Source organism: Enterobacter sp. B79-1, assembly GCF_057444735.1.
This window is the reverse complement of the sequence record NZ_JBYAZJ010000006.1, coordinates 1-56,775: the sequence shown is the minus strand read 5'-3', so window position 1 is coordinate 56,775 and position 56,775 is coordinate 1. Positions and strand designations below refer to the sequence as shown.

The window sequence follows — 56,775 nt, the reverse complement described above, 5'->3', positions numbered from 1 at the left end:
CGCCAACGAAACCTGTGCAAAGCGGCATTGAGTCGACGACGCCAGATACTAACGATCGCGGCGATAACGGTGGCCCGACTCAGGTTAATCTCTGACAGATTACGTTCTGTACCCGCGCAATGGAGCAAATGATGCAGTTCTCTAAAATGCATGGCCTTGGCAACGATTTTATGGTCGTCGACGCGGTAACGCAGAATGTGTTTTTCTCCCCGGAGCTGATTCGCCGCCTGGCGGATCGGCACGTGGGCGTGGGGTTCGATCAGCTGCTGGTGGTCGAGCCGCCTTACGATCCCGATCTCGATTTCCACTACCGCATTTTTAACGCTGACGGCAGCGAAGTTAACCAGTGCGGCAACGGCGCGCGCTGTTTTGCCCGCTTTGTCCGCCTGAAGGGGCTGACCAACAAGCGCGATATTCGCGTCAGTACTGCGAACGGCCGTATGGTGCTCAGCGTGACCGATGACGAGCTGGTACGCGTGAATATGGGCGAGCCAAACTTCGAGCCTTCCGCCGTACCGTTCCGCGCAAACAAAGCGGAAAAGACCTATATTATGCGTGCGGCCGAGCAGACAGTATTGTGCGGCGTCGTCTCGATGGGTAACCCTCACTGTGTGATTCAGGTTGATGATGTGCAAACCGCCGCGGTTGAAACGCTCGGTCCGGTGCTGGAAAGCCACGAACGATTCCCGGAGCGCGCGAACATCGGCTTTATGCAGGTGGTGAAGCGTGAGCACATCCGTCTGCGGGTTTACGAGCGCGGCGCGGGCGAAACCCAGGCCTGCGGAAGCGGTGCCTGTGCTGCAGTTGCTGTGGGCATCTCTCAAGGGTTACTGGCAGAAGAGGTTCGCGTGGAATTACCGGGCGGTCGGCTTGATATCGCCTGGAAAGGACCGGGTCATCCACTGTATATGACGGGCCCGGCGACACATGTTTATGACGGGTTTATCCATCTATGAAACAACCAGGGGAAGAACTGCAGGAAATAATGACGGAACTGGATGACAGCGCTGTTGTTGATTACCTGCTGAACAATCCTGAGTTTTTTATCCGCAATGCACGCGTTGTTGAACAGATGCGCGTACCGCATCCGGTTCGTGAAACCGTGTCGCTGGTCGAATGGCACATGGCGCGCTCGCGCAAGCACATCAATCAGCTTGAAGAGAACATGACGCTGCTGATGGAGCAGGCCAGCAATAACGAGAGCCTGTTTTATCGTCTGCTGCACCTGCAGGCGCGTCTGGCCTCGGCGCACAGCCTTGAAGAGTTCCTCAGCCGCTTCCACCGCTGGGCGCGTGAGCTTGGGCTGGCTGGCGCGACGATTCGCCTGTTCCCGGACCGCTGGCGCATTGGTGCGCCATCCGGGTTTACCCATCTGTCGCTGAGCCGCCAGGCGTTTGAGCCGCTACGCATTCAGCGTCTGGGCCGTGAGCAGCACTATCTCGGGCCGCTGAACGGGCCTGAGCTGCTGGTCGTGTTGCCGGAAGCCAAAGCGATTGGCTCGGTGGCGATGTCGCTGATGGGGCGCGATGGCGATCTGGGCGTGATGTTATTTACCAGCCGTGACGCACATCATTATGAGCAGGGGCAGGGTACGCACCTGCTGCAGGAAATCGCCCTGATGCTGCCTGAGCTGCTGGAGCGCTGGATTGAGCGCGTATGACAGATGCACTCGCCGCTGACGTCACGCGCTTTCTGCGCTATCTGGGCGTGGAACGTCAGCTCAGCCCCATAACGCTGCTTAACTATCAGCGTCAGCTTGATGCCATCATCCAGATTGCCGACGAGATCGGCCTGAAAAGCTGGCAACAATGTGATGCTGCCACGGTGCGCGGGTTCGTTGTGCGTAGCCGTAAAAAAAACCTCAGCCCGGCGAGCCTGGCGCTCAGGCTTTCTGCCCTGCGCAGTTTCTTCGACTGGCTGGTGAGCCAGGGCGGTTTAAAAGCCAACCCGGCGAAAGGTATCGCCACGCCAAAAGCCCCTCGCCATCTGCCGAAAAATATCGACGTCGACGACGTAAATCGCCTGCTGGATATCGACCTTAACGATCCGCTGGCCGTGCGCGACCGCGCGATGCTGGAGGTGATGTACGGTGCGGGCCTGCGTCTCTCTGAGCTGGTGAACCTTGATTTAAAGCATCTCGATCTGGAATCCGGCGAAGTGTGGGTCATGGGCAAGGGCAGCAAAGAACGCCGTCTGCCGATTGGCCGCAACGCGGTTTCCTGGATTGAGCACTGGCTGGATCTGCGCGGGCTGTTTGGCGCAGAGGAGAATGCGCTGTTTTTATCAAAGCTCGGCAAGCGGATCTCGGCGCGTAACGTGCAGAAGCGCTTTGCGGAGTGGGGCATCAAGCAGGGGCTAAACAGCCACGTTCACCCGCACAAGCTGCGCCACTCGTTCGCCACCCACATGCTGGAATCCAGCGGCGATCTGCGCGGCGTGCAGGAACTGCTTGGCCACGCAAATCTGTCGACCACTCAAATCTATACCCACTTAGACTTCCAACACCTTGCCTCGGTGTATGACGCGGCGCATCCACGCGCCAAACGGGGGAAATAATGCGTTTTTACCGCCCACTCGGTCAGATCTCGGCCCTGACGTTTGACCTTGATGACACCCTTTATGACAACCGTGAGGTGATCCTGCGTACCGAGCAGGAGTCGCTGGCGTTTGTGCAGAACTACCATCCCGCGCTGAAAGCGATGCAGAACAAGGATTTTCAGACCCTGCGTCAGTCCCTGCGGGAGACCGAGCCGGACATTTACCACGACGTGACCGAATGGCGTCGTCGTGCGGTTGAGCAGGCGATGCTCAACGTGGGCCTGAGCGTACAGGACGCGGCCATCGGTGCCGAAGCGGCAATGGAAAACTTCGCCAAATGGCGCAGCCGTATCGACGTGCCGCAGGAGACCCACGACACGCTGGCGAAGCTTGCCGAAAAGTGGCCGCTGGTGGCCATCACTAACGGTAACGCACAGCCTGAACTGTTTGGCCTCGGGGATTACTTTGAGTTCGTGCTGCGCGCGGGCCCGCACGGGCGCTCGAAGCCGTTCAGCGATATGTACCATCTGGCAGCGGAAAAAATGAACCTGCCGCTCGGTGAAATTTTGCACGTGGGCGACGATCTGACCACGGATGTCGCGGGTGCCATTCGCTGCGGCATGCAGGCCTGCTGGATCAAGCCAGAAAACGCCGACCTGATGACCACGAAGGATAGCCGTCTTCTGCCGCACGTGGAAATTTCGCGGTTGGCATCCCTCACGACGCTGATATAATCACCAGTAATATTGTATAAATTACCAGGGTTTTGCAGTTGTAGGCCCGGTAAGCGAAGCGCCACCGGGCGTTTTGCTGTGTTCCTGAATACTATGTGACGGTGCCAATGGACGTTTCTTACCTGCTCGACAGCCTTAATGACAAACAGCGTGAAGCCGTAGCGGCCTCGCGCACCAATATGCTGGTGCTGGCTGGAGCGGGCAGTGGTAAGACGCGCGTGCTGGTTCACCGTATTGCCTGGTTGCAGAGCGTGGAGAACTGCTCGCCGTACTCCATCATGGCGGTCACGTTTACCAACAAGGCGGCGGCGGAGATGCGCCACCGTATCGCACAGCTGATGGGCACCAGCCAAGGCGGTATGTGGGTTGGCACCTTCCACGGCCTGGCGCACCGCCTGCTGCGCGCGCACCATATGGACGCCAACCTGCCGCAGGATTTCCAGATCCTCGACAGCGAAGACCAGCTGCGCCTGCTGAAGCGCCTGATCAAGGCGATGAACCTCGACGAGAAGCAGTGGCCGCCGCGTCAGGCGATGTGGTACATCAACGGCCAGAAAGACGAGGGGCTGCGCCCGCACCACATTCAGAGCTTCGGCAACCCGGTCGAGCAGACCTGGCAGAACGTCTACAAGGCCTATCAGGAAGCGTGCGATCGCGCCGGTCTGGTGGATTTCGCCGAGCTGCTGCTGCGCGCCCACGAGCTGTGGCTCAACAAGCCGCACATCCTTCAGCACTACCGTGAACGCTTCACCAATATCCTGGTGGACGAATTCCAGGATACCAACAACATCCAGTACGCATGGATCCGCCTGCTGGCCGGTGATACCGGCAAGGTAATGATCGTAGGCGATGATGACCAGTCGATCTACGGCTGGCGCGGGGCGCAGGTGGAGAACATCCAGCGCTTCCTCAAGGACTTCCCCGGCGCGGAAACCATCCGTCTGGAGCAGAACTACCGCTCGACGAACAACATCCTCAGCGCGGCTAACGCCCTGATCGAAAACAACAACGGGCGTTTGGGTAAAAAGCTGTGGACCGACGGCGTCGACGGCGAACCGATTTCGATTTACTGCGCCTTCAACGAGCTCGACGAAGCCCGCTTCGTGGTGAACCGCATCAAAACCTGGCAGGACAACGGCGGTGCCCTGGAGCAGTGCGCCATTCTCTACCGCAGCAACGCCCAGTCGCGCGTGCTGGAAGAGGCGCTGCTGCAGGTGAGCATGCCGTACCGCATTTACGGCGGGATGCGCTTCTTCGAACGTCAGGAGATCAAGGATGCGCTCTCGTATCTGCGCCTGATCGCCAACCGCAACGACGATGCGGCGTTTGAGCGCGTGGTGAACACGCCGACGCGCGGCATCGGTGACCGCACGCTGGACGTGGTGCGCCAGGCCTCGCGTGACCGCCAGCTTACGCTCTGGCAGGCATGCCGCGAGCTGCTGCAGGAAAAAGCGCTCGCCGGACGTGCCGCCAGCGCATTACAGCGCTTCCTCGAACTGATTGACGCGCTGGCGCAGGAAACGGCCGATATGCCGCTGCACGTGCAGACCGACCGGGTGATTAAAGACTCCGGCCTGCGTACCATGTACGAGCAGGAGAAAGGCGAGAAGGGCCAGACCCGTATTGAGAACTTAGAGGAACTGGTGACGGCAACGCGCCAGTTCAGCTACAACGAAGAAGACGAAGACCTGATGCCGCTGCAGGCGTTTCTGTCCCACGCCGCACTGGAAGCGGGAGAAGGGCAGGCGGACACCTGGCAGGATGCAGTTCAGCTGATGACCCTGCACTCCGCCAAAGGTCTGGAGTTCCCGCAGGTGTTTATCGTTGGGATGGAAGAGGGGATGTTCCCGAGCCAGATGTCGCTGGATGAAGGCGGGCGTCTGGAAGAAGAGCGTCGTCTGGCCTACGTGGGCGTGACCCGTGCGATGCAAAAGCTGACGCTGACCTACGCTGAAACCCGCCGTCTGTACGGCAAAGAGGTTTATCACCGTCCGTCGCGCTTCATCGGCGAGCTGCCGGAAGAGTGCGTGGAAGAGGTGCGTCTGCGGGCAAGCATCAGCCGTCCGGTCAACCATCAGCGTATGGGTTCACCCATCACTGAAACCGATACCGGCTACAAGCTGGGCCAGCGCGTGCGTCATTCGAAATTTGGTGAAGGCACCATCGTGAACCTCGAAGGTAGCGGTGAACACAGCCGCTTACAGGTGGCGTTCCAGGGCCAGGGGATCAAATGGCTGGTGGCTGCTTACGCCAGGCTGGAAACCGTGTAACTTTCAGAAAAATATCATTATTTTGTAATAATCTGCTAACCTTATAAGCTGAAGGTCAATTAATGCCCTTCAGCGTTCCGTTGCGTGTTGACGCCACAGTTACTGCTGGCGTAACATGCGCGCACGATTACGCTAAGAGGACATTCGCCTTGGACACACCCAGTAGATACTGGCTCAATTCCCTGTCATCCAGGAACAACTCCTAAGGCTATCTCCCCTTGCTGATGGCCTTAGTGGTTGTCAGCGACTGCATTATCCCCGTCGCGCTGAGTCAGGCTGTTTAATGGTCTGAAACCCAAATTGTTTCTGTGTGCCCACCGAACTGTCCGATATTTTTTGCATTGGGAGTCCCGGTCATGTTGAGCGCATTTCAACTCGAAAATAACCGACTGACTCGGCTTGAAGCCGAAGAGTCACAGCCCCTCGTTGATGCCGTATGGGTGGATCTGGTCGAGCCGGACGACGATGAGCGCCTTCGCGTACAATCTGAGCTGGGGCAAAGCCTGGCAACGCGTCCTGAACTGGAAGACATCGAAGCATCCGCACGTTTTTTTGAAGATGAAGACGGTCTGCACATTCACTCCTTCTTCTTCTTTGAAGACGCTGATGACCACGCGGGTAACTCCACCGTGGCGTTTACCATCCGCGATGGTCGTCTGTTTACCCTGCGCGAGCGCGAACTGCCTGCGTTTCGTCTCTACCGCATGCGCGCCCGTAGCCAGGCGATGGTGGACGGTAATGCTTACGAGCTGCTGCTCGATCTGTTCGAAACCAAAATTGAACAGCTGGCGGACGAAATTGAGAACATCTATAGCGACCTGGAAAAGCTGAGCCGCGTGATCATGGAAGGCCATCAGGGCGATGAATATGACGAAGCGCTTTCGACGCTGGCGGAGCAGGAAGATATCGGCTGGAAAGTGCGTTTGTGTCTGATGGATACCCAGCGTGCGCTGAACTTCCTGGTGCGTAAAGCACGTCTGCCGGGCGGTCAGCTGGAGCAGGCGCGTGAGATCTTACGAGATATCGAATCCCTGCTGCCGCACAACGAATCCCTGTTCCAGAAGGTGAACTTCCTGATGCAGGCTGCGATGGGCTTTATCAACATCGAGCAGAACCGCATCATCAAGATCTTCTCGGTGGTATCCGTGGTGTTCCTGCCGCCGACGCTGGTGGCATCCAGCTATGGGATGAACTTTGAGTTTATGCCGGAGCTGAAGTGGAGCTTTGGCTACCCGGGGGCGATTATCTTCATGATCCTCGCCGGGCTGGCGCCGTATCTCTATTTCAAGCGTCGGAACTGGCTGTAAAAATCTGGCGGGTGGCGCTGCGCTTACCCGCCCTACGATCGAACTCCCTCTCCTGTGGGAGAGGGTTGGGGTGAGGGCAACATTACAACCCTTTGCGCACCCTGCGCTGGGTATAAATTGCATCGGCAACGAAAATCGCCAGCGCCACCCAGATAAAGGCGAAGGTCACCATCTTATCCGCACCCGGCACTTCCCCGTAAAACACCACTGCCAGCAGGAACATCAGCGTCGGGCCAATGTACTGGAAGAAGCCCAGCGTGGAGAGACGCAGGCGCGTCGCCGCGCCGGTGAAGCACAGCAGCGGAATGGTGGTCACCACGCCCGCGGCCATCAGCATCAGGTTCAGCGACCACGGGTTGCTGCCCATGTGGCTGGTGGCGCTGTCGGCGATGCCAAAGAGATAAATTGCCGCCACCGGCAGCAGCCACAGGGTTTCAAAGAGCATCCCGGTCTGCGCTTCCACCGCAATCTTCTTACGTACCAGCCCATAGAACGCAAAGCTGAATGCCAGACCGAGGGCAATAATCGGCAGTGAGCCGAAGGTCCACAGCTGCACCAGCACGCCGCAGAAAGCCAGAATGACCGCTACCCACTGCATCCGGCGAAAGCGTTCGCCGAGGAAAATCATCCCCAGCACAATGTTCACCAGCGGGTTAATAAAGTATCCCAGGCTCGCTTCAAGCATGTGATGATTATTCACCGCCCAAATGAACAGCAGCCAGTTGCCGCCGATCAGTACCGCAGAAAGCGCTAGCAGGAAGACCTTTTTAGGGGTTTGCAGCAGCGTTTTGACGCCGGACCACTGACGGCTGACGCTCATCAGCGCAATCATAAAGAAGAACGACCAGATGACGCGGTGGGTGAGGATCTCGTCGGCCGGTACATAGGCGATAAATTTGAAGTACGCCGGTGCGATACCCCAAATAAAATAAGCGGCAAGGGCGAGTAAAACGCCCTGCCGCGTCTGTTTAGCATCCATCGGGAAAATCCGTTACAAAAGAGTGAATTAATTTTACCCGTTTTTATCGCCTTAACCCACCATATAAGTGGCGGTTGCGCTGGCGATATAAACCTGTTCTTCGTTATGCAACTCAACGCGCGCTACCGCGACTTTGTTGCCCGCGCGCAGCAGGCTGCTGGTACAGGTAAAGCGATTACCCCGTCCAGGGCGCAGATAGTCGACGCGTAAATCGATAGTGCCCATCCGCGAAAGACGCTGGCGGAGCTCCTCTTCATTGATGGTGTCATGGCGCGTCAGCGTGCTGCCGACGCAGACCAGCCCTGCCGCCACGTCCAGCGCGGAGGCAATTACTCCGCCGTGCAAAATGCTTTGCGCCCAGTTGCCTACCATCATTGGCTGATTATTAAAGCTGAGCTGGGCAAAGTCTTTCTCGTATCGCTCCAGCTCCAGCCCCAGCGCGCGGTTAAACGGCATGTGGTACACAAAAATCTCGCCCACGAGTTTTAACGTTTCTTCGGCGGTAAGCGTGGCTGACATGAGGGGTTGCATCCTTGTTGTTAACAAAATGTTGATTTTATGCCTCAACAATAAGGATTTCCACTTTCAGAAACGAGGAGGCGGAAGTTGCTGCAGAAGTCTGTAGAATGCCCGGACAAAACTATTCATTAAATATCACCCTTTCAGGAGAACACCACCGATGCGGACGTATCTGGGTTGGTTACTGGCGGCGGTTTCGCTGCCCCTCACAGCATATGCGCAAGAAGCAACCGTCAAAGAAGTGCACGATGCCCCCGCAGTGCGCGGCAGCATCATCGCCAATATGCTTCAGGAGCATGACAATCCGTTCACGCTGTACCCGTATGACACCAACTACGTGATCTACACCCAGACCAGCGATCTCAACAAAGAGGCGATAAGTTCCTATAACTGGTCCGATAATGCGCGTAAAGATGAGGTGAAGTTCCAGCTCAGCCTCGCGTTCCCGTTCTGGCGAGGCATTCTTGGGCCGAACTCGGTGCTCGGTGCGTCATACACCCAAAAGTCCTGGTGGCAGCTCTCCAACAGCGGGGAGTCCTCGCCTTTCCGTGAAACCAACTATGAGCCGCAGCTGTTCCTCGGCTTCGCAACGGATTACGAATTTGCTGGCTGGACGCTGCGTGACGTCGAGGTGGGCTTTAACCACGATTCCAACGGACGTTCCGACCCAACCTCGCGCAGCTGGAACCGTGCCTATACGCGCCTGATGGCGCAGAACGGTAACTGGATGGTGGAAGTGAAGCCGTGGTACGTGGTGGGCAGCACCGATGACAACCCGGATATCACCAAATACATGGGCTACTACCAGCTCAAGATTGGCTATCAGCTGGGTGATGCCGTGCTGAGCGCGAAAGGCCAGTACAACTGGAACACCGGCTACGGTGGTGCTGAGGTTGGCCTGAGCTACCCGGTAACGAAACACGTGCGTCTTTATACGCAGGTGTACAGCGGTTACGGCGAGTCGCTTATCGATTACAACTTCAACCAGACCCGTGTGGGTGTGGGCGTCATGCTGAACGATATTTTCTAGGTCGCTCGAATGTTTTTGCGTTAAACGTTGAAGTTTCTTTCTCAGGCGCTGAAAATAGCGCCTGTTTCATTTCTGGCATATGGGGTTAACGTGGCGCAGGCGGAAGTATTGAATCAGGAATCGCTGGCTAAACAGGTTTTGCATGAAACCTTTGGCTACCAGCAGTTCCGCCCCGGCCAGGAAACCATCATTGAAACCGTGCTGGAAGGCCGCGATTGCCTGGTGGTGATGCCGACCGGCGGCGGGAAATCCCTCTGCTATCAGGTGCCCGCGCTGGTGCTGAACGGCCTGACGGTCGTGGTATCCCCCCTCATTTCTCTGATGAAAGACCAGGTCGACCAGCTGCTCGCCAACGGCGTGGCGGCCGCCTGTCTTAACTCCACGCAGACCCGCGAGCAGCAGCAAGAGGTGATGGCGGGTTGCCGCACCGGACAGATTCGCCTGCTGTATATCGCGCCGGAACGCCTGATGCTGGATAACTTCCTCGACCATCTCGCGCACTGGAACCCGGTGCTGCTGGCGGTGGATGAAGCGCACTGTATCTCCCAGTGGGGACACGATTTCCGCCCGGAATATGCCGCCCTCGGCCAGCTGCGTCAGCGCTTCCCCGAGCTGCCGTTTATGGCGCTTACCGCCACGGCGGATGACACCACGCGTCTGGATATCGTTCGTCTGCTCGGGCTGAACGACCCCTACATTCAGGTCAGCAGCTTCGATCGTCCAAACATCCGCTATATGCTGATGGAAAAGTTCAAGCCGCTGGATCAGCTCCTGCGCTACGTGCAGGAGCAGCGCGGCAAGTCCGGCATCATCTACTGCAACAGCCGTGCGAAGGTGGAAGACACCGCCGCGCGTCTGCAAAACCGCGGCTTTAGCGCCGCCGCGTATCACGCCGGACTGGAGAACCACATCCGCGCCGACGTGCAGGAGAAATTCCAGCGCGACGACCTTCAAATCGTGGTCGCGACGGTGGCGTTCGGGATGGGCATCAACAAGCCCAACGTGCGCTTTGTGGTGCATTTCGACATCCCGCGCAATATCGAATCCTACTATCAGGAAACCGGTCGCGCCGGGCGTGACGGGCTGCCTGCGGAAGCGATGCTGTTTTACGATCCGGCGGACATGGCGTGGCTGCGCCGCTGCCTGGAAGAGAAACCGCAGGGACAGCTGCAGGATATCGAGCGCCACAAGCTCAACGCGATGGGCGCGTTTGCCGAAGCGCAAACCTGCCGCCGTCTGGTGCTGCTCAACTACTTTGGCGAGGGGCGACAAGAGCCGTGCGGCAACTGCGATATCTGCCTTGATCCGCCGAAGCAGTACGATGGTCTGATGGACGCGCGTAAAGCGCTCTCAACCATTGGGCGCGTCAATCAACGCTTTGGTATGGGCTACGTGGTGGAAGTGCTGCGCGGGGCGAATAACCAGCGTATCCGCGATATGGGCCACGACAAGCTGCCGGTTTACGGCATCGGTAAAGAGCAGAGCCACGAGCACTGGGTGAGTATCATTCGCCAGCTGATCCACCTTGGCTTTGCTACGCAAAACATTGCCCAGCACTCTGCGTTGCAGCTTACCGAAGCCGCGCGTCCGGTACTGCGCGGTGAAGTTGAACTGAAACTGGCCGTTCCACGCGTCATCGCCCTGAAGCCGCGTGTGATGCAAAAATCCTACGGCGGCAACTACGACCGCAAGCTGTTCGCCAAACTGCGCAAGCTGCGTAAAGCGATTGCCGACGAAGAAAACATCCCGCCGTACGTGGTGTTCAACGACGCGACGCTGATTGAGATGGCCGAGCAGATACCGCTCAGCGCGAGCGAGATGCTGAGCGTCAACGGCGTCGGCACGCGCAAGCTGGAGCGCTTCGGGAAAGAGTTTATGGCGCTTATCCGCTCTCACGCCGATGGTGATGACGAGGAGTAGTCAGCCGGGCGAAAAAGTGCCAGGATGGTGACTCACTACATTATTTCCCCGCGAGCTAATTATGTTAATGCTATTTCTCACCGTGGCATTGGTGCACATCGTTGCGCTGATGAGCCCTGGCCCTGACTTTTTCTTCGTGTCGCAAACCGCCGTCAGCCGCTCCCGCAAAGAGGCGATGATGGGCGTGCTCGGTATTACCATGGGCGTCATGGTCTGGGCGGCAGTCGCGCTGCTCGGTCTGAACCTGATCCTGGCGAAGATGGCCTGGCTGCATAACATCATTATGGTCGGCGGTGGGCTGTACCTGTGCTGGATGGGCTACCAGATGCTGCGCGGGGCGCTGAAGAAAGAAGAGAAAAAGCCGGAAGAGCCAAAGGTGGAGCTGGCGACGGGCGGTCGCAGCTTTGTGAAAGGGCTGCTGACCAACCTGGCGAACCCGAAAGCGATTATCTATTTCGGCTCGGTGTTCTCGCTGTTTGTCGGCGATAGCGTTGGCGCGGGCGCGCGCTGGGGTATCTTCCTGCTGATCGTCGTTGAAACCTTTGCCTGGTTCACTATCGTGGCCAGCCTGTTCGCTTTACCGGCAATGCGCCGTGGCTACCAGCGCATTGCGAAGTGGATCGACGGCTTCGCCGGCGCGCTGTTCGCCGGCTTCGGCATTCATCTCATCATCTCTCGCTAAGCATGACGCGCTGACGCAAGCAGCGCGCCAACCAGCATAAACAGCGAACCAAAGACTTTATTCAGGGCCTTCATCTGTTTAGGCCCTTTGATCCACGCCGCAATTCGCTGCGCCAGCGTCGCGTAACCAATCATCACGATGATATCGACGATAATGGTGGTCGCGCCCAGCACCACGTACTGCATCACCTGGGGCTGATGTGGCACGATAAACTGCGGGAACAGCGCGGCGAGGAAAACGATGCTCTTCGGGTTGGTCAGGTTGACGAAGACCGCGCGCTTAAACAGATGGCCTCGGTTTTGCGTCTGAGCGAGCGTATTGAGGTTGATGGAGCCTGCCGCGCGCCACTGCTGGATGCCGAGCCAAATCAGATATGCCGCACCGGCCCATTTCAGCACTTCAAACGCCAGCACCGAGCGGGAGAACAGGGTCCCCAGACCAATTCCGACCAGGACGATATGAATGCCCAGCCCGGTCTGCAAACCGGCGATGGATGCCGCCGCACCGCGATAGCCGTGATTGATGGAGGTAGTCATGGTGTTAATGGCACCCGAACCCGGTGAAAGGCTGAGGATAATGGATGTCAGCAGGTAGGCGAACCACCATTCGAAGGTCATTTGAAACTCCCGAACCGTCTATTTTTATGCCACAATACGCTATTATTGCGTCATTTTGTGACCAGTGATGAAAAAAACGATATTCCCTGGATTACGTGAGTGGAAACCCAATGTTTCAGCAGAAAAAGGACTGGGAAACACGAGAAAACGCTTTTGCTGCTTTCTCTATGGGGCCGCTGACCGATTTCTGGCGGCAGCGTGAGGAAGATGAGTTTACGGGCGTCGGGGGCATCCCGGTGCGCTTCGTTCGTTTCCGCAATGAAAAAAATGACCGTGTGATTGTCGTCTGCCCCGGACGCATCGAAAGCTACGTTAAATATGCCGAACTGGCTTACGACCTGGTCCATATGGGGTTCGACGTGCTGATCATCGACCACCGTGGACAGGGGTTGTCCGGTCGTATGCTGCCGGATACGCACCGTGGGCACGTGGATAACTTCAGCGATTACGTCGACGATTTTGCAGCGTTCTGGCAGCAGGAAGTGCAGCCTGGCCCCTGGCGCAAGCGGTATATCCTTGCGCACTCCATGGGCGGTGCCATTTCGACGCTGTTTTTGCAGCGGTATGAGCACCAGTGCGACGCCATTGCGCTCACCGCACCGATGTACGGTATTGTCATTCGTTTTCCCGATTGGATGGTGCGCCATCTTCTCGACTGGGCTGAGGGCCATCAGCGCATTCGTGAAGGCTATGCCATCGGTACCGGACGCTGGCGCGCATTGCCGTTCGCCATCAACGTTCTGACCCACAGTCGGCAGCGCTATCGCCGCAACCTGCGCTTTTATGCCGATGAACCGCGCTTGCGCGTTGGCGGCCCGACCTGGCACTGGGTGCGGGAAGGTATTCATGCCGGTGAGCAGGTGCTGGCGGGCGTAGGCGATGATGACACGCCGACGCTTCTGATTCAGGCGGAGGAAGAGCGTGTGGTGGATAACCGCATGCATGACCGCTATTGTGAACTGCGCGCTGCCGCCGGTCACCCTTGTGAAGGGGGAAAACCGCTGGTCATCAACGGCGCGTACCATGAGATCCTTTTTGAAAAGGACGCTATGCGCTCAGTCGCGCTTAACGCCATTGTTGAATTTTTCAACAGGCATAATTGATATTCACCAGAGGTTAAATTTCCCTATGTACCAGGTTGTTGCATCTGACTTAGATGGCACGCTGCTTTCCCCCGACCACACCCTCTCGCCTTACGCGAAAGAGACCTTAAAACTCCTGACTGCCCGTGGCGTGAACTTCGTGTTTGCCACCGGTCGCCACCACGTGGACGTGGGGCAGATCCGCGATAATCTGGAAATCAAATCGTACATGATCACCTCCAACGGTGCGCGCGTGCACGACACGGATGGTAACCTGATTTTTACCCACAATCTGGACCGCGATATTGCGGCCGATCTGTTCGGCGTGGTGCACAATAACCCGGATATCGTCACCAACGTTTATCGCGATGACGAGTGGTTTATGAACCGCCACCGCCCGGATGAGATGCGCTTTTTCAAGGAAGCCGTATTCCAGTACTCACTGTACGAGCCTGGCCTGCTGGAGCCGGAAGGGATCAGTAAGGTGTTCTTCACCTGCGAAAGCCATGAAGCGCTGCTGCCGCTGGAGCAGGCGATCAACGCTCGCTGGGGCGACCGCGTTAACGTGAGCTTCTCCACGCTGACCTGTCTGGAAGTGATGGCCGGTGGCGTTTCCAAAGGTCACGCGCTGGAAGCGGTGGCTAAACGTCTGGGCTTTGAGCTGAAAGACTGCATCGCGTTTGGAGACGGCATGAACGACGCTGAGATGCTCTCCATGGCGGGCAAAGGCTGCATCATGGAGAATGCGCACCAGCGTCTGAAAGACCTGCACCCGGAGCTGGAAGTGATCGGCACTAACGGCGATAACGCTGTGCCTAAGTACCTGCGCAAACTGTTCCTTGAATAATCTTCATTCGATTATTTATTGTTCAGTTGTCAACTAAAGAGTTCGCTACAATGCCTGTCCTTCTTTCTGAGAGACAAGCATTGTGGCGCTACTCATTATCACCACTATCCTGTGGGCCTTCTCCTTTAGCCTGATTGGCGAATACCTTGCCGGATCGGTCGACAGCTACTTCTCGGTGCTGATGCGCGTGGGACTGGCGGCGCTGGTGTTCCTGCCGTTTCTGCGCGCGCGCGGACAATCGCTGAAAACGATACTGCTGTATATGCTGGTGGGCGCGATGCAGCTCGGCATCATGTACCTGTTCAGCTTTCGGGCTTACGTTTATCTGTCTGTCTCGGAATTCCTGCTGTTCACCGTGCTCACGCCGCTCTACATCACCCTGATCTACGACCTGCTCAGCAAGCGTCGTCTGCGCTGGGGATATCTATTAAGTGCGGCGCTGGCGGTGCTTGGGGCGGCGATTATTCGCTATGACAAGGTAAGCGATCACTTCTGGACAGGGCTGATGTTCGTCCAGCTCGCCAATATCAGCTTCGCCATCGGCATGGTGGGATACAAACGGCTGATGGAGACCCGTCCGATGCCGCAGCATAACGCGTTCGCCTGGTTCTATATGGGGGCCGCGATTGTCGCGGTAGCGGCGTGGTTTATGCTCGGCAACCCGCAAAAACTGCCGACGACCACCGTGCAGTGGAGCGTTCTGGTCTGGCTGGGCGTGGTGGCTTCCGGGCTGGGATACTTCATGTGGAACTACGGCGCTACGCAGGTAGACGCCGGTACGCTGGGGATCATGAATAACGTGCATGTCCCGGCAGGGCTGCTGGTCAATCTCGCCATCTGGCAGCAACAGCCGCACTGGCCGAGTTTCCTTATTGGGGGAGCGGTGATCCTGGCTTCGCTGTGGGTACATCGCCGTTGGGTCGCTCCGCGCTCCGCACAAAGGGAAGATGGTCGCACGCGTGGTTCCGCGCTGAGCGAATAAACGCTTCCGTAATCGGCTGACGCTGCTCGCCATCGCGCACGGCGGCGTACAGCCTGCTCCACAGTCCTTCACCCAGGGTTTTGGTCACCACCAGACCCTGGCGTTCAAAACTCTCCACCACCCAGTGCGGCAATGCCGCGATGCCCATTCTGGCCGCCACCATCTGTATCAACAGCAACGTGTTATCCACGCTTTTCAGCTGTGGGCTAATCCCCGCGGGCTGCAGGAAGTGGCGCCAGATATCCAGGCGACTGCGCTGCACGGGATAAATCAGCAGCGTTTCTGTCGCCAGATCTTCCGGCGTGATGCGCGTTTTACTGGCCAGCGGATGGTCCGGGGCCAGCACCAGGCGCACTTCATAATCAAACATCGGCGAATAGTGCAGGCCGCTGCGCGGCAGAATATCTGACGTCATCACCAGATCCAGCTCGCCCTGCTGCAGCGACGGCTGCGGGTCAAAGGTCACGCCGGATGTAAAGTCCATCTCCACCTGCGGCCACTTCTGGCGGAAGTTCTCAAGCGCGGGGGTCAGCCACTGAATACAGCTATGGCACTCAATGGCAATACGCAGTTTGGTTTGCTGCGGCTCGTTACAGGACTGCAGCGCGCTGGCGATCTGCGGCAGTACCTGATTTGCCAGTTGCAGCAGAATTTCACCCTGCGGCGTAAAGCGCAAAGGCTGGCTCTTACGCACAAAAAGACGAAAGCCGAGGCGTTGTTCCAGATCGCTGAACTGGTGAGAAAGGGCAGACTGGGTCTGGTGCAGCGTGGCCGCCGCTGCCGCAAGAGAACCGCAGTTCCGCAACGCTTGTAGCGTTTTCAGGTGTTTAATCTCGATCATGAAAGTCCTTCACTTCGCCATGAACATTTTGCGCTTGAGGAATATACAGTACCTGCCAATTATAGATGTGTAAACATCTGGACGTCTAAATAACAAATTTCACAAGGGGCATAACATGACAATCCGCAATCACACTCTCGGTTTTCCTCGCGTTGGCCTGCGCCGCGAACTGAAAAAAGCGCAAGAAAGCTACTGGGCGGGTAACACCACCCGTGAAGAACTGCTGACGGTGGGACGCGAGCTGCGCGCCCGTCACTGGGAGCAGCAAAAACAGGCGGGCATTGACCTGCTGCCGGTGGGCGATTTCGCCTGGTACGACCATGTTCTGACGACCAGCCTGCTGCTTGGCAACGTGCCGGCTCGTCATCAGAACAAAGATGGATCGGTAGATATCGATACTCTGTTCCGCATCGGCCGTGGCCGTGCACCAACGGGGGAGCCAGCGGCAGCGGCGGAAATGACTAAGTGGTTCAACACCAACTATCACTATATGGTGCCGGAGTTCGTGAAAGGTCAGCAGTTCAGGCTGACCTGGACGCAGCTGCTGGATGAAGTGGACGAAGCGCTGGCGCTGGGTCATCAGGTGAAGCCCGTATTGCTGGGGCCAGTCACCTACCTGTGGCTGGGTAAAGTAAAAGGCGAACAGTTTGACCGCCTCAGCCTGCTGAACGATATTCTGCCGGTCTACAAACAGGTGCTGATTGAGCTGGGCAAGCGCGGCATTCAGTGGGTGCAAATCGACGAACCCGCGCTGGTGCTCGAGCTGCCGCAGGCGTGGCTTGATGCCTTCAAACCGGCGTATGACGCGCTCACCGGGCAAGTGAAGCTGCTGCTCACAACCTATTTCGAAGGCGTGACGCCAAACCTTAAAACCATTACCGCGCTGCCGGTTCAGGGCCTGCACGTTGACCTCGTTCACGGTAAAGACGATGTCGCGGAGCTGCACAAGCGCCTGCCAGCGGACTGGCTGCTTTCTGCCGGGTTGGTTAACGGTCGCAACGTCTGGCGTGCCGATCTGACCGAGAAATATGCACAAATCAAAGATATTGTCGGCAAACGTGAGCTGTGGGTGGCATCCTCTTGCTCGCTGCTGCACAGCCCAATCGATCTCAGCGTGGAGACCCGTCTCGACCCTGAAGTGAAAAGCTGGTTTGCCTTCGCCCTGCAAAAGTGCGAAGAGCTGACGCTGCTGCGCGACGCGCTGAACAACGGCGAGACGGCGGCGATTACCGAATGGAGCGCGCCGATCCAGGCGCGTCGTCACTCGGCCCGTGTGCACAACCCGGCGGTGGAAAAACGCCTGGCGGCCATCACCGCACAGGACAGCCAGCGCCAGAGCCCGTATGAAGTACGCGCCGAAGCGCAGCGCGCCCGTTTCAACCTGCCTGCGTGGCCGACCACCACAATTGGTTCTTTCCCGCAAACCACTGAAATCCGCGGCCTGCGTCTGGACTTCAAGAAGGGCAACCTGGATGCGAACAACTACCGCACCGGTATCGCTGAGCACATTAAGCAGGCAATTATCGAGCAGGAGCGTTTAGGTCTGGACGTGCTGGTGCACGGTGAGGCCGAGCGTAACGACATGGTCGAATACTTCGGTGAGCACCTGGACGGCTTCGTCTTTACCCAGAACGGCTGGGTGCAGAGCTATGGCTCCCGCTGCGTGAAGCCGCCAGTGGTCATCGGCGACGTTAGCCGCCCGGAAGCGATCACCGTGGAGTGGGCGAAGTATGCCCAGTCCCTGACCGATAAGCCGGTGAAAGGGATGCTCACCGGTCCGGTAACCATTCTCTGCTGGTCCTTCCCGCGCGAAGACGTGACCCGTGAGACCATCGCGAAGCAAATCGCGCTGGCGCTGCGTGATGAAGTGGCAGATCTGGAAGCCGCAGGCATTGGCATCATCCAGATTGACGAACCGGCGCTGCGTGAAGGTCTGCCGCTGCGTCGCAGCGACTGGGATGCTTACCTGCAGTGGGGCGTGGAAGCGTTCCGCATCAACGCCGCGGTGGCGAAGGACGACACCCAGATCCACACCCACATGTGCTACTGCGAATTTAACGACATCATGGATTCGATTGCCGCGCTGGACGCCGACGTGATCACCATCGAGACCTCGCGTTCAGACATGGAGCTGCTGGAGTCGTTTGAAGAGTTCGACTACCCGAACGAAATCGGGCCGGGCGTGTACGACATTCACTCCCCGAACGTGCCGAGCGTGGAGTGGATCGAAGCCCTGCTGAAAAAAGCCGCCCAGCGGATCCCAGCGGAACGTCTGTGGGTGAACCCGGACTGCGGACTGAAAACCCGCGGCTGGCCGGAGACGCGCGCGGCGCTGGCGAACATGGTGAAGGCGGCGCAGAACTTGCGTCAGGCTTGATGCATCGTAGGCCCGGTAAGGCGTTGCCGCCACCGGGCTTTTTTGCTTTTATGCTTTTTTCCCGCCGTACTGGCTAAACCACGCCAGCATCCTCTGCCAGCCATCTTTGGCTGATTCTGCGTGATAGCTCGGGCGATAATCGGCATTAAACGCGTGTCCGGCATCCGGGTATACCACAATCTCCGCCTTCGCGTTCGCCGCGCGTAGCGCATGACGCATGGTCTCGACGGTATCAAGCGGAATGCCTGTATCCTGACCACCATAAAGCCCTAGCACCGGTGCATTCAAATCCGTGGCGATATCAACAGGCTGCTTCGGTGAGTTCAGCGTTTTTTCGCCCACCAGTTTGCCGTACCAGGCGACGGCCGCTTTCAACTGCGGGTTATGCGCGGCATACAACCAGCTAATGCGTCCGCCCCAGCAGAAGCCGGTCACCAGCAGACGATGTGCATCGCCCCCGTTGCGCGCGGCCCAGCTGGCAACGTGATCAAGGTCAGCCAGCACCTGGGCATCCGGAACTTTGCTCACCAGATTGTTGAACAATGTAGGGATATCGCTGTAATCGTTCGGATCGCCCTGACGGAAATAGAGCTCTGGCGCAATGGCCAGGTACCCTTCCAGCGCCAGGCGGCGGCAGAGGTCGCGAATATGCTCGTGAACGCCAAAAATTTCCTGAACCACAATCACGATCGGCAGCGGGCCGTCTGCCGATTTTGGCCGCGCGTGATAAGCAGGCATATTCTCCCCCTGCGAGGGGATGGAGGTCTCGCCCGCAGTAATGGCTTCTTCTGAGGTTGAGACGATGGTTGAAGCATGCGGAGCCGCAGCAGGTGCAAAACCGGTTTTTTCAGTCATGGCATTCTCCGTACCAATGAGTTAGCGCAAAGGTAAATATAGTCACCAGGTTAACAACCCACAGTGCCTTATACGGTCTATCTTTTGTGCAGCACCTGTCGATATAACTTGTTAATGTGATGTAAGTCACTATTTAATGGAAATTAACTGCAACCATTTTCATTCATGGTGAGGTGTGTCACGAAAATATGCTTACTGCTTCTGTAAAGTACCGTTTTACTTCTTCTGACTAACCGACCCACAGAGGAGTCACCCTATGTCTAAGTCTGATGTTTTTCATCTCGGCCTCACCAAAAACGATTTACAAGGGGCTACGCTCGCTATCGTCCCTGGCGATCCTGAGCGTGTGGAAAAGATCGCCGCGCTGATGGATAAGCCGGTTAAGCTGGCAGCCCATCGTGAATTCACCACCTGGCGCGCAGAGCTGGATGGCAAAGCGGTGATCGTGTGCTCTACCGGTATCGGTGGCCCGTCTACGTCTATTGCGGTGGAAGAGCTGGCGCAGCTGGGCATTCGTACTTTCCTGCGTATCGGCACCACTGGCGCTATTCAGCCGCACATCAACGTGGGCGACGTGCTGGTTACGACCGCATCTGTACGTCTGGACGGCGCAAGCCTGCACTTTGCACCAATGGAATTCCCGGCAGTAGCCGATTTCGAATGCACCACCGCGCTGGTTGAGGCCGCAAAATCCGTGGGCGCGACCACCCACGTGGGCGTCACCGCCTCTTCCGATACCTTCTACCCGGGCCAGGAGCGTTACGACACCTTCTCAGGCCGCGTGGTGAGCCGTTTCAAAGGCTCTATGGAAGAGTGGCAGTCCATGGGCGTGATGAACTACGAAATGGAATCTGCAACGCTGTTGACCATGTGCGCAAGCCAGGGTCTGCGTGCCGGTATGGTGGCGGGCGTGATCGTCAACCGTACCCAGCAGGAGATCCCGAACGCCGAAACCATGAAGCAGACCGAAAGTCATGCAGTGAAAATCGTGGTGGAAGCGGCTCGTCGCCTCATCTAATCCTCCCTTCAGAGACACAAGGCCGACATGTTCGGCCTTTATTTTTTGCGTAGCGCCTCGCAGGAAAACCCTTTCAAACTGGACGTTTATACAGCACAATTCTATTTTGTGCGGGTAATACGTTGATGCAGGGGGCATTGTGGATATCTCAATCCTGATTTATGCGGTGGTTGCGCTGGTGAGCGTGGCGGTAGGCTGGCTGATTTCCAGCTACCAGCATGCGCAGCAGAAAGCCGAGCAGCTGGCAGAGCGCGAGGAGATCGTCGCCGATCTCAGCGCGGCAAAACAACAGCTTGCTCTGAGTGACCACTGGCGCGACGAGTGCGAGCTGCTCAATAATGAACTGCGTAACCTGCGCGACATCAACACTTCGCTGGAGGCCGATCTCCGCGAAGTGACCACCCGTCTTGAATCCACCCAACTGCATGCGGAAGACAAAATCCGCCAGATGATCAACAGCGAGCAACGCCTCAGCGAACAGTTTGAGAACCTCGCCAACCGAATTTTTGAGCACAGCAACCGCCGCGTTGACGAACAGAACCGACAGAGCCTGAATAGCCTGCTGACGCCACTGCGTGAACAGCTGGACGGGTTTCGCCGTCAGGTACAGGACAGCTTTGGTCAGGAGGCGCGCGAGCGGCACACCCTGGCGCATGAAATCCGTAATCTCCAGCAGCTGAATGCCCAGATGGCGCAGGAGGCGGTGAACCTGACGCGTGCGCTCAAAGGCGATAACAAAACGCAAGGAAACTGGGGGGAAGTGGTGCTGACGCGCGTGCTTGAAGCGTCTGGCCTGCGCGAAGGGTATGAATACGAAACCCAGGTCAGCATTGAGAACGATGCCCGCTCGCGTATGCAGCCGGATGTCATTGTACGTCTGCCGCAGGGTAAAGATGTGGTAATTGACGCCAAAATGACGCTGGTGGCCTACGAGCGCTATTTCAACGCGGAAGATGACTACACCCGCGAGTCGGCGCTGCAGGAACACATCGCCTCCGTGCGTAACCATATTCGTCTGCTGGGCAGAAAGGATTATCAGCAGCTGCCGGGCCTGCGCTCGCTGGACTACGTGCTGATGTTTATCCCGGTAGAGCCCGCCTTCCTGCTGGCGCTCGACAGACAGCCCGAACTGATCACCGAAGCGCTGAAAAATAACATTATGCTGGTCAGCCCTACCACGCTGCTGGTGGCCTTGCGGACCATTGCTAATCTGTGGCGTTATGAGCATCAAAGCCGTAACGCGCAACATATTGCCGATCGCGCCAGCAAACTTTACGACAAAATGCGCCTGTTTGTGGACGATATGTCCTCGGTCGGGCAAAGCCTGGATCGTGCGCAGGATAACTACCGGCAGGCGATGAAAAAGCTCTCCTCCGGGCGTGGCAACCTGCTGGCGCAAGCCGAAGCGTTTCGCAGCCTGGGGGTGGAGGTGAAACGCGAGATTAATCCGGAATTGGTTGAACAGGCGACGTCGCAGGACGAAGAGTTCCGCCTGCGTGAAGGCGCGGATGAACAAAATACACACAGTGAAGACAACGATTTAGCGGCGAATTTATCGCCAGAAGAGCAGCCGACGCGTTTCTTTCGCGGTGGTTGAATCGTAGGGCAAACGCGCCCAATCTGTTACACTTCACGAACATTTTACTGATAAGCAGGCTCTGAGATGGTTGACGATTCACAAGACACGACGCACTTTGGCTTTCAGACTGTTGCCAAAGCGCAGAAAGCTGACATGGTGGCCCACGTATTTCATTCCGTGGCGGCGAAGTACGATGTGATGAATGACTTGATGTCCTTCGGCATTCATCGCTTGTGGAAGCGCTTTACTATTGACTGCAGCGGTGTGCGTCGTGGACAAACAGTTCTCGATCTGGCTGGCGGAACGGGCGATCTGACGGCGAAATTCTCTCGTCTGGTGGGTGAAACCGGTCGTGTCGTGCTGGCAGATATCAATGACTCAATGCTGAAAATGGGACGCGAGAAGCTGCGTAACATCGGCGTTGTGGGTAACGTGGAATATGTGCAGGCAAACGCCGAAGCGCTGCCGTTCCCGGATAACACCTTTGACTGCATCACCATCTCTTTTGGTCTGCGTAACGTCACCGACAAAGACAAAGCGCTGCGCTCCATGTACCGCGTGCTGAAGCCGGGTGGACGTCTGCTGGTGCTTGAATTCTCCAAACCGATTATCGAGCCGCTGAGCAAAGCCTACGACGCCTACTCCTTCCACGTTCTGCCGCGTATTGGTGAGCTGGTAGCGAACGATGCAGAAAGCTATCGCTACCTGGCCGAATCCATCCGTATGCACCCGGATCAGGATACCCTGAAAGCGATGATGCAGGACGCGGGCTTTGAAAACGTTGAGTATTTCAACATGACGGCGGGTGTCGTCGCGCTACACCGCGGTTACAAGTTCTGAGTGGAGGTGTCCCGTGCCCTTTAAACCCTTAGTCACCGCAGGCATTGAGAATGTACTGAATGCCTTTCTGTATCGCGCTCCGGCGCTGAAGGCTGCACGTCAGCGGCTGAACGGAAAGGTACTGCGTATCGTTTTAAAAGAGTTCTCGACGCCGCTTGTGCTGGTCTTCAGCGAGCGCCAGCTTGACGTTCTGGGTGAATGGGAGGGCGAGGCAGATTGCTCGGTCATCACTCATATGAGCGTGCTGCCAAAACTGCGTGACCGTCAGCAACTCACGGCGCTTATCCGCAGCGGTGAACTCGAAGTTGAAGGCGACATTCAGGTCGTGCAGAACTTCGTGGCGCTCAGCGATCTGGCTGAGTTTGACCCGGCAGAACTGCTTGCGCCTTTTATTGGCGACATCGCCGCCGAAGGGATCGGAAAAGCGATTCATGGCGGTACGGCGTTCCTGCGCAAAAATCTGCAACGGCAGCAGCGCTATGCCGCAGAGGTCATCACCGAAGAGTGGCGCATGGCCCCCGGGCCGCTGGAAGTGGCATGGTTTGCAGAAGAGACCGCTGCTGTTGAACGCGCGGTTGATGCGTTAACCAAACGCCTGGAAAAACTGGAGGGCAAATGACGCCTGGTGAAATTCGGCGCCTCTATTTTATCGTTCGCACCTTTTTGAGCTACGGGCTCGACGAGCTTATCCCCAGAATGCGTATCACGCTGCCGCTTCGTATCTGGCGGCGCACGCTGTTCTGGATGCCAAATCGCCACAAAGATCAGGTTTTAGGCGAACGCTTGCGTCTTGCGCTGCAGGAGCTGGGCCCGGTATGGATCAAGTTTGGGCAGATGCTTTCTACCCGCCGCGATCTCTTCCCACCGCAAATTGCCGATGAACTGGCGATGCTGCAGGATCGCGTTGCGCCGTTCGACGGGGTGAGAGCGAAGAAGCAGATCGAAGAAGCGATGGGCAACATCCCTGTTGAAACCTGGTTTGATGATTTCGACATTCAGCCGCTCGCATCGGCCTCCATTGCCCAGGTACATACGGCTCGCCTGAAAGAAAACGGCAAAGAAGTGGTTATCAAGGTTATTCGTCCGGATATCCTGCCGATCATCAAAGCCGATATGAAGCTGATCTACAGGTTGGCCCGTTGGGTACCGCGTTTGTTACCGGATGGCCGCCGACTGCGCCCGATGGAAGTGGTGCGGGAGTATGAAAAAACGCTGATTGACGAGCTTAACCTGCTGCGTGAATCGGCGAACGCCATTCAGCTGCGTCGTAACTTTGAAGACAGCCCAATGCTGTATGTTCCTGAAGTCTATTCTGACTATTGCAGCCAGAACATGATGGTCATGGAGCGTATTTACGGTATTCCGGTCTCGGATGTTGTTGCGCTGGAAAAGCAGGGCACCAACATGAAGCTGCTGGCAGAGCGTGGTGTGCAGGTCTTCTTTACCCAGGTCTTTCGCGACAGCTTTTTCCATGCGGACATGCACCCGGGCAACATCTTCGTGAGCTACGAACACCCAGAGGATCCGAAGTACATCGGGATCGACTGTGGCATTGTTGGCTCGCTGAACAAAGAAGATAAGCGCTATCTTGCAGAGAACTTCATCGCGTTCTTCAACCGCGACTACCGCAAGGTGGCCGAGCTGCACGTGGATTCTGGCTGGGTTCCACCAGACACCAATGTCGAAGAGTTTGAGTTTGCGATCCGCACGGTATGCGAACCGATTTTCGAAAAACCGCTGTCGGAGATCTCCTTCGGTCACGTTTTGCTGAACCTGTTCAATACCGCGCGTCGCTTCAATATGGAAGTGCAGCCACAATTAGTTTTACTTCAGAAAACATTACTTTACGTTGAAGGCGTAGGTCGCCAGCTCTATCCTCAGTTAGACTTATGGAAAACGGCGAAACCTTTCCTTGAATCCTGGATCAAAGATCAGGTTGGCATTCCAGCGCTGGTTCGCTCCCTTAAGGAGAAAGGCCCGTTCTGGATTGAAAAAATGCCTGAAATTCCTGAACTGGTTTACGACAGTTTGCGTCAGAGCAAGAACCTTCAGCACAGCATGGATAAAATCGCGCACGAGCTTCAGTCCAGCCGCGTGCGCCAGGGACAGTCACGCTACCTCTTTGGCATTGGCGCGACGTTGCTGCTGAGCGGTACGCTGCTGCTCATCAATCGCCCTGACTGGGAGATGATGCCCGCCTGGCTCATGGCTGGCGGCGTTGTTGTCTGGCTCGCTGGCTGGAGAAAAACGCGCTGATTTTGCGTCGCTATCACCAGGTTGCATACGTATAATGCAACCTGACTCATTAAGCATCTATCACTGAGGATTACGTATGGGTGGTATCAGTATCTGGCAATTGTTAATCATTGCCGTCATCGTCGTACTGCTGTTTGGTACGAAGAAACTCGGTTCTATCGGTTCCGACCTTGGTGCATCTATCAAAGGCTTTAAGAAGGCCATGGGTGATGATGAAAGTAAGCAGGATAAAACCAGCCAGGACGCTGACTTTACTGCTAAATCCATCGCTGATAAGCAAGATGAAGCCAAAAAGGAAGACGCTAAACGCCACGATAAAGAGCAGGTGTAATTCGTGTTCGACATTGGTTTTAGTGAGCTGCTGCTGGTCTTTGTGATTGGTTTGATTGTGCTGGGGCCGCAGCGTCTCCCTGTTGCGGTTAAAACCGTGGTGGGTTGGGTGCGTGCGCTTCGCTCGCTGGCAACCACCGTGCAAAACGAGCTGGCGCAGGAGCTTAAGCTCCAGGAATTTCAGGACAGCCTGAAAAAAGTTGAGAAGGCGAGCATGGAAAACCTGACGCCCGAGCTGAAAGCATCAATGGATGAGTTGCGCGAAGCGGCTGAATCTATGAAGCGTTCATACAGCATCAACGATCCTGAAAAGGCGAGTGATGAAGCTAACACCATCCATAACCCGGTGGTGAAGGGCAGCGAAGAGCAGCGTGAGGGCGTAACGCCGTCCAGCGCAGAGCATCAGGCTGCCGCACCAGAACAGACGCCGCAGGAACCTGAAGTGAAAAAACAGGCGCAGTCGGTCGAGCCAGTGTTAAAAGCGGCTGAAGCAAAGCCTGCTGCGTCCGTTTCCGAATCATCCCCTTCCTCGAGTGATAAAGCGTAAACATGGCAGTAGATGATACTCAACCGCTCATTACGCACCTCATTGAGCTGCGCAAGCGCCTGTTAAACTGCATTATTGCGGTTCTCCTTATATTCCTTTGCCTGGTCTATTTTGCCAACGATATCTATCAGGTGGTCTCTGCACCGCTGATTAAACAGATGCCGCTGGGCGCGACGATGATCGCCACGGACGTGGCTTCACCGTTTTTCACCCCGATCAAGCTGACCTTCTGGGTATCCTTGATTGCGTCTGCGCCGGTTATTTTGTACCAGGTCTGGGCCTTCGTCGCGCCGGCGCTGTACAAGCACGAGCGTAAACTGGTGATCCCTCTGCTGGTCTCCAGTTCGCTGCTGTTCTATATCGGCATGGCGTTCGCTTATTTCGTTGTCTTCCCTCTGGCCTTTGGCTTCCTGACGCATACCGCGCCGGAAGGGGTTCAGGTGTCGACAGACATCGCCAGCTATCTCAGCTTCGTCATGGCGCTGTTCATGGCGTTTGGTGTGGCGTTCGAAGTACCGGTGGCGATTGTCCTGCTGTGCTGGATGGGCGTGACAACGCCTGACGATCTCCGCAAGAAGCGTCCGTATATCCTCGTAGGCGCATTTGTGGTGGGCATGCTGCTGACGCCACCGGATGTCTTCTCGCAAACCTTACTGGCGATACCGATGTATTGTTTGTTTGAGGTCGGCGTGTTCTTCTCGCGTTTCTATGTGGGCAAACGACGTCCGCCGGAAGATGAAGAAGACGGGTCTGAAAAGACCACTGAAGAATAACACCAGCCGCCCGTCAGGGCGGTTGTCATATGGAGAGGGGCATGTTTGATATTGGGCTTAACCTGACCAGCTCGCAGTTCGCGAAAGACCGGGATGAGGTCGTCGCCCGTGCTTTTGCCGCCGGGGTGAAAGGGCTGTTGCTGACGGGAACCAACCTTCATGAAAGTGAGCAGGCGCAGTTGCTTGCGCAACGCTACGAACGCTGCTGGTCAACCGCAGGCGTCCACCCTCATGACAGTAGCCAATGGACGCAACACAGCGCTGAAACGCTCCACGCGCTGGCGAAAATGCCACAGGTGGTCGCCATCGGCGAGTGCGGTCTTGATTTCAATCGCAATTTTTCCACGCCGGAAGACCAGGAAAAAGCATTCACCGCACAATTGGCGCTGGCCGCAGAGCTTGAAATGCCAGTGTTCATGCATTGCCGCGATGCGCATGAGCGTTTTATCACCCTTCTGGAACCGTGGCTGGATAAACTGCCTGGTGCTGTGTTGCACTGCTTTACCGGATCGCATCAGGACGCGCTGGATTGCCTGAATCGAGGACTTTATCTGGGCATTACCGGTTGGGTTTGCGATGAGCGTCGCGGGCTGGAACTGCGTGAATTGTTGCCGGCGATCCCGGCTGAACGCCTGCTGCTGGAAACCGATGCCCCTTATTTGCTGCCGCGCGACATGAAACCCAAACCGGCATCGCGGCGTAATGAACCGGCGTATCTGGGGCACATCGTTGAGAGTGTGGCGCACTGGCGCGGAGAAGATCCACACTGGCTGGCCGCGCAGACGGATGACAACGTGCGCCGCCTGTTTCGAATTGCGTTTTAAAGCTTACGGAAGTCGGTGTTTTTCACGCTCTGCAGCACCTGTTTATTCAACAGGTTAAGCAGCAACATAGAGCGCGCTTCGCCATCAGGTTCAGAGAATATGGCCTGCAGGCCTTCAAAGGCACCTTCTGTAATCACCACGCTATCGCCCGCATAAGGGGTTTCCGGGTCGGTAATCCCTTCGGGTTGTTGATAAATCGAAAGCTGATGAATGACGGTTGAGGGAACCGTCGCGGGGCTGGTGCCAAAACGGACAAAGTGACTGACACCGCGCGTGGCGCTGATTGTCGTGGTGTGGATCACTTCCGGGTCGAATTCGACGAACAGATAGTTCGGGAAGAGAGGCTCGCTGACCATCGTGCGTTTCCCGCGCTGCATTTTTTCAAGCGTGATCACGGGCGTCAGGCAATTCACCGACTGACGTTCAAGATGTTCCTGCGCGCGCTGAAGTTGCCCGCGTTTGCAATACAGTAAATACCAGGCCTGCATAATCACTCTTTCCCTTAGTTCGGGGCGCAAGCATATCAAAACCCTGGCCGGATCGCTAAGTTGATTATAATGGGCGAAAGTGGAGTAAGTCGCGGAAGTTCACGCTAATTTAACAAAATTACAGCATCACGTAGGCTTACGCCGTATAATGAAGCGCTTACAGAGAGGCCATGACTAACTGCATGAAATACCACGATCTACGCGACTTCCTGACGCTGCTGGAAAAGCAGGGCGAACTTAAACGGATTACGCTTCCTGTTGATCCTTATCTGGAAATGACAGAAATTGCTGACCGCACCCTGCGTGCCGGTGGGCCTGCGCTGCTGTTTGAAAATCCGAAAGGCTACGACATGCCGGTGCTGTGCAATCTGTTCGGCACGCCGCGCCGTGTGGCGCTGGGCATGGGGCAAGAGGATGTCACGGCGTTGCGTGAAGTGGGTAAACTGCTGGCGTTTTTGAAAGAGCCGGAGCCGCCGAAAGGTTTCCGCGATCTGTTCGACAAGCTGCCGCAGTTTAAGCAGGTACTGAACATGCCAACCAAACGCCTGCGCGGTGCGCCGTGTCAGCAAAAAGTGCTGGAAGGCGATGCGGTTGATCTGACAAAAATCCCGATTATGCAGTGCTGGCCTGAAGATGCTGCGCCGCTGATTACCTGGGGTCTGACCGTCACCCGTGGGCCGCACAAAGAGCGCCAAAACCTGGGTATCTACCGCCAGCAGCTGATTGGTAAAAATAAACTTATCATGCGCTGGCTGTCACATCGTGGCGGCGCGCTCGATTTCCAGGAGTGGTGCGCGGAACATCCCGGTGAACGATTCCCGGTTTCTGTTGCCCTGGGGGCCGATCCGGCAACGATTCTGGGCGCGGTTACGCCTGTTCCGGATACGCTATCCGAGTATGCCTTTGCAGGGCTGCTGCGCGGCACTAAAACGGAAGTCGTAAAGTGTGTCTCCAATGACCTGGAAGTGCCAGCCAGTGCGGAAATCGTGCTGGAAGGCTACATCGAACAGGGTGAGCTTGCACCGGAAGGGCCTTACGGCGACCATACGGGTTATTACAATGAAATTGATAACTTCCCGGTGTTTACCGTCACGCACATTACCCAGCGTGAAGATGCGATTTACCACTCAACCTACACCGGCCGTCCACCGGATGAGCCTGCGGTGCTGGGCGTGGCGCTGAACGAAGTCTTTGTGCCGATTTTGCAAAAACAGTTCCCGGAAATTGTTGATTTCTATCTGCCGCCGGAAGGGTGCTCGTATCGCCTGGCGGTAGTGACGATGAAGAAGCAGTATGCCGGTCACGCTAAACGCGTGATGATGGGCGTATGGTCTTTCCTGCGCCAGTTTATGTATACCAAGTTTGTTATCGTCTGCGATGATGACGTCAACGCCCGCGACTGGAACGACGTTATTTGGGCGATTACTACACGCATGGACCCCGCGCGTGATACGGTGTTAGTCGAAAACACGCCGATAGATTATCTGGACTTTGCCTCGCCGGTTTCCGGTCTTGGCTCAAAAATGGGACTGGATGCCACGAATAAATGGCCTGGCGAAACCGACCGTGAATGGGGTCGCCCGATCAAAAAAGATCCTGCCGTGACCGCGCGAATAGACGCGATCTGGGACGAACTGGCCATAATGAATAACGGTAAATCTTAAGCTGACCGTTAAGCCCTATAGACTTCCCGACAGAGAGAGCGAATGACAACCTTAAGCTGTAAAGTGACCTCGGTAGATGCCATTACCGACACCGTATATCGCGTCCGTTTAGTGCCAGAATCGGCATTCTCTTTCCGCGCTGGTCAGTACCTGATGGTCGTGATGGATGAGCGCGATAAACGTCCTTTCTCTATGGCGTCTACGCCAGCGGAGCAGGAATTTATTGAGCTTCATATTGGTGCGTCTGAGCTTAACCTTTACGCCATGGCTGTCATGGACCGCATCCTGAAAGAGCGTGAAATCGTGGTAGACATTCCGCACGGTGAAGCCTGGCTGCGCGAAGATGAAGACCGCCCGCTTATCCTGATTGCTGGCGGTACGGGGTTCTCGTATGTTCGCTCTATTCTGTTGACCGCGCTGGCACGTAACCCGAACCGCGACATCACCATCTACTGGGGCGGCCGCGAAGAAAAACACCTGTACGACCTGTCCGAACTGGAAGCGCTGAGCGTGAATCACCCGAACCTGCGCGTTGAGCCGGTTGTTGAGCAGCCGGAAGAGGGCTGGCGCGGTCGTAGTGGTACGGTGCTCACGGCGGTCCTGCAGGATCATGGCACGCTCGCCGGGCACGATATCTACATTGCTGGCCGTTTTGAAATGGCGAAAATTGCCCGCGACCTGTTCTGTAATGAGCGCGACGCGCGGGAAGATCGCCTGTTTGGCGATGCGTTCGCGTTTATCTAAGTGTCTAACCCGCTTCGGCGGGTTTTTTGTCTCGGTGAGGATTGGCGATAATTTAACCTTGAAAAGGTTAGTGCATTGCCGCTATCCTTAGCGCTGTTATTGTCCTCCCTCAGGAGCGCCCCCCAAAAATGAACAAACACGACTGATGAATTTCTGTCCTTGCTAAACGCTACCGCGTCGGCAGGGGAAGTTTTTGATTTCATTCAGGAGTGCTTATGGCTCATTTTGCGCAGTCCCCTTCTTTTATTTTGCATCAGGTCACCTGTCAGTTTGCGACGGGCGATACCCTTTTCGGTCCGCTAAATCTTACACTCGATGCGTCGCCGTGCGCGCTGGTTGGCCGCAACGGCAGCGGTAAAACACGCCTGCTGCGTCTACTGGCAGGCATTGATGAACCTGAAAACGGCCATATTGAGCGTTTCGGTACCCATGCCTATGTGGCGCAGCAGCATGATATTTCCTCGCAGACCACGCTTGCGGAACTGCTCGGATATGACGCGATTTTCGCCGCCCGTAAGCGCATCGACAGCGGTGACTATCAGCCAGAGGATCTGGAAAAGCTCGACGGTAACTGGGATTTGGCGGAACGCCTGAGTGAAGCGTTTATGAACGCGCACCTCCCGCCGTTTGATCCCGATAAACCGGCCAGGGAACTCAGCGGCGGTGAGCGTATTCGCGCCCTGCTCTGCGGGGCATTGAGTGCGGATGCGGATTATCTTCTACTGGATGAACCCACGAACCATCTGGACAGACAAGGGCGTGAATGGTTTTACGACCAGCTTTTCCACCATCAGGGCGGCGTGCTGGTGGCTTCTCACGATCGTGAATTGCTGGCACAGGTGCCGCGCATTCTCGAGCTGAGCCCTTTTGGCCTGCGCAGCTTCGGTGGAAACTATGCTGATTATCAAACTCAGCGCGATACGGAACAGCAGGCTGCCCGCGCCGCGCTGGAGCACGCGGCCACCGAGCGCAAACGAATCCGCGCGCGGATGCATAAAGAGCACGACGACAGCCAGCGACGTTCAGCAAAAACGTTGCGTACGGTTGATAGCCTCAATATCGCCTCCTTTGAGCGGGTGAAATACAAAATGGCGGCAAAAGAGCGCATTGGCTCGTGGAAAAAACAGCACAGCGAACAGAATGACGCGTTAAATACCGCAGTAAACAACGCGCGCGATCGGGTAGAAGACGATAATCCGGTCATCTTCACCCTGCCGGGCAGTCGCGTCGCGGAGGGGAAACAGGTACTGGTGCTGGAGGCGCTGGCGCTGCCACATGTGGATATTCCGCCGATAAGCTGGCGTATGGACGGGCCAATGCGTGTCGCACTCCGTGGGCCGAATGGCTGTGGTAAATCGACGCTCTTGAAAGTGGTGTCCGGAGAGGAAGCACCTCTTTCAGGAACCTGCACGGTATCGGTCACCTGCGCCTATCTCGATCAACACCTGTCGCAGTTCGATCTTTCACAGTCGGTGATGACGCATCTCAACCTCAGCAACTCGCCGCTTGAAGAAGGCACGTTGCGTAGTCGCCTGGCACAGCTTCAGCTTGGCGCAGATAAGGTCTCGCTCCCCCTGGCGGAGCTGAGCGGCGGTGAACGCCTCAAAGCCGCGCTGGCCATTGTCTTATGGCGTGAAGAGGCTACGCAGCTTTTGCTCCTGGATGAGCCCACTAACCATTTGGATCTGGCCTCCGTTCAGGCCATTGAGGCTGCACTGGCGGAGTTCCCTGGCGCGCTGCTGGTGGTGTCGCATGATGAAACGTTTTTGAAGGGATTAACGCTGACGCATAACCTGGTGTGGAATGAGGCGGGATGGAATTGTGTAAGCCTGTAAAACACAAGCCCCCGCAAGGGCGGGGGCGATCAAACTGTATTAGGCTATCTGTTTACTGAGTGCAGGGTTCGCCTGTATCAGGCGCATCAGCTTTAACTCGGTTGGCGTGGGCTTTTCACGTTTTGATTCCCACTCCAGCACCATCGCCACGCTGACACCCATCGCTCTGGCGAATTCATCTGTTTGCAGCCCTGTCCCTTTGCGCAATTGCTCAAATTCTGTAAAGGGATTGGACTTTTGTTGCAGGGTAACCGTCTGCGGTACATCTTTAAAAATAATCTGTTCCAGGCTGCTCAGCAGCTCAAACTCAGGATCTTTATATTCCATTGAGGACTCCTCTTAAATCACACATCGGGATCAAGAACATCAGAGAGCCAATTAAGAATAGTCCCTAATACAAACGAAGGATCGTTGCGGATGTGATTAATCGTGCGGTAACGATAGCTTTATCCGTTTCAGCTATATGGATAGTTATGCTAATTACCTGATTAGCCATATATCGGCTTCGACAGGTATTTTTTTGTAAATGGTAAGAAATAAAACGGCAATAGCCGTTTTGCATGAAAAGAGTATCTTGCGGGGCTGACCTGGACTATCCTTGTCAGCGTTGGGCACGCGTGTGCCGGTGTGCGCTTTTTTGGGTGAAAGGAGTAATAAAATGGCGACAGGAAAGTCCTGCTCTCGCTGGTTTGCGCCTCTTGCGGCGTTGTTGATGGTAGTTAGCCTGAGTGGGTGTTTCGATAAAGAAGGCGATCAGCGCAAAGCGTTTATCGATTTTCTACAGAATACAGTGATGCGTAGCGGCGAGCGTTTACCAACGTTGACTGCGGATCAGAAAAAACAGTTTGGTCCTTTCGTGTCCGATTACGCCATCCTTTATGGTTATTCGCAGCAGGTGAGCCAGGCGATGGACTCCGGCCTTCGTCCGGTGCTGGATAGCGTTAATGCGATCCGTGTACCGCAGGATTATATGACCCAACGTGAACCGCTGCGCCAGTCCAACGGTGCGCTTGGCGTGCTGAGCCAGCAGTTACAGAATGCGAAAATGCAGGCTGATGCGTCACGTTCTGCGCTGAAACAGGGCGAGGATCTCAAGCCTGTCTTTGACAAAGTGTATGAGAAAGTGGTGACGAAGCCGTCTGACGCTTTGCAGCCGTTGATTCCGGCCGCGCAGGTCTTCACGCAGCAGCTGGTTCAGGTGGGGGATTTTATCTCCCAACAGGGGACACAGGTGAGCTTTGTCTCTAACGGTATCCAGTTCCCAACCTCACAGCAGGCAAGTCAATATAATACGCTGATTGGGCCGCTGGCTTCCCAGCACCAGGCCTTTAGCCAGGCGTGGAGTGCGGCAGTCGCTGCCACTGAGTAAGATAAAAATCCCCGCTTCGTGCGGGGTTTTTTTAGGGGTATTGAAAATAACGCTTGTCATTCCTCTACCACATCGGTATAACTATCCCCGTCGGTTTGTTACACAGACCTAAAGCAGTTTAGTAAAGCAGTCCAGATTGTTATCCATAGATACCCTTCGTTGTGACCCTTCCTTCATCGCTTAAAAATCTGTAACGCAATCCATCAAGCCGGAAGGCACAATATATTTGTTAATAAGGTAATTTCTATGTCTGCTAAAATGACTGGTCTGGTAAAATGGTTCAACGCTGATAAAGGTTTCGGCTTCATCACTCCTGACGATGGCTCAAAAGACGTGTTCGTACACTTCTCTGCTATCCAGAACGATGGCTACAAATCTCTGGATGAAGGTCAGAAAGTTTCCTTCACCATCGAAAGCGGCGCTAAAGGCCCAGCAGCTGGTAACGTTGTAAGCCTGTAAGCTTCCAACTCAGTAGCACAAAATTCAAAAACCCGCCTTCTGGCGGGTTTTTTCGTTTCTACTGTTGGATCTGCGGGTTAACGCAGTTCTTATCCACTTTTCCGCCGAGCGCGGCAATCAGATTGTCTACCGCAGTCGCCGCCATGTTATAGCGCGTCTCGTGAGTGGCAGAGCCGATGTGGGGCAGGGCGACGACGTTTGGCAGTTTGAGCAGCGGGGAATCGACTGACAGCGGCTCTTGTTCAAACACGTCCAGGCCTGCTGCATGGATCTCGCCGTTTTGCAGCGCCTCAATCAGCGCCTTCTCATCCACCACCGGGCCGCGACCCGCATTGATGAAAATGGCCGACGTCTTCATCTTTTCAAACTCGGCTTTGCCAATCAGGTGACGCGTTTCGTCCGTCAGCGGCAGAACCAGGCAGACAAAATCGGCTTCCTGCAGCAGGCTATCAAGCTCGCAGTAACGCGCGTTGAAACGTTCTTCAGCTTCGCTGTGGCGACGGCGTGCGTTGTACAGAATCGGCATGTTAAAACCGAAATGCGCGCGCTGTGCCAGCGCCAGCCCGATACGCCCCATACCCACGATTCCCAGCGTTTTGCCGTGGACGTCTACGCCGAACCAGTCCTGACCAATGCTTTTGGTCCATTCGCCCGCTTTGACGCGCTCAGCCACTTCCACCACGCGGCGGGCCGTGCTGAGCACCAGCGCCATCAGCGTGTCGGCCACGGTCTCCGTCAGGGCATGTGGCGTGTGCATCAGCAGAACGTTGCGTTTGTTAAGGGCATCCACGTCGAAGTTGTCGTAACCCACAGAAACGGTAGACGTCGCACGAAGCTTCGGCATTTTCTCCAGCAGGGCGACATCCACTTTCTCGCTTGAACCCAGCAGGCCTTCAGCGCTGGCGAACGCCCCGGCGTGCTGTGCCACGGTTTCTGGGCTCAGGTTCTTCACCTGCGTGACGGTGAAGTGTTCTTCAAGGCGTTTTTGCAGATCGTCAGGCAGTGCTTTGTACAAAATGACGGACGGCTTCATGCTAATCTCCGTTGATTTTAAAAGGTTTCAGGCGTGTCGTGCGCCGACGGGAAGCTGTTGATTATTAGCAGGCTTAACGATCAGAGTAAGCCATACCGAGGCGAAAAGCGCCACCCCCATAAAGATGTACGACGCTGACGGGCTGCCGGTTGCACCGTTCAGATAGCCCACAAACCAGGAACCACAGAACGACCCCAGCGCGCCCATGCTGTTAATCAGCGCCATCGCACCGCCTGCCACATTACGCGGCAGCATTTCCGGAATGATGGCAAAGAACGGACCATACGGGGCGTACATCGCTGCACCCGCAATCACCAGCAGCGTATAAGAGACCCAGAAATGGTTCGCACCAACGGCCCAGGAGCCAATGAAGGCAAAGGCAGCGATGAGCAGCAGGGGCCAGACGAACAGCTTACGATTTTGCAGTTTGTCCGATGCCCAGGAAGCGATAATCATCGCGATGGTGGCAGCCAGATAAGGCACGGATGACAGCCAGCCCACTTCGACCATGCCAAGATTGTCGCCACCGCTGCGGATAATTGACGGCAGCCACAGTACGAAGCCATAAACGCCAATGCTCCAGGTAAAATATTGCGCGCACAGCAGGATCACGTTGCGGGAGCGGAAGGCTTCACCGTAGTTGCGAACCGCCTTCAGACCCTGCTGCTCTTTATCCAGCTGGGCCTGCAGCGCGGCTTTTTCATCTTCGGAAAGCCATTTCGCCTGGGCAGGTTTATCCTTCACCAGCACCCACCAGCAGAATGCCCAGATCACTGCTGGCACCCCTTCGATGATAAACATTTCGCGCCAGCCGAAGGACTGGATCAGGTAGCCAGACACCACCGACATCCACAGTACCGTGACCGGGTTACCGAGGATCAGGAAGGTATTCGCGCGCGAGCGTTCAGATTTGGTAAACCAGTTGCTGATGTAAATCAACATCGCCGGCATGACCGCCGCTTCAACGACGCCGAGGATAAAGCGAATGGCGGCCAGAGCAGGAATATTGTTTACCACGCCGGTCAGTGACGCGCAGGCGCCCCACAGGATCAGGCAGACGAAGATCAGCTTGCGCACGCTACGGCGTTCCGCGTAAATCGCGCCGGGGATCTGGAAGAAGAAGTAGCCGAGGAAGAAAAGGGCGCCGAGCAGGGAGGATACACCTTTGGTGATACCGAGGTCTTCGGTGATCCCCGCAGCGGATGCGAAACTGAAGTTAGCACGATCGAGGTACGCCAGGCTGTACGTGATAAACACGATTGGCATGATGTACCACCAGCGTTTTACTGCATTGGTCGAACTGTTCATAGGCTTGCCTCTGTTGTTGAGGTTGTTACCGCCGTTGTCTGTAGGGTACACGGTGGCTTGTTTTGTTGAGTGCGATTTATGCCCCTCACCCCGGCCCTCTCCCCAAAGGGGAGAGGGTGTTGTAAGTTCCCTCTCCCCTTTGGGGAGAGGGCTAGGGTGAGGGGGATGTTTATTCGTTAAGCTCTGCTCGCGTTGGTAATCCTTCGCTGTCACCCTGCACCTGAATCGCCAGCGAGCCAATCTTGTTGCCACGCGCAACGGCCTGCTGCAGCGGTTTGCCTTCCAGCAGGGCGCTAATGACGCCCACGGCAAAGCCATCGCCCGCGCCGACGGTGTCGACCACGTTCTCAACCTTCACCGCCGCGACCGCGCCCTGTTCGCCGTTGGCCGTTTTAAACCATGCGCCATCGGCACCGGTCTTCAGCACCACCGCTTTTACCCCGTTATTCAGGTAGAAATCGGCAATGCCTTCCGGCGTCTTTTCACCCGTCAGGATCATCCCTTCTTTCAGGCCCGGCAGAACCCAGTCAGCCTGGAACGCCAGACGGTTCAGCTTCTCGACCATTTCCGCTTCGCTTTTCCACAGCACCGGGCGCAAATTAGGATCGAAAGAGATCGTTTTACCCTGAGACTTCATGGCTGTTGCCGCATGGTCCAGCAACGCATACGAGCTGGCAGACAGCGCTGCCGCCACGCCGCTGAGGTGCAGATGGCGCGCGGAGGCAAAATAGTGGGCGTTGTAATCCTCCACGGAGAGATGGCTTGCGGCCGATCCTTTACGGAAATACTCCACGATGGGATCGGTTCCATTTTCGACTTTAGATTTCAGCTGAAAGCCCGTTGCGAAACGTCCGTCGAGCGTGACGCCTGCGGCATCAATTCCCTCTTTTTTCAGTGAATCGAGAATGAAATGGCCAAAGCTGTCGTCCCCTACGCGACTCACCCAGCCGACGTTCAGGCCCAGGCGCGCCAGGCCCGTGGCGACGTTCAGCTCTGCACCCGCCACGCGTTTCATAAAGTGTTCTACCGCGCTCAGGTCACCCGTTTCGGTGGCCACAAACATCGCCATGGCTTCGCCGATAGTGATCACATCCAGCATCTTTTGCATGGTTTACTCCTCACGCAGCAGGTTAACGTAGTGGCGGGTAACGGCAGTTAAATCTGCCCCCTCCAGGGGGAATTCGATACCGCGCGGGGCATCGGCAGGAAGCTGATTAAGCAGGTCCAGCCAGCGTGATTCCGCGCGATCCGGCGCAATGGCGCGGAACTGCTCCTTATGCGGAACGGCGGCCTTAACGTGGATATAGCTCACGGCCGGAGCCAGATGACGCGCGGCTTCTTCGGGGGAATCGCCCACCCACAGCCAGTTGCCCATATCGAACGTCAGGGTGACGGGCAATGCCATCACCCGGCAGGCGGCTTTGAAGCGCTGCATGGGCGCGAGCTGGCCGCAGTCGGTCTGGTCATTTTCCACCACCAGCGTCATGCCGCTTTCATTCAGCATCGCGCGTAAAGCTTCAAGTGGCTGTTTATCGTTGAAATAACCCAGCGAGACTTTCAACCACAGCGCGTTCAGCGCGGTGGCTTCGGCCAGATAGCGGGGGAGGTCAGGGTTGAGCGTTCCGTTGGGCATAAACAGGGCGGCGGGTGCGGAATAGCATGCCAGCAGACCCAGTAGTTCGATGGACTCACCTAGCGCAGGCAGCGCCAGCAGCTCTTCGCTGTTGAACAGCTCGCGGCGGATTTCTACACCGTCCGCGCCTGCGCCCGCAATGACGGGAAGCATTGCGCGTTGACCACCGGCCTGTCGCACCTGGTCCGCGCCATAAGCGGCGGTGACCACCATTATTTTCCTGCTCATACCAGACTCCATCGCGTAATCGATAGTATTACGCTAGATGGAACCGGTTCCAAAGAAAAGATCGGGATGTTGAATTTATGATCGCTGTCACGAAGGGAATTTAGCGGGCGGTAGAGCCGCGAACGATCAGTTCGCCAGAGAAGACCTGTTCACGCACGGCGTCGCTCGCACCTTCAATACGGCGAACCACCTGTTCAACAGCGGCATAGCCGATTTGCCACGTGGGTTGCTTGAGCGTGGTGATGCCGACGCCAGCCAGCTCTGCCCACTCAAGCTCATCGAAACCCAGCAGGCCGATATCACTTCCCCAGTGCAGGCCAATGCGCTTGAGGGAGCGGGCAACCTGGAGCGTTAGCGCTCCGTTTGCGGAGATGACGGCTTTACGCATTCCACGGTGGCGCGTGTGGAACTGGCGAAGGGTATTGTCAATCTGGTCAGCTTCATGCAGCGGCGTTTCGGCATTTTCGGCGATCACGCCGGGATAGCGGTCCAGCGTGGCGCGAAAGGCGCTTAAGCGCTCGCGACGCGTGTTGACCATTCCCAACGGTTCACTCAGGAAAAGGACCGCTTCAAAACCCTGTTCGATGAGGTGCTCGGTGGCTGTCGTGGCCGCCTGCGTGTTATCCAGCCCGACGACATCGCAGGCAAATTCCGGGATTTTGCGGTCGATAAGCACCATTGGCAACGAAGACTGCTGCAGCCGGTTGAGCCCTTCTTCACGCATGCCCACGGCATTCACCACAATACCTTCCACCTGGTAACTGCGTAGCAAATCCAGATAGTGCAGCTCCTGATCGACCTCATTGTTGGTGTTACAGACCAGCGGCGTAAAGCCTTTTTCGCGACAGGCGGCTTCGATGCCGCTGAGCACGTTGACGGAGTAGGGGTTGGTGATATCGGCGATGATCAGACCAATCAGGCGAGTTCTGCCGCGTTTCAGGCCGCGCGCCATAAGGCTTGGGCGATAGTCGAGTTCGGCAATAGCCTGTTCAATGCGGGCGAGCAGCGCGTCGGACAGCAGGTGTTTCTCACCGTTGAGATAGCGCGAAATGCTGGTTTTACCGGTTTTGGCGGCTTGCGCCACGTCGCTGATGGTGGCCCGGGTTGGTTTGCTCATCGCTGATTTCCCTGAATTTAGTGAGAATACCTTAGCGGGAAAATCTGGCGAATCAAGTAATTTGCCCGGTGTCGCTGCGCTTACCGGAGGTTGCGGTCTGATGCCCTCACCCCAACCCTCTCCCACGGGAGAGGGCGCAAACACTAAAAACGGCAACGGGGTTGCCGTTTTGCTTTTACCTACTGAATTGGGCTTAACGTAATCTCTACGCGACGGTTCTGTGCTTTGCCTTCCGCCGTGCTGTTGCTGGCGATTGGATTTGCCGGACCCATGCCGCTGGTGCGGATACGGTTCGCTTCAACACCCTGGGCGATCAGCGAGCTGGCCACGGAATCGGCGCGCTGCTGAGACAGACGCATGTTCAGATCCTGGCTGCCGGTACTGTCGGTATAGCCAATCACGTTAACGGCGGTTTTATTGTACTCTTTCAGCACCATCGCCACGCCGGTCAGGGTGTTTGCACCTGCTGGTTTCAGCGTTGCGCTGCTGCTGTCAAAGGTCACGTTGTTTGGCATGTTCAGGATGATGTTGTCGCCGCTGCGCGTGACGCTCACGCCTGTGCCTTTCATTTTGTCGCGTAGTTTCGCTTCCTGCACATCCATGTAATAACCGACGCCGCCGCCCAGTGCTGCACCTGCTGCTGCGCCAATCAGTGCGCCTTTACCGCGATCTTTCTTGGAGGAAGAGAGTGCCCCAACGCCTGCCCCAACCAGCGAGCCGATGCCCGCGCCGATGCCGGATTTACCCGCTTCGCGTTCACCGGTGTAAGGGTTAGTTGTGCAGCCAGAAACAGCCAGTGCACCGCTCACCAGAGCGGCAATAACGAGTACGCGTTTTTTCATCTTATTTCCTTAATCCTTTTTATTCTTTGCCACGGCGAGCGTGGCAGTTGATTATGACGTCCAGATACGGAGAAAATTCAGTGTATGACTCTGAAATTTGTGACAAACCATAAATCGCCTCAATTAAGAAGGCCGTAAACCTGCACGCAACCAGGAGCGCACGCTTTGAGCACCTCAACCAAAACCATTCTGACCGCCGCCCACTGGGGACCCATGCTGGTCGAAACCGACGGGGAAACTGTCCTGTCGTCCCGCGGGGCACTGCCAACACAGCATCCCAACTCGTTACAGACTGTCGTTCGCGATCAGGTGCATAGCAAAACGCGCGTGCGCTGGCCGATGGTGCGTAAAGGTTATCTGGCTTCGCCAGACAAACCGCAAGGTATTCGGGGACAGGATGAGTTTGTCCGCGTGAGCTGGGATGAGGCGCTGGCATTGATTCACACCCAGCATAAACGTATCCGTGATAGCTATGGTCCGTCGTCCATTTTTGCTGGCTCTTACGGCTGGCGTTCGAACGGCGTGCTGCACAAGGCCTCGACGCTGCTGCAGCGCTATATGAGTCTGGCCGGGGGCTACACCGGCCATCTGGGAGATTACTCCACCGGTGCGGCGCAGGCGATTATGCCGTATGTCATGGGCGGGAATGAGGTCTACCAACAGCAGACCAGCTGGCCGCTGGTGCTGGAACATACTGATGTGGTTGTGCTGTGGAGCGCTAACCCCCTCAACACCCTGAAAATTGCCTGGAATGCCAGCGATGAGCAGGGCGTGTCATATTTCGACGCGCTGCGCAAAAGCGGCAAGCGCATCCTCTGTATTGACCCAATGCGTTCGGAAACCATGGATTTCTTCGGCGTCAGCGCCGAGTGGATTGCCCCGCATATGGGCACCGACGTGGCGATGATGCTGGGTATCGCCCATACGCTGGTTGAAAACGGCTGGCACGATGTGGAATTCCTGGCGCGTTGTACCACCGGTTTCGATAAATTTGCCGACTACCTGACGGGTGAATCCGATGGGGTGGCTAAAACAGCGGAATGGGCAGCAGAGATTTGTGGCGTTCCTGCGGGCAAACTCCGCGAACTGGCGGCGTTGTTCCATAAAAATACCACCATGTTAATGTCCGGCTGGGGAATGCAGCGCCAGCAGTTTGGCGAGCAGAAGCACTGGATGCTGGTGACCCTTGCCGCAATGCTTGGGCAGATTGGCACGCCGGGCGGAGGTTTTGGTCTCTCCTATCACTTTGCGAACGGCGGTAACCCAACGCGTAAAGCGGCGGTGCTGGCGTCTCTGCAGGGCTCGGTGCAGGGCGGCGTGGATGCCGTGGATAAAATCCCGGTGGCGCGCATTGTTGAAGCCCTGGAAAACCCGGGCGGTTTTTATCAGCACAACGGTCTGGACTGCCACTTCCCGGATATTAAATTTGTCTGGTGGGCGGGCGGGTCGAACTTCACGCACCATCAGGACACCAACCGCCTAATCCGCGCCTGGCAGAAGCCGGAGCTGGTGGTCATTTCCGAGTGCTTCTGGACCGGCTCGGCTAAGCATGCCGATATTGTGCTGCCTGCGACCACCTCGTTTGAGCGTAACGATCTCACCATGACCGGCGACTACAGCAACCAGCACATGGTGCCAATGAAGCGTGTTGTCGCGCCGCGCGATGAAGCGCGTGATGATTTTGACGTCTTTGCGGAACTGAGCGAGCGCTGGGAAGCGGGCGGGCGCGAGCGTTTTACCGAAGGCAAAACGGATCTGGAATGGCTGGAAACCTTCTACCAGATTGCGGCCCAGCGTGGCGCAGCACAAGGCGTGACGCTGCCGCCGTTTGCTGAGTTCTGGGAAGCGAACGGCATCTTCGAAATGCCGGAGAGCGAGCAAAATGCGCAGTTTGTCCGTTTCGCTGATTTCCGCCGCGACCCGGAGAACCATCCGCTAAAAACCGAAAGCGGGAAAATCGTTCTCTTCAGCGAGCGCATTGCTGGCTTTGGCTATGCTGATTGCCCACCGCACCCCATGTGGCTGGAGCCAGACGAATGGCACGGCAACGCGCAGCAGGGGCAGCTTCAGATCTTATCTGCCCATCCGGCGCACCGCCTGCACAGCCAGCTGAACTATACGTCACTTCGCGAGCAGTATGCGGTTGCCGGGCGCGAGCCCATTACCCTGCATTCCGAAGATGCGAAAGCACGTGGAATCGCAGATGGCGATGTGGTGCGCGTCTGGAACGGGCGCGGACAGGTGCTGGCGGGAGCGGTGGTGAGCGACGGGATTAAGCCGGGCGTTATCTGCATTCACCAGGGGGCATGGCCGGATCTGGACCTGAGCGAAGGCGGTATCTGTAAAAACGGGGCGGTTAACGTGCTGACTAAAGATCTCCCCAGCTCGAAGCTGGGGAATGGCTGCGCGGGGAATACGGCGCTGGCATGGGTCGAGAAATATCAGGGGCCAGCGCTTACGTTAACGGCGTTTGATCCGCCTGCCAGCTCATGATCCACGTCGGGTGTTGGGTATCATCCTGCCAGGCGCTATCTTCAATGCGAAAACCCTGCGCATGGTAGAAATTCACCGCCCGGACATTTTTCTGGTACACCTCCAGGCTTAAATGCGGAAAGCGCTGTTGAACATGGTTCAGCAGCGCCCGCCCGATGCCTTTCCCGATGTACGACGGTGCGACAAACAGCGCGCCGACAAACTGCGACTGCATCACGCTGATAAATCCGCACGGCTTTCCGTCCTGTTCCCAGACCCAGGTTTCCGCCGACGGCAGGTAAACCTCCCGCACCATGGCTTCGTTCTCTTTCCAGTAGTTTGCATCGATAAACGGATGCGCCTCCGTGGTGCTTGCAAGCCACAGACTCAGGAGCGGATCGGTATTTTCACTTTGCCATTTGCGGATCATAGTGGCCTCCCGGATGACAGAAGCAGCCCGTAATATGATCGTTGACCAGCCCACAGGCTTGCATAAAGGCGTAACAGATGGTGCTGCCGACAAATTTAAAACCGCGTTTTTTCAGCGCCTTAGAGAGTGCATCTGAAGCGGGTGTGGAGGCGGGGATCTCCCCGAGCGTAGCGGCCTGCGTGACGTGTGGCGTGTCATTCACAAAAGACCAGACAAATTCTGAAAATGACTCGCCGTTTTGCTCCATCGCCAGGTAAGCGCGTGCATTGCCGATGATGGCCTGGATTTTCCCGCGATGACGAATGATACCGGCGTCCAGTACCAGTCGTTCGACGTCCTCTTCGGTCATGGCGGCGATGGCGACAGGATCGAACTGGTGGAAGGCGTTGCGGTAATTTTCCCTTTTTTTCAGTACGGTAATCCATGACAAACCCGCCTGCTGGCCTTCAAGGCAGATCATTTCAAACAGTTTTTTGCCATCCGTTTCCGGTATGCCCCATTCACGATCGTGATAGTCGATATAGAGCTGATCCTGGCTTACCCAGCCGCAACGTTGCATAGGTTATCTCCCTTATTCACACGGTTATCGCAAAAAATTTCATTTCGTCAGGCTTGACGTGTCTACTTTAAAGACAATAGTTAATACAGGGCTATATGCCCGTTAACCTCTTCCTGAACAACGATAAATATCGCCGAAATTGGCTCTTTCTGGAGTCGCTTTGATGATGATAAAAAAAATCAGTGGTCGCCATGCTGTTTCTGGCCTGGTGGGGATTTCAGCGTGGTTGTTTTTTTGTCACACAGCATCTGCCTGGCAACAGGAATATATCGTTTCAGACGCACAAAGTAATACGGCGGAACGCTATACATGGGATGCGGATCACCAACCGCGTTATGAAGACATTCTGGCAGAACGTATTAAGACTTCGCAAACTGGACCTGGGCTTGCCCTGAATTCGCCTTCCGGCCCGACAGCGGAAGGCAGTATGAGCGTGGGCTGGAATTTTCCGCTGGCGGGAAATATAACAACCGGCCCGGTGATGGCGTGGCGTTACGATGGCACGGCACCCATGATGATTAATGAATTCGGTGATAGCGTGACGACGCAGGGGCTGACCGATCCGCTCTGGCATGCCAGCGTGAGCAGCCTGGGCTGGCGCGTGGATACGCAATATGGCGATCTTCGGCCCTGGGCGCAGGTCAGTTTCAATCAGCAGTTTGGCGAGAACCAGTGGAAATCTCAGTTCGGGATGTCACAGACGCCTGCTATTGCACAAAACAGCAGCTGGATGGACGTGACCGTCGGAACGGATATGCCGTTTACAACCCATATGGCGGCCTATGCGTCATTGGCTCAGGGGGAAAACACCACGACGGGCGAGGAGTTTATGTACACCCTGGGTGTGAGTGCAAACTTTTAAAGTTGTCACTTTTTCCAACGTTGCGATAACATCTTAAATACAATAACGGCGCGCCTTGTCGCGATAGCGAGCACTAACAATTGTGCATGCCGTTCCCGGCAAGGTCATTCATTCCCGATTCCAGGCATTTCATTCCGTTCCTCCTGCATTTCATGCCGTTTTACCCCAGCGGTAATAAGGTTTTGTTTATTGTTGTCCTCAGCGAACTTCCTTAATTTCTCTTGCAGGACAACTGCCATGAACACTTCAACTTATAACCGTACGCGCTGGCTCACGCTTTTCGGCACTATCGTGACCCAGTTCGCGCTGGGCTCGGTCTACACCTGGAGCCTGTTCAACAGTGCGCTTTCCGATAAGCTCGGTGCACCGGTGAGCCAGGTGGCGTTCTCTTTCGGCCTGCTGAGCCTGGGGCTGGCGCTTTCCTCTTCCGTCGCGGGCAAACTGCAGGAGCGCTTTGGCGTTAAGCGCGTCACCATGGCGTCCGGGATCCTGCTGGGCGTGGGCTTTTTCCTGACGGCGCATTCCAACAACCTGATGATGCTCTGGCTGAGCGCCGGGGTGCTGGTGGGTCTGGCAGACGGTGCTGGTTATCTGCTGACGCTGTCGAACTGCGTGAAGTGGTTCCCGGAGCGTAAAGGTTTGATCTCCGCGTTTGCCATCGGTTCATATGGTTTGGGCAGCCTCGGGTTCAAATTTATCGATTCCCACTTGCTGGCCTCCGTTGGCCTTGAAAAAACCTTTATGATCTGGGGCGTTATCGTTCTGGTGATGATTCTGTTCGGTGCAACGCTGATGACCGATGCGCCACAGCAGGAGGTGAAATCCGTTAACGGCGTGGTGGAGAACGACTTCACCCTGGCTCAGTCTATGCGCAAACCACAGTACTGGATGCTGGCGGTGATGTTCCTGACGGCCTGCATGAGCGGTCTGTATGTCATTGGCGTGGCGAAAGATATCGCGCAGGGCATGGTGAAACTGGACGCGGCCACGGCGGCGAATGCGGTCACCGTGATTTCTATTGCCAACCTCTCGGGCCGTCTGGTGCTCGGTATTCTGTCTGATAAAATTGCCCGTATCCGGGTCATTACGATAGGGCAGGTGGTTTCGCTGGTGGGCATGGCGGCGCTGCTGTTTGCACCGCTGAATGAGGCCACTTTCTTTGCCGCGATTGCCTGCGTGGCCTTTAACTTTGGCGGCACCATTACCGTCTTCCCGTCTCTGGTGAGCGAGTTCTTTGGCCTGAACAATCTGGCAAAAAACTACGGCGTCATCTATCTGGGCTTCGGGATCGGCAGTATCTGCGGTTCGTTAATTGCTTCATTGTTCGGCGGGTTCTATGTGACCTTCTGCGTGATATTTGCCTTGCTGATTATTTCCCTGGCGCTGTCGACGACGATTCGTCAGCCGCAGCGAGAAGTATTTAGCGAAGCGCATGCGTAACGAATAAGGAGAGGCCGTAATGGCCTCTTTTTTTGCGCTGGGGAATACGCTTCCTGACTTGCTTTTTTGTAAAAATTTGCACGGATCACATTCTCTGCTGCCACTTTTCTCTCCCGCTGTGGTCTACTTACCGCGCTTGTAGACGTTTCTGATAACGCTTTCCTACGCACATACTTACTCTGTCTGTTTTCTCGATGAGAGTCGGCGGGTCTCTATACCCCTTCCCCCAGGGTTGTTTGCATGAAATACATTAGGTCTCTTACCCAGCAAAGATTGTGTCTGATGCTGGCTGTCTATATCGGTTTGTTTCTGAATGGCGCGGTGCTGTTCAGACGAGTGGAAGGTTATTTCGAGCACCTCACCGTAAGAAATGGAATTTTTGCTGCAATTGAAGTGTTCGGTTCCATCCTCGCTACCTTCTTCCTGTTACGTCTGCTTTCCCTTTTTGGCCGACGCCCGTGGCAAATTCTGGCTTCACTGGTTGTCATTATTTCTGCCGCCGCCAGTTATTACATGACCTTTATGAATGTGGTCATTGGCTATGGGATTGTGGCGTCAGTCATGACCACCGATATCGATCTCTCGAAAGAGGTCGTAGGTAAGGGCTTTATCGTCTGGACGGTTTTAACCTGTCTGATACCGCTCTTCTTTATCTGGAGTAATACCTGCCGCTATACGTTGTTACGCCAGCTGCGCACGCGCGGGCAGCGGATCCGGAATATCGCCGTTGTCCTGTTGGCCGGATTACTGGTCTGGGCACCGATTCGCTTGATGGAAAAACAGCAAAAACGTATCGAAAAAGCGACGGGCGTCGACATGCCAAGCTACGGCGGTGTGGTCGCTAACTCTTATTTGCCCTCCAACTGGCTCTCGGCCTTAGGCCTGTATGCCTGGGCACAGGCGGACGAATCGAGTGATGTAAAATCCTTGATGAATCCGACGAAAAAATTCAATTACGTGGCACCGGCTGACGGGCTGGATGATACCTACGTCGTCTTTGTTATCGGTGAAACCACGCGCTGGGATCATATGGGTATTCTCGGCTATGACCGCGATACCACGCCAAAACTGGCCCAGGAAAAGAACCTCGTGGCTTACCGCGGTTACTCCTGCGATACCGCGACGAAGCTCTCTCTGCGCTGTATGTTTGTGCGTGAAGGCGGTGCCAGCGATAACCCGCAGCGTACGCTCAAAGAGCAGAACGTGTTTGCTGTACTGAAACAGCTTGGATTTAGCTCCGACCTGTTCGCTATGCAAAGTGAGATGTGGTTCTACACCAACACCATGGCGGATAACATCGCCTATCGCGAGCAGATTGGCGCCGAGCCGCGCAACCGTGGGAAGAATGTCGATGACATGCTGCTGCTCTCCGAGATGGAACAGTCGCTGAAAAACCATCCGCAGGGTAAGCATCTTATCGTGTTGCATACCAAAGGCTCGCACTACAGCTATTACCAGCGTTATACGCGCGATTTCGCGAAATGGACGCCTGAGTGTGTCGGCATTAACAAAAACTGCAGCAAGCAGGAGCTGATCAATGCCTACGACAACTCGATTCTGTATGTGGACACGTTCCTGAGCAGGGTGATCGACGAGCTTCGCGATAAGAAAGCGATTGTGATCTACGCGGCTGACCACGGCGAGTCCATCAACGAAAAAGAACACCTGCACGGTACGCCACGCAAGCTTGCGCCGCCGGAGCAGTTCCGCGTGCCGATGATCATGTGGATGTCGGATAAGTACCTTGAGAACCCTGACAAAGCCAAAATGTTTGCGCATTTGAAGCAGCAGGCAGAGATCAAGGTCCCGCGCCGTCACGTTGAGCTGTACGACACCATTATGGGTTGTCTCGGCTATACCTCACCGAACGGTGGGATCAACGAAAACAACAACTGGTGTAAACTCCCTGATAACACCGCAAAAGCCGCGCAGTAGCTGCTCTGGCGAGAATATCGCCAGTTGAATGGCTTTTTGAAAATAAGGGATTGACGGGGGCGCACCTCAGCAGTAAGATGCGCTCCGCATTCGGCGAGTAGCGCAGCTTGGTAGCGCAACTGGTTTGGGACCAGTGGGTCGGAGGTTCGAATCCTCTCTCGCCGACCACATTTAAAAAAGGGCTAACCGCAAGGTTAGCCCTTTTTGCATTATGGCGTTAGCCAGCCAGACTCATTAAAACGCCCCTTAGCCCTGCTTCACCCTGCCTGTTAACGATTTTGTGACATTATCCATTGTATTTTTTTATATATGGATTGATCTTTTTTCGCGTTGCTTATGGATAACCTCAGCATTTTTCGCTGTGCGTTTTAACGTTCGCGGAATTTAGTGCTCAGATAATCACCATTCCGCAAGAAAATTTACCCAATCTGAATAAAAGTTAATCACTACATGTTGCGAAATATGAAGATATTTGTGCTGCCACATGGTGAGTAGCATAAATTTCCCTGCTGAAAACTGGCGCTGGAGGTTTTTTTAATCTTTGTTTGCGGTTTCTCACACTCCGCGTAAATCCCCGTCACCTGTATTGACGTTTTCACATTCTGTTGACAGATTGTAGGGCATGAGGGGCATTTCAGGGACGATCTGCGCTGCAACTCAAACGCTCTTCTGAAAGGATTCTCCATCCCTTTAAAGCCTTCGGGCATCACCGACCAGACCGGGTAAAAAATAAATAAAGGTCAGGCGGCGTAACACAACAAAGCAAAACATCACATTGGAGCAGAATAATGAGTATTTCCTTGAAGAAGTCAGGGATGCTAAAGCTTGGTCTGAGCCTGGTGGCTATGACCGTAGCAGCAAGCGTACAGGCAAAAACCCTGGTTTACTGTTCTGAAGGCTCGCCGGAAGGCTTTAACCCACAGCTCTTTACCTCTGGTACGACGTACGACGCAAGCTCTGTACCGATCTATAACCGTCTGGTTGAATTTAAAACCGGCACCACGGAAGTGATTCCGGGTCTGGCTGAGAAGTGGGAAGTCAGCGAAGACGGTAAAACCTATACCTTCCACCTGCGTCAGGGCGTGAAGTGGCAGGACAGCAAAGAATTCAAACCAACGCGCGACTTTAACGCCGACGACGTTGTGTTCTCTTTCGACCGTCAGAAAAATGCCCAGAACCCGTACCATAAAGTGTCTGGCGGCAGCTATGAATACTTCGAAGGGATGGGTCTGCCGGACCTGATCGCCGAAGTGAAGAAAGTGGACGATAAAACCGTTCAGTTCGTGCTGACGCGTCCGGAAGCACCGTTCCTGGCTGACCTGGCCATGGACTTCGCTTCTATCCTCTCTAAAGAGTACGCGGACAACATGCTGAAAGCCGGTACGCCGGAGAAAGTCGACCTGAACCCAATCGGTACCGGTCCATTCCAGCTGCTGCAGTACCAGAAAGACTCCCGCATTCTGTATAAAGCATTCGAAGGCTATTGGGGCACCAAGCCGAAGATCGACCGTCTGGTCTTCTCCATCACGCCTGACGCTTCCGTGCGTTACGCAAAACTGCAGAAAAACGAATGTCAGGTTATGCCGTACCCGAACCCGGCTGACATCGCTCGTATGAAGCAGGACAAGAACATCAACCTGCTGGAGCAGGCTGGCCTGAACGTGGGCTATCTCTCCTTCAACACCGAGAAGAAACCGTTTGATGACGTGAAAGTGCGTCAGGCGCTGACCTACGCGGTGAACAAAGAAGCGATCATCAAAGCCGTTTACCAGGGCGCTGGCGTTGCTGCCAAGAACCTGATCCCACCAACCATGTGGGGCTATAACGACGACATTAAAGACTACACCTACGATCCTGAGAAAGCGAAAGCGCTGCTGAAAGAAGCGGGCCAGGATAAAGGCTTTACCGTTGAACTGTGGGCAATGCCTGTTCAGCGTCCATATAACCCGAACGCGCGCCGTATGGCGGAAATGGTTCAGGCTGACTGGGCGAAGATCGGCGTTCAGGCCAAGATTGTGACCTACGAGTGGGGCGAGTACCTGAAGCGCGCCAAAGCGGGTGAACACCAGGCGGTGATGATGGGCTGGACCGGCGACAATGGGGATCCGGACAACTTCTTCGCCACCCTGTTCAGCTGCGCGGCAGCGAAAGACGGTTCCAACTACTCTCGCTGGTGCTACAAGCCGTTTGAAGATCTGATCCAGCCGGCGCGTGCGACCGACGATCACAACAAACGTATTGAACTGTACAAGCAAGCGCAGGTTGTTATGCACGATCAGGCCCCGGCGCTGATTGTTGCTCACTCCACCGTGTACGAGCCAGTGCGTAAAGAAGTGAAGGGCTACGTGGTTGATCCACTGGGCAAACACCACTTCGAAAACGTATCTGTTGAATAACAAGTAGGGTGTTCTCCCTCTCCCTTTGGGAGAGGGCAGGGGTGAGGGTCGTGCATGCATCCCCTCACCCTAACCCTCTCCCAAAGGGAGAGGGAATTTACATTTGTGAGCAATACAGACGTCACGCCACTGGTCGTGCGTCATCAGAGAGAATCCGGGTTATGTTGCAGTTCATCCTCCGACGTCTGGGACTCGTTATCCCGACGTTTATCGGTATCACCCTTCTCACTTTTGCCTTCGTCCATATGATCCCCGGCGACCCGGTAATGATTATGGCGGGCGAGCGTGGTATCTCCCCTGAGCGTCATGCGCAACTGCTGGCTGAACTCGGCCTTGATAAGCCTATGTGGCAGCAGTACCTCCACTATATCTGGGGCGTGTTGCACGGTGATTTAGGGATTTCACTCAAAAGCCGTCTTCCGGTGTGGGACGAGTTCGTGCCGCGTTTCAAAGCGACGCTGGAACTGGGCATCTGCGCCATGATTTTTGCCACTGCGGTGGGTATTCCTGTTGGGGTACTGGCTGCCGTTAAGCGTGGCTCTATTTTTGACCATACCGCCGTGGGTCTGGCGCTGACCGGTTACTCCATGCCTATCTTCTGGTGGGGCATGATGCTGATCATGCTGGTCTCCGTGCAATGGAACCTAACCCCGGTCTCCGGGCGCGTCAGTGATATGGTTTTCCTTGATGATACCAACCCGCTCACCGGCTTTATGCTGATCGACACGGCTATCTGGGGCGAAGAGGGCAACTTCATTGATGCCGTCGCGCACATGATCCTGCCTGCGATGGTGCTGGGCACCATTCCTCTGGCGGTGATCGTGCGTATGACCCGTTCCTCCATGCTGGAAGTGCTGGGCGAAGATTACATCCGTACCGCGCGTGCCAAAGGGTTAACCCGCATGCGCGTCATCATCGTTCATGCCCTGCGTAACGCCATGCTGCCGGTCGTTACCGTTATCGGTCTGCAGGTGGGGACGCTGCTGGCAGGGGCGATCCTGACGGAAACCATCTTCTCCTGGCCGGGCCTTGGTCGCTGGCTGATTGACGCGCTGCAACGCCGTGACTATCCGGTTGTGCAAGGCGGTGTACTGCTGGTTGCGACGATGATTATCCTCGTCAACCTGCTGGTCGATTTGCTGTACGGCGTGGTGAACCCGCGTATTCGTCATAAGAAGTAAGGGGCCGTCATGTCACAAGTCACTCAAAATAACGTGGTCGCTGCACCGGTTCCTATGACGCCGCTGCAGGAATTCTGGCACTACTTCAAGCGCAATAAAGGCGCGGTGGTAGGGCTGGTGTATGTTGTTATCATGATCCTGATTGCGGTGTTTGCGAACTTCCTCGCACCGTATAACCCGGCGGACCAGTTCCGCGATGCGCTACTCGCGCCACCTGCCTGGCAGGACGGCGGTAGCCTGACGCACCTGCTCGGTACCGATGATGTGGGCCGTGACGTGCTGTCGCGTCTGATGTACGGCGCGCGTCTGTCGCTGCTGGTGGGCTGCCTCGTTGTTGTACTGTCGCTGATCATGGGCGTTGTGCTCGGCCTGGTGGCTGGCTACTTCGGCGGCATCGTCGATAACGTCATCATGCGTATCGTCGACATCATGCTGGCGTTGCCAAGCCTGCTGCTGGCGCTGGTGCTGGTGGCGGTCTTTGGACCTTCGATAGGTAATGCTGCCCTGGCGTTGACGTTCGTTGCGCTGCCGCACTATGTCCGATTAACCCGTGCGGCTGTCCTGGTTGAGGTGAATCGAGACTACGTCACCGCTTCTCGCGTGGCGGGTGCGGGTGCGATGCGCCAGATGTTCGTCAATATTCTGCCTAACTGCCTTGCGCCGCTGATTGTTCAGGCGTCGCTCGGTTTCTCTAACGCCATTCTCGATATGGCCGCTCTTGGCTTCCTTGGCATGGGTGCGCAGCCGCCAACACCGGAGTGGGGCACTATGCTCTCCGACGTGTTGCAGTTCGCGCAAAGCGCCTGGTGGGTCGTCACCTTCCCGGGTCTGGCGATTCTGCTGACGGTGCTGGCATTTAACCTGATGGGTGATGGTCTGCGTGATGCACTTGATCCCAAACTGAAGCAGTAAGAGGCACGAGATGGCGTTATTAAATGTAGATAAATTATCGGTGCACTTCGGCGACGAAGGCACACCGTTTCGCGCCGTGGACCGCATCAGCTACAGCGTAAATCAGGGCGAAGTGGTTGGTATCGTAGGGGAGTCTGGTTCCGGTAAGTCAGTAAGCTCGCTGGCAATCATGGGGCTGATTGATTATCCCGGCCGCGTAATGGCGGAAAGCCTGGAATTTAATGGTCAGGATCTGCAGCGCATTTCCGAGAAGCAGCGCCGCCAGCTGGTGGGCGCGGAAGTGGCGATGATCTTCCAGGACCCAATGACCAGCCTGAACCCGTGTTACACCGTGGGGTTCCAGATTATGGAAGCCATCAAGGTGCATCAGGGGGGTAACAAGCAAACCCGTCGTCAGCGCGCTATCGATCTGCTGACGCAGGTGGGTATTCCCGATCCGGCATCGCGTCTGGACGTTTACCCTCACCAGTTATCCGGCGGGATGAGCCAGCGCGTGATGATCGCCATGGCAATTGCCTGTCGACCAAAACTGCTGATCGCCGATGAACCGACAACCGCGCTGGATGTAACCATTCAGGCGCAAATCATCGAGCTGCTGCTGGAGCTGCAGCAGAAAGAGAATATGGCGCTGGTGCTGATTACGCACGATCTGGCGCTGGTGGCTGAAGCGGCACACAAAATCATCGTGATGTATGCAGGCCAGGTGGTGGAGACCGGAAGTTCACACGATATCTTCCGTGCCCCGCGTCATCCGTATACGCAGGCTCTGCTGCGCGCATTGCCGGAATTTGCGCAGGATAAAGCGCGCCTGGCCTCGCTTCCGGGGGTTGTGCCGGGTAAATATGACCGTCCGCAGGGCTGTCTGCTTAACCCGCGCTGTCCGTATGCGACGGATAAATGCCGCGTCGACGAGCCAGAGCTGAATCTGCTGGCTGACGGTCGCCAGTCCAAATGCCACTACCCACTCGATGATGCCGGGAGGCCAACACTATGAGTACGCAACAACTGCTGTTGCAGGCCATCGACCTGAAAAAACACTACCCGGTGAAGAAGGGCTTATTCGCTCCCGAGCGCCTGGTCAAAGCGCTGGACGGCGTCTCTTTTACCCTGGAGCGCGGTAAAACGCTTGCGGTGGTGGGGGAGTCCGGCTGTGGCAAATCGACGCTGGGCCGTCTGCTGACGATGATTGAAGTGCCAACCGGCGGCGAGCTGTACTATCAGGGGCAGGATCTGCTCAAGCACGACCCACAGGCGCAGAAGCTGCGTCGCCAGAAAATCCAGATTGTGTTCCAGAACCCGTACGGTTCACTGAACCCGCGCAAAAAAGTGGGGCAGATTCTGGAAGAGCCTTTGCTTATCAACAGCAACCTGAGCAAAGAGCAGCGTCGTGAGAAAGCGCTGGCGATGATGGCGAAAGTGGGTTTGAAAACTGAGCATTACGATCGCTACCCGCATATGTTCTCGGGCGGCCAGCGTCAGCGTATCGCCATCGCCCGTGGTCTGATGCTTGACCCGGACGTGGTGATTGCCGATGAGCCTGTTTCTGCGCTCGACGTATCCGTACGTGCGCAGGTGCTGAACCTGATGATGGATCTGCAGCAGGATCTGGGGCTGTCGTATGTGTTCATTTCACATGATTTGTCTGTCGTGGAGCACATTGCCGATGAAGTGATGGTGATGTACTTAGGGCGCTGCGTGGAGAAAGGGACGAAAGAGCAGATCTTCAATAATCCTCGTCACCCGTATACCCAGGCACTGCTGTCTGCGACGCCGCGTCTGAATCCGGACGATCGTCGTGAGCGCATTAAGCTGACCGGCGAGTTGCCAAGCCCGCTGAATCCACCTCCGGGATGTGCGTTCAATGCCCGCTGTAGCCGACGCTTCGGGCCCTGCACGCAGTTGCAGCCACAGTTGAAGGATTATCGTGGACAACTGGTGGCCTGCTTCGCGGTCGATCAGGATGAAAATGGCGAAAAGCCGCATGCGTAAAGAAAAAAACCGGCGTGAAGCCGGTTTTTTTATATCTGCGTTATGACTTCCGTAGACGGATCTGGTCGACAGCGTGTTTCTCACTCTTGGTGAGGATCAGGCTGGCGCGCTCACGTGTTGGCAGGATGTTCTCTTTCAGGTTCACGTAGTTGATCTCATTCCACAGTCCCGTTGCGACGTTGATCGCCTCTTCTTTAGAGAGCTGGGCGTAATTATGGAAGTAGGAATCAGGATCGGTGAACGCCCCTTCGCGGAACTTCAGGAAGCGGTTGATATACCAGCTTTTCAGCAGATCTTCCGGCGCATCAACATAGATAGAGAAGTCAACAAAGTCGGAAACAAAGACGTGATGCGGGTCGTGAGGATAATCCATCCCGCTTTGCAGCACGTTTAACCCTTCCAGAATCAGGATGTCTGGCTGCACAACCGTTTTGTCGCCATCCGGGATACGGTCGTAAATCAGATGCGAGTAAACCGGCGCAGTGACGTTAGGCGCGCCCGATTTCAGATCAGAGACGAATTTCACCAGACGGTGCATATCATAAGAGAGCGGGAAGCCCTTCTTCTTCATCAACCCGCGTTCTTTCAATACTTCATTGGGATGCAGGAAGCCGTCGGTGGTAATCAGTTCCACGCTGCGGTGTTCTGGCCAGCGGCTCAGTAACGCCTGTAACACGCGCGCGGTGGTGCTTTTACCCACTGCCACGCTGCCCGCGATACTGATGATATAAGGAATACGCTGACCGTTAGTACCGAGGAACTGTTCCAGTACCGCCTGGCGGCGGAGGTTCGAGCTTATATAGAAGTTAAGCAAGCGAGAGAGGGGAAGATAAATTTCTGCCACCTCTTCCAGGGACAGATCTTCGTTTATCCCTTTTAACCGTGCGATTTCACCTTCCGTCAGCGTCATAGGAACGGAATCACGCAGGGCAGCCCACTGGCTGCGGTTAAAGTGAAGATAGGGTGTCATTAACGTTTGCTCTTTTTTGCTCATAAGCATGCTTCTGTGAGCCAGCACAAAACTGCCGGGTCATGGCTCTTCACATAGTTAATTTTGGACAATGGGCAGGAGGTTAACACCAGATGACAGGAATAATAAGAAAAAATATGGGAAAGCGATGCTTTACGCGGGAGGTATCACGGTACGGTATAGAAGGGGTAAATCAGGGGTTCATGTTGAATATTTGACCGCGAGCGGATGAATTTAAAGCGGTTAGCACTGGTTTCGCATAAAATGTGAGCGAAAGAACGTTTTATGCAATTTTTTAGTTGCATGACTGCGCATGTCTCCATAGAATGCGCGCTACTTGATGCCGACTTAGCTCAGTAGGTAGAGCAACTGACTTGTAATCAGTAGGTCACCAGTTCGATTCCGGTAGTCGGCACCATCAAGTCCGGTGGGGTTCCCGAGCGGCCAAAGGGAGCAGACTGTAAATCTGCCGTCACAGACTTCGAAGGTTCGAATCCTTCCCCCACCACCACTTTCTGGCAGCGTAAATGCCGCCGGAGCTGGTTGGAAAAATTAACCAGCTCGAACATGAAAAGAGAGAAATCTCTTTTTTTGTTACAGAAAGAACTGGGTAGCCGAGTTTCAGGATGCGGGCATCGTATAATGGCTATTACCTCAGCCTTCCAAGCTGATGATGCGGGTTCGATTCCCGCTGCCCGCTCCAATACGTGCTGATATGGCTCAGTTGGTAGAGCGCACCCTTGGTAAGGGTGAGGTCCCCAGTTCGACTCTGGGTATCAGCACCACTTCACTTCTCCTCCCGTTTCTCTCTGTTTCAATTTAAATGTATTCAACAGTTCAGGCATTTCGCCTGGTTGATGTGGTGATATCACCGATTTATCCGTGTCTTAGAGGGACAATCGATGTCTAAAGAAAAGTTTGAACGTACAAAACCGCACGTTAACGTCGGTACTATCGGCCACGTTGACCATGGTAAAACAACGCTGACCGCTGCAATCACTACCGTTCTGGCAAAAACCTACGGTGGTTCTGCTCGCGCATTCGACCAGATCGATAACGCACCAGAAGAAAAAGCTCGTGGTATCACCATCAACACTTCCCACGTTGAATACGACACCCCGACTCGCCACTACGCACACGTAGACTGCCCAGGCCACGCCGA

55 protein-coding genes and 5 tRNA genes (1 of these 60 only partly in view) are annotated in these 56,775 nt (G+C 55.7%); 44 read left to right on the top strand and 16 right to left on the bottom strand.

Annotated features, from left to right (window positions below):
• From lptM to corA, 8 genes are all read left to right on the top strand, one after another.
• Positions 1-95, top strand: the final stretch of a protein-coding gene (lptM, locus tag AC2T6E_RS16720) for an LPS translocon maturation chaperone LptM (protein WP_042716806.1). It extends 109 nt beyond the left edge of the window; 95 of the gene's 204 nt are visible here — the last part of the coding sequence; its start codon lies off the left edge, out of view; the stop codon is at positions 93-95.
• Between the two features lie 36 nt (positions 96-131).
• A complete protein-coding gene (gene dapF, locus AC2T6E_RS16715) occupies positions 132-956 on the top strand; it encodes a diaminopimelate epimerase (protein WP_010426314.1) in 825 nt (274 codons plus the stop codon).
• Positions 953-1,660 carry a DUF484 domain-containing protein gene (locus AC2T6E_RS16710; protein WP_010426313.1) on the top strand — a complete coding sequence of 236 codons (708 nt, stop codon included), beginning with the start codon at positions 953-955 and terminating at the stop codon, positions 1,658-1,660. Before dapF ends, AC2T6E_RS16710 begins: the two co-directional genes overlap by 4 nt.
• A complete protein-coding gene (gene xerC, locus AC2T6E_RS16705) occupies positions 1,657-2,556 on the top strand; it encodes a tyrosine recombinase XerC (protein ID WP_010426310.1) in 900 nt (299 codons plus the stop codon). Before AC2T6E_RS16710 ends, xerC begins: the two co-directional genes overlap by 4 nt.
• Positions 2,556-3,272 carry a 5-amino-6-(5-phospho-D-ribitylamino)uracil phosphatase YigB gene (gene yigB, locus AC2T6E_RS16700; RefSeq protein ID WP_010426308.1) on the top strand — a complete coding sequence of 239 codons (717 nt, stop codon included), beginning with the start codon at positions 2,556-2,558 and terminating at the stop codon, positions 3,270-3,272. Before xerC ends, yigB begins: the two co-directional genes overlap by 1 nt.
• Before the next feature lie 107 nt (positions 3,273-3,379).
• Positions 3,380-5,542 carry a DNA helicase II gene (gene uvrD / locus AC2T6E_RS16695; protein WP_120158928.1) on the top strand — a complete coding sequence of 721 codons (2,163 nt, stop codon included), beginning with the start codon at positions 3,380-3,382 and terminating at the stop codon, positions 5,540-5,542.
• A 149-nt stretch (positions 5,543-5,691) separates the two neighbouring features.
• Complete coding sequence (gene ysgD / locus AC2T6E_RS16690) at positions 5,692-5,748, top strand: YsgD/CorL family protein (protein WP_212743980.1); 57 nt, start codon at positions 5,692-5,694, stop codon at positions 5,746-5,748.
• A gap of 150 nt (positions 5,749-5,898) precedes the next feature.
• Positions 5,899-6,849: a magnesium/cobalt transporter CorA gene (gene corA, locus AC2T6E_RS16685; RefSeq protein WP_010426304.1), complete on the top strand. Its 951-nt coding sequence runs from the start codon at positions 5,899-5,901 to the stop codon at positions 6,847-6,849.
• Between the two features lie 82 nt (positions 6,850-6,931).
• On the opposite strand, the gene rarD is transcribed toward corA, so the two are convergent.
• Positions 6,932-7,828, bottom strand: coding sequence for an EamA family transporter RarD (rarD, locus tag AC2T6E_RS16680; protein WP_010426302.1), 897 nt, complete (start codon positions 7,826-7,828; stop codon positions 6,932-6,934).
• A 51-nt stretch (positions 7,829-7,879) separates the two neighbouring features.
• Positions 7,880-8,347 (bottom strand): acyl-CoA thioesterase YigI, encoded by a 468-nt coding sequence (gene yigI, locus AC2T6E_RS16675; RefSeq protein ID WP_010426301.1) that lies wholly within the window; start codon positions 8,345-8,347, stop codon positions 7,880-7,882.
• 160 nt (positions 8,348-8,507) lie between these two features.
• Between yigI and pldA the strand changes: the two genes are divergently transcribed.
• From pldA to rhtC, 3 genes are all read left to right on the top strand, one after another.
• Entirely contained in the window at positions 8,508-9,377 is an 870-nt protein-coding gene (gene pldA, locus AC2T6E_RS16670) for a phospholipase A (RefSeq protein WP_042716814.1), read from the top strand.
• A 90-nt stretch (positions 9,378-9,467) separates the two neighbouring features.
• A complete protein-coding gene (gene recQ, locus AC2T6E_RS16665; RefSeq protein WP_486692554.1) occupies positions 9,468-11,297 on the top strand; it encodes an ATP-dependent DNA helicase RecQ in 1,830 nt (609 codons plus the stop codon).
• 61 nt (positions 11,298-11,358) lie between these two features.
• The gene (rhtC, locus tag AC2T6E_RS16660; protein WP_010426287.1) at positions 11,359-11,979 is read left to right on the top strand and encodes a threonine export protein RhtC; all 621 of its coding nucleotides are present in this window, start codon (positions 11,359-11,361) and stop codon (positions 11,977-11,979) included.
• Here the strand turns inward: rhtC and rhtB are convergent.
• Positions 11,976-12,596, bottom strand: coding sequence for a homoserine/homoserine lactone efflux protein (rhtB, locus tag AC2T6E_RS16655; RefSeq protein WP_008501533.1), 621 nt, complete (start codon positions 12,594-12,596; stop codon positions 11,976-11,978). The genes rhtC and rhtB overlap by 4 nt on opposite strands.
• Before the next feature lie 110 nt (positions 12,597-12,706).
• On the opposite strand from rhtB, the gene pldB reads away from it, so the two are divergent.
• The 3 genes from pldB (at position 12,707) to AC2T6E_RS16640 (ending at position 15,507) form a co-directional block, all read left to right on the top strand.
• On the top strand, positions 12,707-13,699 hold the full coding sequence (gene pldB / locus AC2T6E_RS16650) for a lysophospholipase L2 (RefSeq protein ID WP_010426283.1): 993 nt from the start codon (positions 12,707-12,709) through the stop codon (positions 13,697-13,699).
• Positions 13,700-13,724: 25 nt separating this feature from the next.
• A complete protein-coding gene (gene yigL / locus AC2T6E_RS16645; protein ID WP_010426280.1) occupies positions 13,725-14,525 on the top strand; it encodes a sugar/pyridoxal phosphate phosphatase YigL in 801 nt (266 codons plus the stop codon).
• A gap of 82 nt (positions 14,526-14,607) precedes the next feature.
• The gene (locus AC2T6E_RS16640; protein ID WP_148400212.1) at positions 14,608-15,507 is read left to right on the top strand and encodes a carboxylate/amino acid/amine transporter; all 900 of its coding nucleotides are present in this window, start codon (positions 14,608-14,610) and stop codon (positions 15,505-15,507) included.
• Here AC2T6E_RS16640 and metR read toward each other — a convergent pair.
• The gene (gene metR / locus AC2T6E_RS16635; RefSeq protein ID WP_010426278.1) at positions 15,395-16,348 is read right to left on the bottom strand and encodes an HTH-type transcriptional regulator MetR; all 954 of its coding nucleotides are present in this window, start codon (positions 16,346-16,348) and stop codon (positions 15,395-15,397) included. The genes AC2T6E_RS16640 and metR overlap by 113 nt on opposite strands.
• Before the next feature lie 115 nt (positions 16,349-16,463).
• On the opposite strand from metR, the gene metE reads away from it, so the two are divergent.
• A complete protein-coding gene (gene metE, locus AC2T6E_RS16630) occupies positions 16,464-18,725 on the top strand; it encodes a 5-methyltetrahydropteroyltriglutamate--homocysteine S-methyltransferase (RefSeq protein ID WP_486692549.1) in 2,262 nt (753 codons plus the stop codon).
• A 48-nt stretch (positions 18,726-18,773) separates the two neighbouring features.
• On the opposite strand, the gene AC2T6E_RS16625 is transcribed toward metE, so the two are convergent.
• Positions 18,774-19,580, bottom strand: coding sequence for a dienelactone hydrolase family protein (locus tag AC2T6E_RS16625; protein WP_089598245.1), 807 nt, complete (start codon positions 19,578-19,580; stop codon positions 18,774-18,776).
• A 256-nt stretch (positions 19,581-19,836) separates the two neighbouring features.
• Between AC2T6E_RS16625 and udp the strand changes: the two genes are divergently transcribed.
• The 9 genes from udp (at position 19,837) to tatD (ending at position 27,747) form a co-directional block, all read left to right on the top strand.
• Entirely contained in the window at positions 19,837-20,598 is a 762-nt protein-coding gene (udp, locus tag AC2T6E_RS16620) for a uridine phosphorylase (RefSeq protein ID WP_003860792.1), read from the top strand.
• Positions 20,599-20,737: 139 nt separating this feature from the next.
• Positions 20,738-22,195, top strand: a complete 1,458-nt coding sequence (rmuC, locus tag AC2T6E_RS16615) for a DNA recombination protein RmuC (protein ID WP_486692547.1) — start codon at positions 20,738-20,740, stop codon at positions 22,193-22,195.
• A gap of 66 nt (positions 22,196-22,261) precedes the next feature.
• On the top strand, positions 22,262-23,017 hold the full coding sequence (gene ubiE, locus AC2T6E_RS16610; RefSeq protein ID WP_010426273.1) for a bifunctional demethylmenaquinone methyltransferase/2-methoxy-6-polyprenyl-1,4-benzoquinol methylase UbiE: 756 nt from the start codon (positions 22,262-22,264) through the stop codon (positions 23,015-23,017).
• A gap of 13 nt (positions 23,018-23,030) precedes the next feature.
• Entirely contained in the window at positions 23,031-23,636 is a 606-nt protein-coding gene (ubiJ, locus tag AC2T6E_RS16605; RefSeq protein ID WP_042715673.1) for a ubiquinone biosynthesis protein UbiJ, read from the top strand.
• Positions 23,633-25,273, top strand: a complete 1,641-nt coding sequence (ubiB, locus tag AC2T6E_RS16600) for a ubiquinone biosynthesis regulatory protein kinase UbiB (protein ID WP_089598243.1) — start codon at positions 23,633-23,635, stop codon at positions 25,271-25,273. The genes ubiJ and ubiB overlap by 4 nt, the downstream gene beginning before the upstream one ends.
• Before the next feature lie 76 nt (positions 25,274-25,349).
• Complete coding sequence (tatA, locus tag AC2T6E_RS16595) at positions 25,350-25,604, top strand: Sec-independent protein translocase subunit TatA (RefSeq protein WP_010426269.1); 255 nt, start codon at positions 25,350-25,352, stop codon at positions 25,602-25,604.
• Positions 25,605-25,607: 3 nt separating this feature from the next.
• Positions 25,608-26,150, top strand: coding sequence for a Sec-independent protein translocase protein TatB (tatB, locus tag AC2T6E_RS16590; protein WP_042715671.1), 543 nt, complete (start codon positions 25,608-25,610; stop codon positions 26,148-26,150).
• A 2-nt stretch (positions 26,151-26,152) separates the two neighbouring features.
• Positions 26,153-26,923 carry a Sec-independent protein translocase subunit TatC gene (tatC, locus tag AC2T6E_RS16585; protein WP_010426267.1) on the top strand — a complete coding sequence of 257 codons (771 nt, stop codon included), beginning with the start codon at positions 26,153-26,155 and terminating at the stop codon, positions 26,921-26,923.
• 41 nt (positions 26,924-26,964) lie between these two features.
• Complete coding sequence (gene tatD / locus AC2T6E_RS16580) at positions 26,965-27,747, top strand: 3'-5' ssDNA/RNA exonuclease TatD (RefSeq protein WP_010426266.1); 783 nt, start codon at positions 26,965-26,967, stop codon at positions 27,745-27,747.
• Here tatD and rfaH read toward each other — a convergent pair.
• Complete coding sequence (gene rfaH / locus AC2T6E_RS16575) at positions 27,744-28,235, bottom strand: transcription/translation regulatory transformer protein RfaH (RefSeq protein WP_010426265.1); 492 nt, start codon at positions 28,233-28,235, stop codon at positions 27,744-27,746. The genes tatD and rfaH overlap by 4 nt on opposite strands.
• 170 nt (positions 28,236-28,405) lie before the next feature.
• Between rfaH and ubiD the strand changes: the two genes are divergently transcribed.
• From ubiD to AC2T6E_RS16560, 3 genes are all read left to right on the top strand, one after another.
• Complete coding sequence (gene ubiD / locus AC2T6E_RS16570) at positions 28,406-29,899, top strand: 4-hydroxy-3-polyprenylbenzoate decarboxylase (protein WP_182401898.1); 1,494 nt, start codon at positions 28,406-28,408, stop codon at positions 29,897-29,899.
• A 42-nt stretch (positions 29,900-29,941) separates the two neighbouring features.
• On the top strand, positions 29,942-30,643 hold the full coding sequence (fre, locus tag AC2T6E_RS16565) for an NAD(P)H-flavin reductase (RefSeq protein ID WP_010426263.1): 702 nt from the start codon (positions 29,942-29,944) through the stop codon (positions 30,641-30,643).
• Positions 30,644-30,858: 215 nt separating this feature from the next.
• Positions 30,859-32,478 carry an ABC-F family ATP-binding cassette domain-containing protein gene (locus tag AC2T6E_RS16560; RefSeq protein ID WP_214606037.1) on the top strand — a complete coding sequence of 540 codons (1,620 nt, stop codon included), beginning with the start codon at positions 30,859-30,861 and terminating at the stop codon, positions 32,476-32,478.
• 39 nt (positions 32,479-32,517) lie between these two features.
• Here the strand turns inward: AC2T6E_RS16560 and AC2T6E_RS16555 are convergent, their stop codons facing one another.
• Positions 32,518-32,805: an HTH-type transcriptional regulator gene (locus AC2T6E_RS16555; protein ID WP_010426260.1), complete on the bottom strand. Its 288-nt coding sequence runs from the start codon at positions 32,803-32,805 to the stop codon at positions 32,518-32,520.
• A 331-nt stretch (positions 32,806-33,136) separates the two neighbouring features.
• On the opposite strand from AC2T6E_RS16555, the gene AC2T6E_RS16550 reads away from it, so the two are divergent.
• Both AC2T6E_RS16550 and cspE read left to right on the top strand, forming a co-directional pair.
• Positions 33,137-33,847 carry a DUF3053 domain-containing protein gene (locus AC2T6E_RS16550; RefSeq protein ID WP_042715665.1) on the top strand — a complete coding sequence of 237 codons (711 nt, stop codon included), beginning with the start codon at positions 33,137-33,139 and terminating at the stop codon, positions 33,845-33,847.
• Positions 33,848-34,093: 246 nt separating this feature from the next.
• Positions 34,094-34,306, top strand: coding sequence for a transcription antiterminator/RNA stability regulator CspE (cspE, locus tag AC2T6E_RS16545; protein WP_003860775.1), 213 nt, complete (start codon positions 34,094-34,096; stop codon positions 34,304-34,306).
• Positions 34,307-34,364: 58 nt separating this feature from the next.
• Here the strand turns inward: cspE and ghrB are convergent, their stop codons facing one another.
• From ghrB to AC2T6E_RS16515, 6 genes are all read right to left on the bottom strand, one after another.
• Positions 34,365-35,339, bottom strand: a complete 975-nt coding sequence (ghrB, locus tag AC2T6E_RS16540) for a glyoxylate/hydroxypyruvate reductase GhrB (protein WP_108417334.1) — start codon at positions 35,337-35,339, stop codon at positions 34,365-34,367.
• A 27-nt stretch (positions 35,340-35,366) separates the two neighbouring features.
• On the bottom strand, positions 35,367-36,647 hold the full coding sequence (locus AC2T6E_RS16535) for an MFS transporter (protein WP_212474318.1): 1,281 nt from the start codon (positions 36,645-36,647) through the stop codon (positions 35,367-35,369).
• A 169-nt stretch (positions 36,648-36,816) separates the two neighbouring features.
• Positions 36,817-37,755 carry a sugar kinase gene (locus AC2T6E_RS16530; protein ID WP_265186261.1) on the bottom strand — a complete coding sequence of 313 codons (939 nt, stop codon included), beginning with the start codon at positions 37,753-37,755 and terminating at the stop codon, positions 36,817-36,819.
• A gap of 3 nt (positions 37,756-37,758) precedes the next feature.
• The gene (locus AC2T6E_RS16525) at positions 37,759-38,508 is read right to left on the bottom strand and encodes a sugar phosphate isomerase/epimerase family protein (protein WP_260663252.1); all 750 of its coding nucleotides are present in this window, start codon (positions 38,506-38,508) and stop codon (positions 37,759-37,761) included.
• Between the two features lie 100 nt (positions 38,509-38,608).
• Positions 38,609-39,625, bottom strand: a complete 1,017-nt coding sequence (locus tag AC2T6E_RS16520; RefSeq protein WP_148400224.1) for a LacI family DNA-binding transcriptional regulator — start codon at positions 39,623-39,625, stop codon at positions 38,609-38,611.
• Between the two features lie 179 nt (positions 39,626-39,804).
• Entirely contained in the window at positions 39,805-40,467 is a 663-nt protein-coding gene (locus AC2T6E_RS16515; protein ID WP_010426241.1) for an OmpA family lipoprotein, read from the bottom strand.
• A gap of 165 nt (positions 40,468-40,632) precedes the next feature.
• Between AC2T6E_RS16515 and AC2T6E_RS16510 the strand changes: the two genes are divergently transcribed.
• Positions 40,633-42,960 carry a molybdopterin guanine dinucleotide-containing S/N-oxide reductase gene (locus AC2T6E_RS16510; RefSeq protein WP_486692535.1) on the top strand — a complete coding sequence of 776 codons (2,328 nt, stop codon included), beginning with the start codon at positions 40,633-40,635 and terminating at the stop codon, positions 42,958-42,960.
• On the opposite strand, the gene AC2T6E_RS16505 is transcribed toward AC2T6E_RS16510, so the two are convergent.
• Positions 42,923-43,369: an N-acetyltransferase gene (locus tag AC2T6E_RS16505; RefSeq protein WP_010426237.1), complete on the bottom strand. Its 447-nt coding sequence runs from the start codon at positions 43,367-43,369 to the stop codon at positions 42,923-42,925. The two genes, AC2T6E_RS16510 and AC2T6E_RS16505, sit on opposite strands and share 38 nt — an antisense overlap.
• Entirely contained in the window at positions 43,347-43,928 is a 582-nt protein-coding gene (tag, locus tag AC2T6E_RS16500) for a DNA-3-methyladenine glycosylase I (RefSeq protein ID WP_454539997.1), read from the bottom strand. The genes AC2T6E_RS16505 and tag overlap by 23 nt, the downstream gene beginning before the upstream one ends.
• A 163-nt stretch (positions 43,929-44,091) precedes the next feature.
• Here tag and AC2T6E_RS16495 point away from each other — a divergent pair, with 163 nt between their 5' ends.
• From AC2T6E_RS16495 to dppF, 9 genes are all read left to right on the top strand, one after another.
• Entirely contained in the window at positions 44,092-44,790 is a 699-nt protein-coding gene (locus AC2T6E_RS16495; protein ID WP_010426233.1) for an autotransporter domain-containing protein, read from the top strand.
• A gap of 237 nt (positions 44,791-45,027) precedes the next feature.
• Complete coding sequence (locus AC2T6E_RS16490; RefSeq protein WP_010426225.1) at positions 45,028-46,230, top strand: L-lactate MFS transporter; 1,203 nt, start codon at positions 45,028-45,030, stop codon at positions 46,228-46,230.
• Between the two features lie 240 nt (positions 46,231-46,470).
• Positions 46,471-48,165, top strand: coding sequence for a kdo(2)-lipid A phosphoethanolamine 7''-transferase (gene eptB, locus AC2T6E_RS16485; RefSeq protein WP_148400228.1), 1,695 nt, complete (start codon positions 46,471-46,473; stop codon positions 48,163-48,165).
• Between the two features lie 91 nt (positions 48,166-48,256).
• Positions 48,257-48,333 (top strand) — tRNA-Pro (locus AC2T6E_RS16480).
• Positions 48,334-48,953: 620 nt separating this feature from the next.
• Positions 48,954-50,561 carry a dipeptide ABC transporter periplasmic-binding protein DppA gene (dppA, locus tag AC2T6E_RS16475; protein WP_010426223.1) on the top strand — a complete coding sequence of 536 codons (1,608 nt, stop codon included), beginning with the start codon at positions 48,954-48,956 and terminating at the stop codon, positions 50,559-50,561.
• Positions 50,562-50,722: 161 nt separating this feature from the next.
• Positions 50,723-51,742 (top strand): dipeptide ABC transporter permease DppB, encoded by a 1,020-nt coding sequence (dppB, locus tag AC2T6E_RS16470; RefSeq protein ID WP_006177810.1) that lies wholly within the window; start codon positions 50,723-50,725, stop codon positions 51,740-51,742.
• A 9-nt stretch (positions 51,743-51,751) separates the two neighbouring features.
• The gene (gene dppC / locus AC2T6E_RS16465) at positions 51,752-52,654 is read left to right on the top strand and encodes a dipeptide ABC transporter permease DppC (protein ID WP_010426221.1); all 903 of its coding nucleotides are present in this window, start codon (positions 51,752-51,754) and stop codon (positions 52,652-52,654) included.
• A 10-nt stretch (positions 52,655-52,664) separates the two neighbouring features.
• Positions 52,665-53,648 carry a dipeptide ABC transporter ATP-binding protein gene (dppD, locus tag AC2T6E_RS16460; protein WP_010426220.1) on the top strand — a complete coding sequence of 328 codons (984 nt, stop codon included), beginning with the start codon at positions 52,665-52,667 and terminating at the stop codon, positions 53,646-53,648.
• On the top strand, positions 53,645-54,643 hold the full coding sequence (gene dppF, locus AC2T6E_RS16455; RefSeq protein ID WP_010426213.1) for a dipeptide ABC transporter ATP-binding subunit DppF: 999 nt from the start codon (positions 53,645-53,647) through the stop codon (positions 54,641-54,643). The genes dppD and dppF overlap by 4 nt, the downstream gene beginning before the upstream one ends.
• Before the next feature lie 40 nt (positions 54,644-54,683).
• On the opposite strand, the gene coaA is transcribed toward dppF, so the two are convergent.
• Entirely contained in the window at positions 54,684-55,637 is a 954-nt protein-coding gene (gene coaA / locus AC2T6E_RS16450; RefSeq protein WP_010426211.1) for a type I pantothenate kinase, read from the bottom strand.
• Between the two features lie 318 nt (positions 55,638-55,955).
• On the opposite strand from coaA, the gene AC2T6E_RS16445 reads away from it, so the two are divergent.
• The 5 genes from AC2T6E_RS16445 to AC2T6E_RS16425 all read left to right on the top strand — a co-directional run.
• Positions 55,956-56,031, top strand: a tRNA-Thr gene (locus tag AC2T6E_RS16445).
• 8 nt (positions 56,032-56,039) lie between these two features.
• Positions 56,040-56,124: transfer RNA gene (locus tag AC2T6E_RS16440), tRNA-Tyr, on the top strand.
• A gap of 117 nt (positions 56,125-56,241) precedes the next feature.
• Positions 56,242-56,316: transfer RNA gene (locus AC2T6E_RS16435), tRNA-Gly, on the top strand.
• 6 nt (positions 56,317-56,322) lie between these two features.
• Positions 56,323-56,398, top strand: a tRNA-Thr gene (locus tag AC2T6E_RS16430).
• A 117-nt stretch (positions 56,399-56,515) separates the two neighbouring features.
• Positions 56,516-56,775: GTP-binding protein (locus AC2T6E_RS16425; RefSeq protein WP_048990204.1), on the top strand; the 260-nt coding region annotated here is incomplete at its 3' end.

Bases quoted from the DNA above. Each gene is read 5' to 3' on its own strand.
- dapF (WP_010426314.1), top strand. From the start codon at position 132: ATGCAGTTCTCTAAAATGCATGGCCTTGGCAACGATTTTATGGTCGTC.
- AC2T6E_RS16710 (WP_010426313.1), top strand. From the start codon at position 953: ATGAAACAACCAGGGGAAGAACTGCAGGAAATAATGACGGAACTGGAT.
- xerC (WP_010426310.1), top strand. From the start codon at position 1,657: ATGACAGATGCACTCGCCGCTGACGTCACGCGCTTTCTGCGCTATCTG.
- yigB (WP_010426308.1), top strand. From the start codon at position 2,556: ATGCGTTTTTACCGCCCACTCGGTCAGATCTCGGCCCTGACGTTTGAC.
- uvrD (WP_120158928.1), top strand. From the start codon at position 3,380: ATGGACGTTTCTTACCTGCTCGACAGCCTTAATGACAAACAGCGTGAA.
- corA (WP_010426304.1), top strand. From the start codon at position 5,899: ATGTTGAGCGCATTTCAACTCGAAAATAACCGACTGACTCGGCTTGAA.
- rarD (WP_010426302.1), bottom strand. From the start codon at position 7,828: ATGGATGCTAAACAGACGCGGCAGGGCGTTTTACTCGCCCTTGCCGCT.
- yigI (WP_010426301.1), bottom strand. From the start codon at position 8,347: ATGTCAGCCACGCTTACCGCCGAAGAAACGTTAAAACTCGTGGGCGAG.
- pldA (WP_042716814.1), top strand. From the start codon at position 8,508: ATGCGGACGTATCTGGGTTGGTTACTGGCGGCGGTTTCGCTGCCCCTC.
- rhtC (WP_010426287.1), top strand. From the start codon at position 11,359: ATGTTAATGCTATTTCTCACCGTGGCATTGGTGCACATCGTTGCGCTG.
- rhtB (WP_008501533.1), bottom strand. From the start codon at position 12,596: ATGACCTTCGAATGGTGGTTCGCCTACCTGCTGACATCCATTATCCTC.
- pldB (WP_010426283.1), top strand. From the start codon at position 12,707: ATGTTTCAGCAGAAAAAGGACTGGGAAACACGAGAAAACGCTTTTGCT.
- yigL (WP_010426280.1), top strand. From the start codon at position 13,725: ATGTACCAGGTTGTTGCATCTGACTTAGATGGCACGCTGCTTTCCCCC.
- metR (WP_010426278.1), bottom strand. From the start codon at position 16,348: ATGATCGAGATTAAACACCTGAAAACGCTACAAGCGTTGCGGAACTGC.
- metE (WP_486692549.1), top strand. From the start codon at position 16,464: ATGACAATCCGCAATCACACTCTCGGTTTTCCTCGCGTTGGCCTGCGC.
- AC2T6E_RS16625 (WP_089598245.1), bottom strand. From the start codon at position 19,580: ATGACTGAAAAAACCGGTTTTGCACCTGCTGCGGCTCCGCATGCTTCA.
- udp (WP_003860792.1), top strand. From the start codon at position 19,837: ATGTCTAAGTCTGATGTTTTTCATCTCGGCCTCACCAAAAACGATTTA.
- ubiE (WP_010426273.1), top strand. From the start codon at position 22,262: ATGGTTGACGATTCACAAGACACGACGCACTTTGGCTTTCAGACTGTT.
- ubiB (WP_089598243.1), top strand. From the start codon at position 23,633: ATGACGCCTGGTGAAATTCGGCGCCTCTATTTTATCGTTCGCACCTTT.
- tatA (WP_010426269.1), top strand. From the start codon at position 25,350: ATGGGTGGTATCAGTATCTGGCAATTGTTAATCATTGCCGTCATCGTC.
- tatC (WP_010426267.1), top strand. From the start codon at position 26,153: ATGGCAGTAGATGATACTCAACCGCTCATTACGCACCTCATTGAGCTG.
- tatD (WP_010426266.1), top strand. From the start codon at position 26,965: ATGTTTGATATTGGGCTTAACCTGACCAGCTCGCAGTTCGCGAAAGAC.
- rfaH (WP_010426265.1), bottom strand. From the start codon at position 28,235: ATGCAGGCCTGGTATTTACTGTATTGCAAACGCGGGCAACTTCAGCGC.
- ubiD (WP_182401898.1), top strand. From the start codon at position 28,406: ATGACTAACTGCATGAAATACCACGATCTACGCGACTTCCTGACGCTG.
- fre (WP_010426263.1), top strand. From the start codon at position 29,942: ATGACAACCTTAAGCTGTAAAGTGACCTCGGTAGATGCCATTACCGAC.
- AC2T6E_RS16560 (WP_214606037.1), top strand. From the start codon at position 30,859: ATGGCTCATTTTGCGCAGTCCCCTTCTTTTATTTTGCATCAGGTCACC.
- AC2T6E_RS16555 (WP_010426260.1), bottom strand. From the start codon at position 32,805: ATGGAATATAAAGATCCTGAGTTTGAGCTGCTGAGCAGCCTGGAACAG.
- AC2T6E_RS16550 (WP_042715665.1), top strand. From the start codon at position 33,137: ATGGCGACAGGAAAGTCCTGCTCTCGCTGGTTTGCGCCTCTTGCGGCG.
- cspE (WP_003860775.1), top strand. From the start codon at position 34,094: ATGTCTGCTAAAATGACTGGTCTGGTAAAATGGTTCAACGCTGATAAA.
- ghrB (WP_108417334.1), bottom strand. From the start codon at position 35,339: ATGAAGCCGTCCGTCATTTTGTACAAAGCACTGCCTGACGATCTGCAA.
- AC2T6E_RS16535 (WP_212474318.1), bottom strand. From the start codon at position 36,647: ATGAACAGTTCGACCAATGCAGTAAAACGCTGGTGGTACATCATGCCA.
- AC2T6E_RS16530 (WP_265186261.1), bottom strand. From the start codon at position 37,755: ATGCAAAAGATGCTGGATGTGATCACTATCGGCGAAGCCATGGCGATG.
- AC2T6E_RS16525 (WP_260663252.1), bottom strand. From the start codon at position 38,508: ATGAGCAGGAAAATAATGGTGGTCACCGCCGCTTATGGCGCGGACCAG.
- AC2T6E_RS16520 (WP_148400224.1), bottom strand. From the start codon at position 39,625: ATGAGCAAACCAACCCGGGCCACCATCAGCGACGTGGCGCAAGCCGCC.
- AC2T6E_RS16515 (WP_010426241.1), bottom strand. From the start codon at position 40,467: ATGAAAAAACGCGTACTCGTTATTGCCGCTCTGGTGAGCGGTGCACTG.
- AC2T6E_RS16505 (WP_010426237.1), bottom strand. From the start codon at position 43,369: ATGATCCGCAAATGGCAAAGTGAAAATACCGATCCGCTCCTGAGTCTG.
- tag (WP_454539997.1), bottom strand. From the start codon at position 43,928: ATGCAACGTTGCGGCTGGGTAAGCCAGGATCAGCTCTATATCGACTAT.
- AC2T6E_RS16495 (WP_010426233.1), top strand. From the start codon at position 44,092: ATGATGATAAAAAAAATCAGTGGTCGCCATGCTGTTTCTGGCCTGGTG.
- AC2T6E_RS16490 (WP_010426225.1), top strand. From the start codon at position 45,028: ATGAACACTTCAACTTATAACCGTACGCGCTGGCTCACGCTTTTCGGC.
- eptB (WP_148400228.1), top strand. From the start codon at position 46,471: ATGAAATACATTAGGTCTCTTACCCAGCAAAGATTGTGTCTGATGCTG.
- dppA (WP_010426223.1), top strand. From the start codon at position 48,954: ATGAGTATTTCCTTGAAGAAGTCAGGGATGCTAAAGCTTGGTCTGAGC.
- dppB (WP_006177810.1), top strand. From the start codon at position 50,723: ATGTTGCAGTTCATCCTCCGACGTCTGGGACTCGTTATCCCGACGTTT.
- dppC (WP_010426221.1), top strand. From the start codon at position 51,752: ATGTCACAAGTCACTCAAAATAACGTGGTCGCTGCACCGGTTCCTATG.
- dppD (WP_010426220.1), top strand. From the start codon at position 52,665: ATGGCGTTATTAAATGTAGATAAATTATCGGTGCACTTCGGCGACGAA.
- dppF (WP_010426213.1), top strand. From the start codon at position 53,645: ATGAGTACGCAACAACTGCTGTTGCAGGCCATCGACCTGAAAAAACAC.
- coaA (WP_010426211.1), bottom strand. From the start codon at position 55,637: ATGAGCAAAAAAGAGCAAACGTTAATGACACCCTATCTTCACTTTAAC.